46 protein-coding genes and 1 other RNA gene (2 of these 47 running past the window's edge) are annotated in these 57,671 nt (G+C 45.7%); 18 read left to right on the top strand and 29 right to left on the bottom strand.

Translation table 11 applies throughout. The features are described from left to right. The 12 genes from gltB (L4D74_RS01660) to L4D74_RS01605 form a co-directional block, all read left to right on the top strand. Positions 1 to 398 carry the 3' portion of a glutamate synthase large subunit gene (gene gltB, locus L4D74_RS01660; protein WP_428750415.1) on the top strand. The gene continues 4,150 nt to the left of window position 1, outside the view, so only the last 398 of its 4,548 coding nucleotides appear in the window; its start codon lies beyond the left edge, outside the window; its stop codon occupies positions 396 to 398. Further along, positions 398 to 1,867 carry a glutamate synthase subunit beta gene (locus tag L4D74_RS01655; protein WP_428750414.1) on the top strand — a complete coding sequence of 490 codons (1,470 nt, stop codon included), beginning with the start codon at positions 398 to 400 and terminating at the stop codon, positions 1,865 to 1,867. The genes gltB (L4D74_RS01660) and L4D74_RS01655 overlap by 1 nt, the downstream gene beginning before the upstream one ends. Positions 1,868 to 2,234: 367 nt before the next feature. Further along, a complete protein-coding gene (gene gltB, locus L4D74_RS01650; protein WP_428750413.1) occupies positions 2,235 to 6,698 on the top strand; it encodes a glutamate synthase large subunit in 4,464 nt (1,487 codons plus the stop codon). Between the two features lie 18 nt (positions 6,699 to 6,716). Then, positions 6,717 to 8,129: an FAD-dependent oxidoreductase gene (locus L4D74_RS01645; RefSeq protein ID WP_428750412.1), complete on the top strand. Its 1,413-nt coding sequence runs from the start codon at positions 6,717 to 6,719 to the stop codon at positions 8,127 to 8,129. A 141-nt stretch (positions 8,130 to 8,270) separates the two neighbouring features. Continuing rightward, on the top strand, positions 8,271 to 8,705 hold the full coding sequence (locus L4D74_RS01640; protein WP_428750411.1) for a DUF1499 domain-containing protein: 435 nt from the start codon (positions 8,271 to 8,273) through the stop codon (positions 8,703 to 8,705). A gap of 108 nt (positions 8,706 to 8,813) precedes the next feature. Then, complete coding sequence (gene mtnN / locus L4D74_RS01635; RefSeq protein ID WP_428750410.1) at positions 8,814 to 9,509, top strand: 5'-methylthioadenosine/S-adenosylhomocysteine nucleosidase; 696 nt, start codon at positions 8,814 to 8,816, stop codon at positions 9,507 to 9,509. Between the two features lie 95 nt (positions 9,510 to 9,604). Further along, positions 9,605 to 10,558, top strand: a complete 954-nt coding sequence (locus L4D74_RS01630; protein ID WP_428750409.1) for a cobalamin biosynthesis family protein — start codon at positions 9,605 to 9,607, stop codon at positions 10,556 to 10,558. A 24-nt stretch (positions 10,559 to 10,582) separates the two neighbouring features. Beyond that, entirely contained in the window at positions 10,583 to 11,383 is an 801-nt protein-coding gene (gene btuF / locus L4D74_RS01625; RefSeq protein ID WP_428750672.1) for a vitamin B12 ABC transporter substrate-binding protein BtuF, read from the top strand. A 98-nt stretch (positions 11,384 to 11,481) separates the two neighbouring features. Next, positions 11,482 to 12,099, top strand: a complete 618-nt coding sequence (locus tag L4D74_RS01620) for a TRIC cation channel family protein (RefSeq protein WP_428750408.1) — start codon at positions 11,482 to 11,484, stop codon at positions 12,097 to 12,099. Positions 12,100 to 12,246: 147 nt separating this feature from the next. Continuing rightward, a complete protein-coding gene (gene modF, locus L4D74_RS01615; protein ID WP_428750407.1) occupies positions 12,247 to 13,716 on the top strand; it encodes a molybdate ABC transporter ATP-binding protein ModF in 1,470 nt (489 codons plus the stop codon). Further along, the gene (locus L4D74_RS01610; RefSeq protein ID WP_428750670.1) at positions 13,706 to 14,263 is read left to right on the top strand and encodes a flavodoxin family protein; all 558 of its coding nucleotides are present in this window, start codon (positions 13,706 to 13,708) and stop codon (positions 14,261 to 14,263) included. Before modF ends, L4D74_RS01610 begins: the two co-directional genes overlap by 11 nt. A 63-nt stretch (positions 14,264 to 14,326) precedes the next feature. Further along, positions 14,327 to 15,193 (top strand): LysR family transcriptional regulator, encoded by an 867-nt coding sequence (locus L4D74_RS01605; protein WP_428750406.1) that lies wholly within the window; start codon positions 14,327 to 14,329, stop codon positions 15,191 to 15,193. Here L4D74_RS01605 and L4D74_RS01600 read toward each other — a convergent pair. From L4D74_RS01600 to secA, 8 genes are all read right to left on the bottom strand, one after another. Then, positions 15,123 to 15,902: a TSUP family transporter gene (locus L4D74_RS01600; RefSeq protein WP_428750405.1), complete on the bottom strand. Its 780-nt coding sequence runs from the start codon at positions 15,900 to 15,902 to the stop codon at positions 15,123 to 15,125. The two genes, L4D74_RS01605 and L4D74_RS01600, sit on opposite strands and share 71 nt — an antisense overlap. A 98-nt stretch (positions 15,903 to 16,000) precedes the next feature. Next, a complete protein-coding gene (locus L4D74_RS01595; protein ID WP_428750404.1) occupies positions 16,001 to 16,567 on the bottom strand; it encodes a porin family protein in 567 nt (188 codons plus the stop codon). A gap of 27 nt (positions 16,568 to 16,594) precedes the next feature. Continuing rightward, complete coding sequence (locus L4D74_RS01590; protein WP_428750403.1) at positions 16,595 to 17,092, bottom strand: porin family protein; 498 nt, start codon at positions 17,090 to 17,092, stop codon at positions 16,595 to 16,597. A gap of 160 nt (positions 17,093 to 17,252) precedes the next feature. Then, entirely contained in the window at positions 17,253 to 20,480 is a 3,228-nt protein-coding gene (carB, locus tag L4D74_RS01585) for a carbamoyl-phosphate synthase large subunit (protein ID WP_428750402.1), read from the bottom strand. 16 nt (positions 20,481 to 20,496) lie between these two features. Continuing rightward, positions 20,497 to 21,636, bottom strand: a complete 1,140-nt coding sequence (gene carA / locus L4D74_RS01580) for a glutamine-hydrolyzing carbamoyl-phosphate synthase small subunit (protein ID WP_265673681.1) — start codon at positions 21,634 to 21,636, stop codon at positions 20,497 to 20,499. 550 nt (positions 21,637 to 22,186) lie between these two features. Next, a complete protein-coding gene (gene dapB, locus L4D74_RS01575; protein WP_265673680.1) occupies positions 22,187 to 22,996 on the bottom strand; it encodes a 4-hydroxy-tetrahydrodipicolinate reductase in 810 nt (269 codons plus the stop codon). A 73-nt stretch (positions 22,997 to 23,069) separates the two neighbouring features. Beyond that, positions 23,070 to 23,468 carry an 8-oxo-dGTP diphosphatase MutT gene (mutT, locus tag L4D74_RS01570; protein WP_265673679.1) on the bottom strand — a complete coding sequence of 133 codons (399 nt, stop codon included), beginning with the start codon at positions 23,466 to 23,468 and terminating at the stop codon, positions 23,070 to 23,072. A gap of 58 nt (positions 23,469 to 23,526) precedes the next feature. Then, positions 23,527 to 26,259 (bottom strand): preprotein translocase subunit SecA, encoded by a 2,733-nt coding sequence (gene secA / locus L4D74_RS01565; protein WP_265673678.1) that lies wholly within the window; start codon positions 26,257 to 26,259, stop codon positions 23,527 to 23,529. A 323-nt stretch (positions 26,260 to 26,582) separates the two neighbouring features. Between secA and L4D74_RS01560 the strand changes: the two genes are divergently transcribed. Next, a complete protein-coding gene (locus tag L4D74_RS01560; protein WP_428750401.1) occupies positions 26,583 to 26,750 on the top strand; it encodes a hypothetical protein in 168 nt (55 codons plus the stop codon). Between the two features lie 65 nt (positions 26,751 to 26,815). Here the strand turns inward: L4D74_RS01560 and lpxC are convergent, their stop codons facing one another. From lpxC to rsmI, 16 genes are all read right to left on the bottom strand, one after another. After that, positions 26,816 to 27,733, bottom strand: coding sequence for a UDP-3-O-acyl-N-acetylglucosamine deacetylase (lpxC, locus tag L4D74_RS01555; protein WP_250615744.1), 918 nt, complete (start codon positions 27,731 to 27,733; stop codon positions 26,816 to 26,818). A 99-nt stretch (positions 27,734 to 27,832) separates the two neighbouring features. Beyond that, complete coding sequence (gene ftsZ, locus L4D74_RS01550) at positions 27,833 to 29,056, bottom strand: cell division protein FtsZ (RefSeq protein WP_265673676.1); 1,224 nt, start codon at positions 29,054 to 29,056, stop codon at positions 27,833 to 27,835. A gap of 29 nt (positions 29,057 to 29,085) precedes the next feature. Next, a complete protein-coding gene (gene ftsA / locus L4D74_RS01545; protein ID WP_265673675.1) occupies positions 29,086 to 30,348 on the bottom strand; it encodes a cell division protein FtsA in 1,263 nt (420 codons plus the stop codon). Positions 30,349 to 30,485: 137 nt separating this feature from the next. Then, positions 30,486 to 31,256, bottom strand: a complete 771-nt coding sequence (locus L4D74_RS01540) for a cell division protein FtsQ/DivIB (protein ID WP_428750669.1) — start codon at positions 31,254 to 31,256, stop codon at positions 30,486 to 30,488. A 274-nt stretch (positions 31,257 to 31,530) separates the two neighbouring features. Beyond that, complete coding sequence (murC, locus tag L4D74_RS01535; protein ID WP_265673674.1) at positions 31,531 to 32,997, bottom strand: UDP-N-acetylmuramate--L-alanine ligase; 1,467 nt, start codon at positions 32,995 to 32,997, stop codon at positions 31,531 to 31,533. 13 nt (positions 32,998 to 33,010) lie between these two features. Next, positions 33,011 to 34,078 (bottom strand): undecaprenyldiphospho-muramoylpentapeptide beta-N-acetylglucosaminyltransferase, encoded by a 1,068-nt coding sequence (gene murG, locus L4D74_RS01530; protein WP_428750400.1) that lies wholly within the window; start codon positions 34,076 to 34,078, stop codon positions 33,011 to 33,013. After that, positions 34,065 to 35,285, bottom strand: coding sequence for a cell division protein FtsW (gene ftsW, locus L4D74_RS01525; protein WP_428750399.1), 1,221 nt, complete (start codon positions 35,283 to 35,285; stop codon positions 34,065 to 34,067). The genes murG and ftsW overlap by 14 nt, the downstream gene beginning before the upstream one ends. Before the next feature lie 16 nt (positions 35,286 to 35,301). Next, on the bottom strand, positions 35,302 to 36,636 hold the full coding sequence (gene murD / locus L4D74_RS01520) for a UDP-N-acetylmuramoyl-L-alanine--D-glutamate ligase (protein WP_428750398.1): 1,335 nt from the start codon (positions 36,634 to 36,636) through the stop codon (positions 35,302 to 35,304). A gap of 21 nt (positions 36,637 to 36,657) precedes the next feature. After that, positions 36,658 to 37,740 (bottom strand): phospho-N-acetylmuramoyl-pentapeptide-transferase, encoded by a 1,083-nt coding sequence (gene mraY / locus L4D74_RS01515; protein WP_250615751.1) that lies wholly within the window; start codon positions 37,738 to 37,740, stop codon positions 36,658 to 36,660. After that, the gene (locus L4D74_RS01510) at positions 37,737 to 39,098 is read right to left on the bottom strand and encodes a UDP-N-acetylmuramoyl-tripeptide--D-alanyl-D-alanine ligase (RefSeq protein ID WP_428750397.1); all 1,362 of its coding nucleotides are present in this window, start codon (positions 39,096 to 39,098) and stop codon (positions 37,737 to 37,739) included. Before L4D74_RS01510 ends, mraY begins: the two co-directional genes overlap by 4 nt. After that, positions 39,095 to 40,579 carry a UDP-N-acetylmuramoyl-L-alanyl-D-glutamate--2,6-diaminopimelate ligase gene (gene murE, locus L4D74_RS01505; protein WP_428750396.1) on the bottom strand — a complete coding sequence of 495 codons (1,485 nt, stop codon included), beginning with the start codon at positions 40,577 to 40,579 and terminating at the stop codon, positions 39,095 to 39,097. Before murE ends, L4D74_RS01510 begins: the two co-directional genes overlap by 4 nt. A gap of 15 nt (positions 40,580 to 40,594) precedes the next feature. Continuing rightward, positions 40,595 to 42,325, bottom strand: coding sequence for a penicillin-binding transpeptidase domain-containing protein (locus L4D74_RS01500; protein WP_265673668.1), 1,731 nt, complete (start codon positions 42,323 to 42,325; stop codon positions 40,595 to 40,597). Continuing rightward, a complete protein-coding gene (gene ftsL, locus L4D74_RS01495; protein WP_250615755.1) occupies positions 42,322 to 42,642 on the bottom strand; it encodes a cell division protein FtsL in 321 nt (106 codons plus the stop codon). The genes L4D74_RS01500 and ftsL overlap by 4 nt, the downstream gene beginning before the upstream one ends. Before the next feature lie 11 nt (positions 42,643 to 42,653). Next, on the bottom strand, positions 42,654 to 43,604 hold the full coding sequence (gene rsmH / locus L4D74_RS01490) for a 16S rRNA (cytosine(1402)-N(4))-methyltransferase RsmH (protein ID WP_428750395.1): 951 nt from the start codon (positions 43,602 to 43,604) through the stop codon (positions 42,654 to 42,656). 152 nt (positions 43,605 to 43,756) lie between these two features. Beyond that, positions 43,757 to 44,163: RNase P RNA component class A (gene rnpB, locus L4D74_RS01485), an RNA gene on the bottom strand. 30 nt (positions 44,164 to 44,193) lie between these two features. Then, on the bottom strand, positions 44,194 to 45,057 hold the full coding sequence (gene rsmI / locus L4D74_RS01480) for a 16S rRNA (cytidine(1402)-2'-O)-methyltransferase (protein WP_265673666.1): 864 nt from the start codon (positions 45,055 to 45,057) through the stop codon (positions 44,194 to 44,196). Between the two features lie 62 nt (positions 45,058 to 45,119). Between rsmI and L4D74_RS01475 the strand changes: the two genes are divergently transcribed. The 4 genes from L4D74_RS01475 to L4D74_RS01460 are packed head-to-tail and all read left to right on the top strand — an operon-like array spanning position 45,120 to position 48,720. Further along, positions 45,120 to 47,039, top strand: coding sequence for a penicillin-binding protein activator (locus L4D74_RS01475; protein ID WP_428750394.1), 1,920 nt, complete (start codon positions 45,120 to 45,122; stop codon positions 47,037 to 47,039). Continuing rightward, positions 47,017 to 47,430 (top strand): YraN family protein, encoded by a 414-nt coding sequence (locus tag L4D74_RS01470; protein ID WP_428750393.1) that lies wholly within the window; start codon positions 47,017 to 47,019, stop codon positions 47,428 to 47,430. The genes L4D74_RS01475 and L4D74_RS01470 overlap by 23 nt, the downstream gene beginning before the upstream one ends. A gap of 2 nt (positions 47,431 to 47,432) precedes the next feature. Further along, positions 47,433 to 48,023 (top strand): phosphoheptose isomerase, encoded by a 591-nt coding sequence (locus tag L4D74_RS01465; protein ID WP_250615760.1) that lies wholly within the window; start codon positions 47,433 to 47,435, stop codon positions 48,021 to 48,023. Further along, positions 48,013 to 48,720 (top strand): BON domain-containing protein, encoded by a 708-nt coding sequence (locus L4D74_RS01460; protein ID WP_428750392.1) that lies wholly within the window; start codon positions 48,013 to 48,015, stop codon positions 48,718 to 48,720. Before L4D74_RS01465 ends, L4D74_RS01460 begins: the two co-directional genes overlap by 11 nt. A 105-nt stretch (positions 48,721 to 48,825) precedes the next feature. Here L4D74_RS01460 and ilvN read toward each other — a convergent pair whose 3' ends face one another. The 5 genes from ilvN to erpA all read right to left on the bottom strand — a co-directional run bounded on the left by ilvN (position 48,826) and on the right by erpA (position 56,324). After that, positions 48,826 to 49,320: an acetolactate synthase small subunit gene (gene ilvN / locus L4D74_RS01455; RefSeq protein WP_428750391.1), complete on the bottom strand. Its 495-nt coding sequence runs from the start codon at positions 49,318 to 49,320 to the stop codon at positions 48,826 to 48,828. A 1-nt stretch (position 49,321) separates the two neighbouring features. Further along, on the bottom strand, positions 49,322 to 51,058 hold the full coding sequence (locus L4D74_RS01450; protein ID WP_428750390.1) for an acetolactate synthase 3 large subunit: 1,737 nt from the start codon (positions 51,056 to 51,058) through the stop codon (positions 49,322 to 49,324). Positions 51,059 to 51,488: 430 nt separating this feature from the next. Then, complete coding sequence (locus L4D74_RS01445) at positions 51,489 to 54,620, bottom strand: efflux RND transporter permease subunit (protein WP_428750389.1); 3,132 nt, start codon at positions 54,618 to 54,620, stop codon at positions 51,489 to 51,491. A 10-nt stretch (positions 54,621 to 54,630) separates the two neighbouring features. Further along, positions 54,631 to 55,743: an efflux RND transporter periplasmic adaptor subunit gene (locus tag L4D74_RS01440; protein ID WP_428750388.1), complete on the bottom strand. Its 1,113-nt coding sequence runs from the start codon at positions 55,741 to 55,743 to the stop codon at positions 54,631 to 54,633. Positions 55,744 to 55,982: 239 nt separating this feature from the next. Further along, entirely contained in the window at positions 55,983 to 56,324 is a 342-nt protein-coding gene (gene erpA / locus L4D74_RS01435; RefSeq protein ID WP_428750387.1) for an iron-sulfur cluster insertion protein ErpA, read from the bottom strand. 299 nt (positions 56,325 to 56,623) lie between these two features. Here erpA and hemL point away from each other — a divergent pair, with 299 nt between their 5' ends. Then, positions 56,624 to 57,671, top strand: partial view of a glutamate-1-semialdehyde 2,1-aminomutase gene (hemL, locus tag L4D74_RS01430; RefSeq protein ID WP_428750386.1) — the 5' portion only. The gene runs 245 nt beyond the window's last position; the window shows 1,048 of its 1,293 coding nt (coding positions 1-1,048); it begins with the start codon at positions 56,624 to 56,626; its stop codon lies beyond the right edge, outside the window.

The raw sequence follows: 57,671 nt of genomic DNA, 5'->3' as shown, positions 1-57,671 counted from the left end.
GTGCGAAAGTTGTTGTTGAAGGTGTCGGTGACCACGGTTGTGAATACATGACTGGTGGTGTGGCTATTATCCTCGGCTCAACAGGTCGCAACTTTGCAGCGGGTATGAGTGGTGGTGTGGCTTACGTTTGGGATAACGCTGGTGATTTTGAAACCAAGCTAAACCCTGAATTGGTCGACCTAGATCCAATCGAGCAGGAAGATAAAGATCTTCTTCTTGATATGCTAACTAAGCACGTTGAATTCACAGGAAGTGAAGTTGCTCAGTCTTTCCTTGCTAACTTTGAAACCAGCCTAACCTCTTTGGTTAAGGTCATGCCGCGTGATTACAAGGCGGTTCTTCAAAAGCGCAAAGCTGAAGCACAACAAGCACAATCGGAAGAAGTGGAGGCAGTATAATGGGTAAGCCTACTGGATTTTTAGAACACGGTCGCGAGCTCCCTAACAAGCTTGATCCGTCAGTTCGCATTGAGAACAACAAAGAGTTCGTTCTCAATGAAGAGTTTGGTTCAAAAATCAATACTCAAGCATCTCGTTGTATGGATTGTGGTGTGCCGTTTTGTCATAACGGTTGCCCAATCGGTAACATCATCCCGGAGTTCAATGACGCGGTTTTTCGTGACAGCTGGGAAGAGGCATGGAACATTCTAAGCTCGACCAATAACTTCCCGGAGTTTACTGGCCGTGTCTGCCCTGCTCCTTGCGAAAGTGCTTGTGTACTGGGGATCAACCAAGACCCTATTACCATTTGTAATATCGAAAAAACCATCGTTGAAACAGCGTATCGCGAAGGCTACGCCAAGCCGAAAAAACCGCGCATTCGCAGTGGAAAAACGGTCGCGATCATTGGCTCAGGCCCTGCAGGACTTGCTGCAGCCGAACAGCTTAATAGCGCAGGTCACTCTGTGACGGTTTTTGAGCGTGATGAAAAAGTCGGTGGTTTACTTCGCTTTGGTATCCCTGACTTCAAACTGGGCATGGACATCATTGATCGTAAGATCAACTTAATGGCCGATGCTGGCGTGAAATTTGAAGTCAATGCGCATATCGGTGTCGACATCAATGCACAACAGCTGCGCCAAGATTTCGATGTTGTGCTGCTAACAGGTGGCTCAACGGTACCTCGCGATTTACCTATCCCAGGCCGCGAGCTACAAGGCGTACATTTTGCCATGGAATTCTTAGGTCAGAACAACCGTCGTGCGAACGATATGGATCTGAAAACCAAAGAAATTCACGCAAAAGATAAGCACGTTGTCGTTATCGGTGGTGGTGACACAGGTTCGGACTGTGTTGGTACTTCTAACCGCCACAAAGCCAGCAGCATCACTCAGGTAGAAATCATGCCGATTCCACCAGAGAAGCGTCCTGCAAATATGCCTTGGCCTCAATACCCAATGATCATGAAAACCACCACCTCTCATGAAGAAGGCTGTGAGCGTCATTGGAATATCTTAACCAAAGAATTTATTGGTAATGATAAAGGAGAAGTCACGGGTTTACGTATTGCCGACATCGTATGGCAAGATGCAAAACCAGGCGAACGTCCTGGCTTTGATGAAGTCGCAGGCAGCGAGCGTGTTATTCCATGTGATTTAGCTTTCCTTGCAATGGGCTTCCTTCACCCAGAACCAACGGGTGTACTGGCACAATTGGACGTGAAACTTGATGAGCGTGGCAACGTCGCAACACAAGACTTCCAAACAAACCAACAAGGCGTATTTGCCGCTGGGGACATGCGTACTGGCCAATCTTTGGTGGTACGTTGTATCAACGAAGGACGTGAGTGTGCACGCTCCATCGATGAGTTCCTAATGGGTAACACCAACCTTGAAGCGAAAGCCAATTCATTGATGCTTTCCGCTTAGCAATAAATGCATGGCTGCATCAATAAGCAGCCAGCACATTCCTTCCTAATTTGGCCAGCACTTGCTGGCCTTTTTTGTCGCTTTTTCCTATGCATTCCCCGTCATTTTTCCTGCCATGTTTCAATATTCGCTGCAACACCACCTGACGATTCAGGTAAATGCATGGTTTTTCTCAGTTCTACATGATGACATGCTGAATACTTGACGTTTACAACCATAAGCTATACGTTGTGAAGTTGGTGCAAATAAAATTCGCACTATTTGTTAAAAATATAACTCATGGATTTTTGATTCTTATAAAAAGAAAAATCATTAAAAAGCATCAATTTACTGTCAGGAAGACAGCACGCTCAAAGGGAGAAAGGCAATGGCTCTTTATGATCCAAGTCTTGAGAAGGACAACTGCGGATTTGGCCTTATCGCACATATGCAAGGTCAGCCCAGCCACAAATTAGTTCGTACCGCCATCTCTGCGCTCGATCGCATGACACACCGTGGTGGTATCGCTGCGGATGGAAAAACAGGCGATGGTTGCGGTCTACTACTGCAAAAGCCAGACACTTACTTTCGTCTTCTCGCACAAGAAAATCAATGGAATCTGAGTAAACAATACGCTGTCGGCATGCTGTTTCTATCCAATGATCCTGTCAAAGCGCAGGCTACCAAAGACACTATCACCAAAGAACTCGCGCAAGAAACCCTAACCATTTCAGGCTGGCGCAAGGTTCCAGTCAACCCCGACGTATTAGGCCCAATCGCGGCAGAGTCACTACCTAACATAGTACAATGTTTTATCTCAGCACCAGCAGGCTGGCGTGAGCAAGATGTTGAGCGTCGCCTTTACATTGCCAGAAGACGTATTGAGAAAGCGATCACTGACGACCCAGAATTCTATGTTTGTAGCCTATCCACACAAGTTATCGTCTACAAAGGTCTCTGTATGCCTGCGGATCTTCCGCGCTTCTACCTTGATCTTGCCGATCTTAGAATGGAATCAGCGATCTGTTTATTCCATCAGCGATTTTCTACCAATACTCAACCTCGCTGGCCACTGGCACAACCCTTTCGTTACCTCGCTCATAATGGTGAAATCAACACTATTGAAGGCAATCGGCAGTGGGCAAAAGCGCGCGCTTACAAATTTGCCTCTCCGTTATTGCCCGATTTACAAACCGCCGCTCCATTTGTTAATGAAACGGGTTCAGACTCTTCAAGCCTAGATAACATGCTTGATCTGTTTTTATCGGGAGGGATGGATATATTCCGAGCGATGCGAATGCTCGTACCACCTGCATGGCAAAACCATCCTGATATGGATCCGGATCTGCGCGCTTTTTACGACTTTAACTCCAAGCACATGGAACCATGGGACGGCCCGGCTGGTATTGTACTTTCTGATGGGCGCTACGCCGCCTGCAACCTTGACCGAAATGGGTTAAGACCTGCCCGATATGTCATCACGAAAGACAACCTTATAACTCTTGCTTCTGAAGTAGGAATTTGGGATTACGCCCCAGACGAAGTTGCAGAAAAAGGGCGAGTTGGGCCCGGAGAACTATTGGTTATCGATACTCAAGATGGCAAATTATGGCACTCAAAAGAAATTGATAACGATCTAAAAAGCCGCCACCCTTATCGAGAGTGGATGGAAAACAATGTCCATAAATTAATCCCTTTTTCGGAATTATTAGACGATGATGTAGGCAAACGCAGTTTCGATGCTACGCAATTAAGTAGTTATCAAAAACAGTTTGCTATGAGCAATGAAGAAACTGACCAAGTACTACGTGTATTAGGCGATATGGGTCAAGAAGCAGTAGGCTCCATGGGTGATGATACCCCTATGGCTGTGCTGTCTTCTAAAGAGCGCCTTATTACTGACTATTTCAGGCAAAAATTCGCTCAAGTCACCAACCCACCAATCGATCCACTACGTGAAAAACACGTCATGTCACTGGCGACTAGCGTAGGACAAGAAATGAATGTCTTTTGCGAGACCGACGGACACGCCTACCGTGTGGCATTTAACTCACCAGTTCTGCTTTATTCAGACATGCAGCAACTGCTAAACCTTAGTGAAGATCACTATCGCCACACCATACTTGATATCAACTTTGACCCACAACAGAAAGATCTTAAGCAAGCTATTATCGATTTATGTGAGCAAGCTGAAAAAGTGGTTAAGGCTGGGACGGTACTATTGGTACTTTCCGATCGCGCTCTGAAACAAGGTCACTTACCTATTCCTGCTGCAATGGCGGTAGGGGCAGTTCAAACCCGCCTGATTGACGCTAACGTGCGTTGTGATACCAACATACTAGTTGAAACGGCAACCGCACGAGACCCTCATCAATTTGCTGTCTTACTCGGTTTTGGGGCAACAGCCGTCTACCCTTATCTCGCCTATGAAACACTTGGTAAAATGGTAGAAGATGGCGTACTCGATAAAAGCTATCGCGTTGCCATGCAAAACTATCAAAACGGCATTAATAAAGGCCTGTATAAGATCATGTCGAAAATGGGGATTTCAACGATTGCCTCATATCGATGCTCACAACTGTTCGAAGCAGTCGGACTCCATGACGACGTCGTTGAGCTTTGCTTCAAAGGCGTGACAGCTAGAATTCAAGGTGCGAGCTTTGAGGATTTTCAGCAAGATATTTTCAACTTATCACGCAAAGCTTGGACAAAACGTAAGCCAACTGAGCACGGTGGTTTATTAAAATATGTTCATGGCGGGGAGTATCATGCCTATAACCCTGACGTGGTTGGCACCCTACAACAAGCAGTGAAAACCGGTGATACCCAAGATTATCAGTCTTTTGCGACACAAGTGAATACTCGCCCCGTCGCCATGTTACGCGATCTCATGACCTTGAAAACGTCTGCGTCTCCGCTTTCCTTATCGCAAGTTGAGCCTGCCAGCGACTTATTCAAACGCTTTGATTCTGCTGCCATGTCTATTGGTGCGCTAAGCCCTGAAGCCCATGAAGCACTCGCGATGGCCATGAATCAGCTCGGTGGTTATTCAAACTCTGGTGAAGGTGGTGAGGATCCAAGACGATTTGGCACCAACCGAAATTCACGAATCAAGCAAATTGCTTCAGGTCGATTTGGCGTGACTCCGCACTATTTGAGTAATGCCGACGTTCTACAAATCAAAGTCGCGCAAGGAGCAAAACCGGGAGAAGGCGGGCAACTACCAGGCCACAAAGTCACCGCTGAGATCGCGAAGCTGCGCTACTCCGTTCAAGGCGTGACGTTAATTTCTCCCCCTCCTCATCATGATATTTACTCCATAGAAGATCTTGCCCAACTGATTTTCGATCTCAAGCAAGTTAACCCGAATGCCTTAGTCTCGGTGAAGCTGGTGTCCGAGCCAGGAGTGGGTACTATCGCGACAGGCGTTGCCAAAGCCTACGCCGATCTAATTACTATTTCAGGCTATGATGGTGGCACAGCTGCGAGCCCTCTAACGTCCGTTAAATATGCAGGTTGTCCTTGGGAGTTAGGGCTTGCGGAAACTCAACAAGCCTTAGTCGCTAATAGTTTGCGTCATAAGATTCGTCTACAAGTTGATGGCGGATTAAAGACAGGTCTTGATGTGGTTAAGGCGGCTATTTTAGGCGCAGAAAGCTTTGGCTTTGGTACGGCTCCAATGGTCGCAATGGGCTGTAAGTTCTTAAGAATTTGCCACTTAAATAACTGCGCCACAGGGGTGGCAACTCAAGACGAAACCTTGCGAAAAGAGTACTTTAAAGGGCTGCCAGAGATGGTGGTTAACTACTTTACCGGCTTAGCCGACGAGGTACGCTTGCTCCTTGCCCAGCTGGGTGTAGAAAAGCTAACCGACCTCATTGGTCGTACGGATCTATTACAAGCGGTTGAAGGGTTAACAGCAAAACAAAGTAAACTGGATTTATCGCCAATCTTGGAAACCCCGATATCAGCACAGAATTTCCCTTTGTACTGGACCCAACCCAACAACCCATTTGATAAGGCCGAACTCAACAGTCAAATTGTGGAAGATGCGCGCACAGCAGTGGAAGAGAAACAATCCACCAGCTTGTATTACAACGTACGAAACACTGATCGCTCCCTCGGAGCACGCTTATCGGGTGAAATTGCCAAGCGCTATGGCAATCAAGGCATGGCAAGCTCTCCCATTCAGTTACACCTTGACGGAACAGCGGGCCAGTCTCTCGGCGTTTGGAATGCAGGCGGGGTGGATATCACTCTAACTGGTGATGCTAATGATTATGTAGGCAAAGGTATGGCGGGCGGAAAGATTGTCATTAAACCTCATGTCGGTACAACCTTCATCTGTAATGAAGCGACAATCATTGGTAACACCTGCCTTTATGGCGCCACTGGCGGAAAACTGTTTGCGGCAGGCACAGCGGGAGAGCGCTTTGGTGTTCGTAACTCTGGCACCATCACTGTAATTGAAGGCGCTGGCGATAATGCCTGTGAATACATGACGGGAGGAATTGTCGCTATCTTAGGTGCAACGGGCGTTAACTTTGGCGCGGGTATGACGGGAGGGTTTGCTTATGTCCTTGATACCAATGAAGACTTTAATGGTCGAGTCAACGAAGAATCTGTTGACGCGCTTGCTCTATCTGACCTTTATATTCACCAGGAGCATTTAAGAGGGTTAATTGCAGAGCACCTTGAAGAAACCGGCTCAGTACACGCCGAGAATATCTTAGCGAATTTTGATGAATGGATTCCAAAATTCTACTTAGTTAAGCCAAAAGCCGCTGATTTACGTACGCTTTTGGGTCATCAAAGCCGAAGCGCTGCCGAGCTGCGCGTTCAAGCCCAATAATTGCAAGGAGCGAAAATTATGAGCCAGAACGTCTATCAATTTATCGACGTCAATCGTGTAGACCCGGCAAAAAAACCGATAAAAATTCGTAAAATTGAATTTGTCGAAATCTACGAACCCTTTACCAAGCAGCAAGCCACTGCACAAGCTGACCGCTGTCTAGACTGTGGTAACCCCTATTGTGAATGGAAATGCCCAGTCCACAATTATATCCCACAGTGGTTAAAGCTCGCCAATGAGGGGCGCATTATTGAAGCGGTAGAGCTCTCTCATCAAACCAACAGCCTACCTGAAGTGTGCGGTAGAGTGTGCCCACAAGATAGGCTTTGCGAAGGGGCCTGCACGCTAAATGGTGACTTTGGCGCGGTCACCATTGGCAATGTAGAAAAATACATAACCGACAAGGCGTTTGAAATGGGTTGGAAACCAGACATTTCTCACGTTGAGTGGACGGATAAAAAAGTGGCGATCATTGGCGCAGGGCCTGCAGGCCTCGCTGCTGCAGATGTATTAGTTCGTAATGGCGTCAAGCCCGTTGTTTTTGACCGCTACCCTGAAATTGGCGGGCTACTGACCTTTGGGATCCCATCCTTCAAGTTAGAGAAAGACGTCATGACCAACCGCCGACAAATTTTTAGCGATATGGGAGTCGAATTCCAACTCAATACTGAAGTGGGTAAAGACGTCAAAATGTCAGATTTGGTCAACGACTATGATGCCGTCTTTTTGGGCGTTGGTACGTATAAAAACATGCGAGCAGGGTTAGAGAATGAGGATGCCCCCGGCGTCTATGACGCACTGCCCTTTCTGATATCCAACACTTACAAGGTCATGGAACTTGCCAATACTCAACCATATTTAGACATGGCGGGAAAAAATGTGGTGGTATTAGGTGGTGGCGATACTGCGATGGACTGTGTGCGAACCTCTATTCGCCAAGGTGCCAATAACGTGGTGTGTGCCTACCGCCGTGATGAAGTGAATATGCCGGGCTCTCGACGTGAAGTGAAAAACGCCAAAGAAGAAGGCGTTAATTTTATGTTCAACTTGCAACCTCTTGGCATTGAACTCGACAGCAACGGCAATACCTGCGGCGTCAAAGTGGTTAAAACAGCGCTTGGTGAACCGGATGAGGCAGGAAGACGTCGACCAGAGCCAGTTGAAGGCAGCGAACATGTGTTAGCCGCCGACGCTGTTATTATGGCGTTTGGCTTTCAGCCTCATCAAATGACATGGTTAGAACCGTTTGGTGTCGAGCTGGATCAATGGGGGCGAATTAAAGCACCAGCGACGCAAGAGTTTATGTATCAGACGACCAACAAAAAAATCTTTGCCGGCGGTGATGCCGTGAGAGGTTCTGATTTAGTCGTCACCGCTATTGATGAAGGACGTAAAGGCGCTGAAGGTATACTAGACTTCTTAGACATCTAAAAATTGTGTGGATACTCACTCCAATCACTCCCTTTGTTAGTTCAAAGGGAGTGATAAACGCGGCGGTACTCATATCGATAAGCTTAAGTACTCATAAACCATAACCTCACCTCTCATTCTAGCGCATTGCAAGGAGGGTTCATGAACAAAATCACCATTGGCACCTTTTCTCTTTTATTACTCACCGCATGCGGTGCAGGAACGACAACTATGACCGACCGAACTCACTTACCGTGTGGCGATAGCCCCCGCTGTGTATCCACTCAAGATAATCGCGAAGACTTTAATATTGCACCATTTGAACTCACAGACGGCGCAAACATCAACCAGATAGAAACCGTTGCCTTAAGCTTTCCGCGCGCAAGTGTTGCCGCGAAAGAAGGCGACTACTTACGCATCGAGTACAAATCTAAAGTCTTTCGCTATGTGGATGATATGGAGCTGAAGATCGAAGATGGAAAGCTACTGGTACGCTCAGAAGCCCGTATTGGCTATTATGATTTCAAGGTGAATAGAAAGCGAGTCGAAGCATTTAGAGCAAAACTCATCGAAACAGGCCTCATCATAAAGCCTTAATTGTAAGAGACCAGAGAAGAGAGCTAGGGTTAGAGAAGATAGTTGGGGTCAACCAAGACTATTGCTATACTGCACGCCGAACACCTTTACCAACTTGAGAGAATCTCTATGAAAATCGGCGTAATTGGCGCAATGGAACAAGAAGTGTCCATCCTTAAATCTGCTCTAGAAAATTTAGTCGAAGTGAAAAAAGGCGGCTGTACTTTTTTTACTGGTCAACTCAATGGCGCAGATGTTGTGTTACTTCAATCCGGCATTGGTAAAGTGGCAGCAGCTGTCGGCACCACGGTTCTTCTAAGTGACTACCAACCTGATGTTGTTATCAACACAGGCTCAGCGGGTGGCTTTGAATCAACTCTCAACTTAGGTGATGTGGTTATCTCTACCGAAGTTCGTCACCACGATGCTGACGTCACAGCATTTGGCTACGAAATCGGTCAAATGGCTGGTCAACCTGCTGCATTTACTGCTGATAAAAAATTAATGGATATCGCTGAACAAGCGCTTGCTCAAATGCAAGACAAGCACGCGGTACGTGGCCTTATTTGCACCGGTGATGAGTTTGTTTGTCGCCCAGAGCGCCAAGCAGCGATCCGTGCTAACTTCCCTGGCGTTATTGCGGTTGAGATGGAAGCATCAGCTATTGCTCAAACTTGTCATCAATTCAATACTCCGTTCGTGGTTGTTCGTGCTATCTCTGATGTTGCCGACAAAGAATCACCAATGAGTTTTGAAGAATTTCTACCATTAGCAGCACAAAGCTCATCTGAGATGGTTGTGAAAATGGTCAGCTTGCTCAAATAAGCTCAAGCTTAATCTTGGGTTCTGCTGTCAACAAAGATTTGATAACAAGAACCAAACTGCAAGGACGAGTTAATTAGAATAACAAGGATTCGTTAATGAGCTCTTTTCTAGAGAGTTTCTATGCCAATGGTGCGCTTCTCGTGATGTGGGGTGCACTTATTTTTCATCTGTTACTCCCCATTCCCCAAAGTGCTCACCCAATTTACTACTGGCGACGCTTGGCGATAGCGATTGCTAACAAGGTCAATCAACCTACTAGCACAACCTCCCAGCAAACTCTTTCCGGATTACTGACTTGGGTACTGTTCGTGATGCCTGCGTTTGCGGTATTACTCGCCATGCAATCACTGGCTTGGCAGGCGCAATTTTATCAATTGGCGCTATTACTGTTGGCGTTAGACTGGCGTGGCAATGAAACGTTAACTCAGCAGCTCATCCGCGGCTTATCCAATGAAGATAAAGCCTATGTGCGCACCTCTTTACAAACGTGTGTAAATAGAGACACTGCGCCTTTATCTCTGATTGGGCTAGGCAAAGCTTCGGCAGAAACACTCATACTAGGCTACTCTCGACGCGTCATTGGCGTACTGTTTTGGTATGGCTTATTCGGTGGAATCGGCGCGCTCATTTATCGTCTAGCTATGGAATTAGCCCGCAGTTGGAGCCCTGCTCAACCTCACTATCAACATTTTGGTAAGCCTGCTCTTGCCGCCTTTTCCTTGCTTGATGCCGCACCACAAAAACTGTTCGCACTGCTTATCATGATAGGCACATCACGCCAAAGTATTACATCGGCTATAGCGCAAAGCCGGAGTTGGCACAACCCCACCACCAATTGGCTATTATGTGGGTACGCAAACAAGTTTGGGCTTTCACTCGGTGGGCCAGCAATGTACGACGCGACGAAATATCAACGCGCCCGAATTGGCGGAAAAATAGTCCCATCGGCGTATCACCTCGCAGTGTTACAAAAAGATATCGCCTGGCGGATCTATATTTGGTTAATGCTGCAAAGCGCCATCATGTTTATTATTCATAAAGGGTTTTAGTCAATGAAACGAATTCTGACGGTCATGATTATGGCCTGTCTTTCCTCACCAGCACTGGCGATTGCAGAGCGAGTTATTAGCCTTGCTCCTCACGCCACAGAATTGGCTTATGCAGCAGGCCTAGGTGACCAACTCATCGCAGCCAGTGAATACAGTGACTATCCAGACGCGGCTAAAAAACTCGAGCGAGTTGCTAACTATCAAGGCATTAAGCTAGAACGCATCGTCGCATTACAACCTGATCTCATACTTGTTTGGCCTGCAGGTAATCCGGCTCGTGAGTTAGATAAACTCCGTCAGTTAGGTTTTAACCTTATCTATTCAAAAACAAACAAGCTTGAGGATATCGCCGATAATATCGAGGCTCTCAGTGCTTATGCTAATGACCCTACTATCGGTCAAAGAGCCGCAGCCGATTTTCGACAACGATTAGACTCGCTAAAATCAACCTCACAGACGGATAAACCCGTTCGTTATTTTTATCAACTGAGTGAAAAACCCATAATCACTCTGGCACAAGGTAGCTGGCCAAGTGAGGTCTTTCGCTTTTGTGGTGGTGAAAACATCTTTGCCAACAGCAAAGCCCCCTACCCTCAGGTCAGCCCAGAGCAAATTATTGTTCGCCAACCGGACGCTATTTTCACTTCAGAGCATGCCATTAAAAATGGCGGCATGTGGCAGAAGTGGTCTGCCGAACTCCCTGCCGTTGAGAAGAAGCATATGTGGACACTAACGTCTGATTGGTTAAACCGACCAACACCACGTACTTTGTTGGCAATAGAACAAGTTTGCCAACATTTCGATACGGTTAGACAGTCTCAGTGAGAATTCACTCGCACCATGACAAGATCAGGTGCGAAGCGTCTATAATTACCGTAAAATTGCCGCACTTTTAATAAGACATTTTTCAATGAGTATATAACGTGGACTCCATGCTCTATTTAGTCGATTTATTCGGCACAATGGTATTTGCGATATCAGGGGTGATTCTCGCAGGAAGACTAAGGATGGATCCCTTTGGCGTTATGGTATTAGGCAGTGTCACCGCGATTGGTGGTGGCACCATAAGAGATATGGCGCTAGGCGCGACGCCAGTATTCTGGATCACCGACACCACCTATTTATGGGTTATCATCGTTACCTGTTTACTCACCATGATGTTAATCAGACACCCTCGTCGATTGCCATGGTGGGTACTGCCGGTCTCCGATGCTATCGGACTAGCTGTCTTTGTTGGCATCGGTGTAGAAAAAGCGCTTAATTATCAAGATTCCGCCTTGGTCGCTATTATTATGGGCGTGATAACAGGCTGTGGCGGCGGCATTATTCGAGATGTCCTCGCACGAGAAATCCCGATGATTTTACGCCGAGAAGTTTACGCGACCGCCTGTATTATCGGTGGGGCTTTTTACACCACGACATTAATGTTCGGCGCGACGCCGGAAAGTGCTTTTCTAAGCTGTGTGGTCACTACGCTAATTATTCGGCTTGGTGCTATTCGCTGGCAGCTCTCCCTACCTACGTTTGCACTCGATAAATAACGATATTTCACAACATGAATGTCAGAGTTGCGCCATTCTCTGACATTCACTCTTCAATTTTCCTTATTGCTCTAGTATGTTGAATACCTGACCGTTTTTTATTCAAGTAATGCGGGATGATGGATTTATTCGAGATAAGGAGATCTCATGGCGATCACGTTCAATCAAGTTCAATTCAATCAATCTCAAAAGCTATGTATTCCTTTTTGGCAACTTAAGCATAAAGAGCATTGGGGCGTCTTCGAGACCCAAGGTAATGTTGGGTCCGTGATTGGAGATCTACTCTGTCAAGAAATTGAACCTGATACGGGTAATGTCGATACCAACCAATACCACATTGCTCAGGTGTCACTTGCCGAACAACAACGGCTGCTTGAATTAGAACATGCCAACGATGACACTGACTTCTTAGACAGAATCGATCATGGCCGTAGTGTGATGCAGCTTATTTCTGAACATTGTGACAACCCTGTGATCATCGAACAGCTACTACAGGAGTTAGACTTACTGCACTTAAAGGACCGCGGCTTCAAACAGCTTTCAACTGGTGAGACTCGCCGCGTGATGTTAGCTCGTGCTCTTTCTTCTTCACCACAGGTACTGATTCTGGATGAGCCTTTTGTTGGTCTCGATCATGCCCACAGAAAAATACTCGCCGACTACCTTTACGATCTCTCCGCTCATGTACAACTCATTCTCATTACCTCACGAGAAGATGAAATTCCAACATGGGTGAATCACATTGCTCTATTTGAAAACGGTACGTTAAAAGAAGAACTCAGCTACCAACAATGGACCAGCCATCCTGTTATCGCCCAATTACTGTCTCAATCCGCGATTCAGAGTGAACAGTGGATGGAATTAATCCGTAAACACCAACATGCATCTGCATTTAGTGACCCGCTCATTCAAATTACCAACGGTTGTGTCGAATACGTTGACCAAAAGATATTCTCCAATGTTAATTGGCAGATCAATCACGGGGAGCATTGGCAAGTCCGAGGTCCTAATGGTTGTGGAAAAAGCACCTTACTGGGTTTGATTTTTGGCGACCATCCACAATGCTACAGCAACGATATTCAAATTTATGGCATGAAACGCGGTAGCGGCGAAACAGTGTGGGACATCAAACAGCATACAGGGATGGTGTCATCCTCACTACACTTGCAATATCGAGTCAGTTGCAATGCGCTTGATGTGTTGCTCTCGGGCTTTTTTGACTCGATTGGGCTCTACGATAAGCCAACGAAAAAACAAATTGATACCGCAAAAGAGTGGCTGACTTTACTGCACATGGCACACCTTGCTCACAGCTCATTTAGGGCGCTTGAATACAGCCAACAACGGCTGCTGTTAATTGCCCGTGCGATTATAAAACAACCCACCATTCTCATTCTGGATGAGCCCTATCAAGGACTCGATTACCTAGGTCGAAAATTGGTGATGAACGCGCTCAACATGATTGCCAAAGAAAACCTTAGCCAACTGTTATACGTCTCGCATTACACCGAAGATACGCTAGACAGTATCCAGAACTTTGTTGATTTTATTCCTAACTTTCAAGAAGATGGCTATCAAATAAAAATCACCAACAAGGCTAAGGTCACTGATGAGTAAGAAAATGGCCATCGTGTATTTTTCTCACACTGGCGCAACGAGAATGCTGGCAGAAAGAATATCCGCGGGATCCACTGCTGCCGGAGTGACCACTACTCAGATTGAGATTCTATCTAGCGACATTGTTGAAGGTCGCTATATCCGTAAGGACATCTTTAACGTCTTGCAGCAGCAAGATGCCATTGTATTTGGTAGCCCCACTTATATGGGGTCTGCCGCAGCGCAATTTAAAGCATTTATGGATGCAAGTAGCAATGATTACGTTGACCTGGCATGGCGAAATAAGTTGGCAGCAGGCTTCACAGTTGGGGGAAGCCTCAATGGAGAACAGCAGCAAACCTTACTTAGTTTTTTCACTTTAGCCTGCCAGCATGCCATGCTTTGGGCGGGTTTAGACACCTCACAGCACAACGACCAACTTAAGCTCAATAGAACAGGCTCCTCTATTGGGCTTGTTGCCAGCACCCTAAGCGATTCCAATTTAGTCAATGACAATGATCTAGCCACGGCGTACTACTTTGGGCAACGACTCGCTCGCTGTCTATAACGCCATAATCCCTAAAATCGTGATAACCTAGGCGTTATCTATTCCCATATTTCATTAATAGTCATGCTACTTGAAGGTATTGAAACACTCTTAGTCTTATCGCAAGAAAAAACCATGAGTCGTACTGGCAGTCGCCTTTACATCGGTCAGTCGGCGGTGAGTAAGCGCATTGCTAACTTAGAAAAGCGTCTAGGAAAAAAGCTCATCGAGCCTGACGGCAGGCAGATCAAGCTCACGCCAGATGCGTTAGATCTCATTGAGCGCATAGGCACCAGTGTTAATGAACTGAAAGGATTGATATCAGAAGAGCAGCTACATAGCGATCAAACCCTGATTCGTATTGACTGCTCTGAAACGCTCGTTGCTGGCTACCTTAGTGAGTTTATTAGCCCATTACTGGCTCAAGACCCGTACCTCACCATCACTACTAATCACACTCCAAGAATTGTTGAGCATGTCCGTTCGGGTGATGCCATGATTGGTTTCTGTGCCGGGCACCTCAGTGCAAAATTAGGACTATACGCGACTCACTTATTTGATGAACCGTTTAAAATTGTTAGTCATCAACCTTTAAGCTGTGCGCCAAAAAATCTAATCACCAACGATCTCAATAACCCAGCTAACACATACCAAGCCGCCTTACTGCAGCAATCCCAAATTGTTCCTTGCATGCAAATGGATTCGTACACGGCCGCCGCCCAGCTTGCGATCAAAGGGGCGGGACCGGCTCTCGTACCGATGTCCATTATTAAGACATTACATATTGATGAGGCGCTGTGTTTTGACTTTGCCTTTTTATCCGCTCTTACTCGGCCAATACACCTGATTTACCGACCAACGGCATTAAAGAATAATCGAGCTAAAACAGTGATTGAAACCATTGAGGATGCTGTTCCAAGAGTAGTTTTATCGCCATCACCATTGACATGATGACCACCAACGGGCGGATGAACTTCTTGCCCTTTGTGACCACCATTTTTGCTCCCATACGAGCGCCAATGAAACCGCCCATCGCCATCACTAAACCGATTTCCCACACAGGGAGGCCCGCCAAAACAAAGAACAATAATGCGGCTATATTTGAAGTAAAGTTCAGAACCTTGGTTCGCGCCGTGGCATGCACAATAGAAAGTTGGGCAATGGCGACAAAACAAATCGTAAAAATAGAACCTGTACCAGGGCCAAAGAAACCATCGTAAAATCCCACGCCAGTTCCAACAGAAAAAGCAAACATGGTCTCAGATAGCTTTGGCTTCCCCCCACCCTCTCCAGCTTGAGGCGCCAGCAAAAAGTATAAGGAAATACCCAGTAGTAAGACTGGAATAAGACTCGTCAATATACCAGCATCAATATGTTGAACCAGCTCAGCCCCCACCGCTGAGCCAATAAAAGTACACGCAATCGCTAAGCGCATTTCTTTAATATCAACAATGCCGTTTCGAACGAAATACCACGTTGCAGAAAAGCTCCCAAATGAGCTTTGCAGTTTATTGGTCGCTAGCGCTTGGGTTGGGGGCACCCCTACAGCAAGCAGGGCGGGGAGCGTAAGTAACCCTCCTCCTCCAGCCATCGCGTCAATAAAACCAGCTATCCCTGCAACGAGAAATAACAGTCCGAGAATTTCTATAGTAACTTCCATGATTCTGAGTCAAAGCGAAAACATTCCGTCATTTTACTTGCTAAAAACATCAACACTAGCGAAACGATGGATATTGACCTATTCCTATTTGGAGTTGGTTAAAAGTAATAGTTCAACCCGATATTTACGCCGCCAAACTTATATGCGTCTTTATGGGCATAATTTACGTATTCCATATTAAAGGCAACGTTCTCAGAATGGCGAAACTCTACTCCGCCACCTAATGCTAGGGTCGTCTGTACCTTATGAGTATGGGGAAAGACATCGGTCCCATTAGACGGTCTCGAACTGTTATAAATTGGAGCATCGAACACACTGGTACCAGCTAAACCATAAAGCGCAACCCTTTCACTGACGGGCAGCGATATCTTAGCTAACAGCCCAAACTGATGCTTAGGAACATGGTATGTATTAAGCGAATTGTTGTTGGTATAACGCCCCTCGAAAGAAAGATAGGGATTAAACTCGTAGCCTAGCTTTATTCCCACAGCAGAATAGGAACCTGATGTGCCGTAGGTTTTATCCATGTTATCTACTTTGTATGCATGGTTCATTTCATATTTAGTAGAGCCTAAGTTTACCCCGATATAAGGTCCAGAAAAGGAATAGGAGCTGACCAAAAAAGACAGCATGAACACTACTTTAGTCCATTTAACATTCATCATTATTAAAGCCTCAAAAAATTCAAAAAGTTAAAAGTAGTAACTAAGACCAACATTGACCGCATTACCTTTATAGATTTTGTTTTGCGCCAAAGATACATATTCCAACGATCCTTTGATCTTATCAGTGAAGGTATATGACACACCGGCTCCACCTGAAAAATAACTCTTGGTTTTACTGCTAGCCGAGTCTTGATTGGTAATGTTGATACCAGCTAAAGCATAAATAGAAAAAGTGTCGTTTAGTGGATAGCTTGCTTTGGCGTAAACTTGGGACTGGTGTTGAGGTAATGACCCTGTACGGTTAAGGGCATAAAGATACCTTCCCTCTAAAGCAAAGTGTTCAGTAAACGAATACCCTGCCTGAAGTCCAAAATTGCTGACATTAAAGCCTGGTAATTTGACCGCGTCACTTGCAACTTGCACCGTACTAAACATGCTACCGAGGTAAAAACCATCATCGGCGATGGCCGGAAGTGATAGTGTTGTGGCCGTCAAGAGAACGCCCATAGCGCATTTAATTTTCACTGCTATTTTCCTATATTTTTATTGAGAATAGGAATATAGCGCCAAGAAGAATTGATTGAAAAACACTCTCTGTATAGAGGGTCCTACACAAAAAAGCCCGCTCGAATGAGCGGGCGATAAGACTGTCTAAAAGGCAGGCGCAAAGCCAACCTATTAGTTTTTATTTTGCCGCGTTAACTTGTGCGTGCAGTTCTTGAACTGACGTCACTGATGTTTTTGCATCAGCGGTGTGAGCCATACACGTTGCAAACGCTGCATTTAGCGTGGTGGTGTAGTTCACTTTCTCAGCCAAAGCACCACGACGAAGAACTTTAGAATCTTCAATCGCTTGACGACCAGCAGCCGTGTTCACAATGTAGGTGTACTCATTGTTCTTGATACGGTCAAGAATGTGAGGACGACCTTCGTGTACTTTGTTCACTAGACGTGGGTTGATGCCCGCTTCGCCCAGAATCACTGCTGTACCGTGAGTTGCATCCAACTGGTAACCTAGCTTCGTTAGCTTAGAAGCAAGGTCAACGACGCGCTCTTTATCACCTTCACGAACAGAAAGCAGTGCACGACCACCCTCAGGGTAGATGTGACCACAACCTAATTCAGCTTTTGAGTAAGCTTCAGCAAATGTTGCACCAACACCCATAACTTCACCAGTAGAGCGCATTTCTGGGCCTAATAGTGGGTCAACACCAGGGAACTTGTTGAATGGAAGTACCACTTCTTTCACTGAGTAGTATGGTGGAATGATCTCTTTAGTAAAGCCTTGAGACTCTAGAGATTGACCAGCCATAACACGTGCGGCAATCTTAGCGATTGGCGCACCCGTCGCTTTAGATACGAATGGAACCGTACGTGCCGCACGAGGGTTAACCTCGATGAGGTACACTTCATTGTTCTTAACAGCGAATTGCGTGTTCATCAGACCACGAACACCCAGCTCAAATGCTAGCTTTTCAACTTGCTCACGCATGACGTCTTGGATTTCTTGGCTTAGCGTGTATGCAGGAAGAGAACATGCTGAGTCACCTGAGTGAACACCCGCTTGCTCGATGTGCTCCATGATACCGCCGATAACCACACGCTCACCGTCACAAATCGCATCTACGTCAACTTCAACAGCGTCGTCTAAGAAGCTATCTAGTAGTACTGGCGATTCGTTTGATACGCTTACTGCTTCGTTGAAGTAGCGACGTAAGTCTTGCTCGTCGTATACGATTTCCATCGCACGACCACCAAGTACGTAAGAAGGACGTACAACCAATGGGAAGCCGATTTCGCGAGATTTCTCTACTGCTTGCTCCATGGTAGTCACTGTCGCGTTCTCTGGCTGAAGCAGACCTAGACGGTCTACAGCCACTTGGAAACGCTCACGGTCTTCTGCACGGTCGATAGCATCAGGGCTAGTACCAATGATTGGTACGCCAGCCGCTTCAAGAGCGCGAGCCAGTTTAAGTGGTGTTTGACCACCGTACTGAACGATAACGCCTTTTGGTTTCTCAACACGAGCGATGGCTAGTACATCTTCCAAAGTGACGGGTTCGAAGTAAAGGCGGTCTGACGTATCGTAATCCGTCGAAACTGTCTCAGGGTTACAGTTAACCATGATAGTTTCGTAGCCATCTTCACGTAGTGCTAGTGATGCGTGTACACAACAGTAGTCAAATTCAATACCTTGGCCGATACGGTTTGGACCGCCACCCAAGATCATGATCTTGTCTTTATCTGTTGGGTTCGCTTCACACTCGTCATCATAAGATGAGTACATGTAAGCGGTATCTGAAGAGAACTCAGCCGCACACGTATCTACGCGCTTGTATACTGGGTGGATATCGTATTGGTCACGTAGACGACGGATTTCGCTTTCTGCTACACCTAAAATCTTAGATAGGCGAGCATCAGCAAAGCCTTTACGTTTAAGCTTGTTAAGTACGTCTTTATTAAGGCCAGCAAAACCAGCAGCTTTAACTTCTTGCTCTAGCTTAACAATGTCTTCGATTTGAACTAGGAACCAACGGTCAATTTGCGTTAGGTTGAATACGCCATCTACCGACATACCAGCACGGAATGCATCTGCAATGTACCAAATACGATCTGCGCCCGCTTCTTTAAGCTCATGACGAATCGTTGTTAGTGCGTCAGGCGCATCTAGGTCAACCATTTCATCAAAACCTGTCGCGCCTACCTCTAGGCCACGCAGTGCTTTTTGTAGCGATTCTTGTTGGTTACGGCCAATAGCCATAACTTCACCAACAGACTTCATTTGCGTCGTTAGACGGTCGTTAGCACCGGCAAATTTCTCGAAGTTAAAACGAGGAATCTTAGTGACTACGTAGTCGATTGTTGGTTCGAACGATGCTGGCGTTGCGCCGCCAGTGATGTCATTCATTAGCTCGTCTAGCGTGAAGCCAACAGCCAGTTTCGCTGCAATCTTAGCGATTGGGAAACCTGTTGCTTTAGATGCTAGTGCAGAAGAGCGAGATACACGTGGGTTCATCTCGATGATAACCATACGGCCATCTTTCGGGTTGATACCAAACTGTACGTTTGAACCACCTGTTTCAACACCAATCTCACGCAGTACTGCTAGAGATGCGTTACGCATGAGTTGGTATTCTTTGTCTGTCAGCGTTTGAGCTGGCGCCACAGTGATTGAGTCACCTGTGTGAATACCCATTGGGTCAAAGTTTTCAATCGCACATACGATGATGCAGTTGTCGTTTTTGTCACGAACCACTTCCATCTCGTATTCTTTCCAACCGATAAGTGATTCATCGATAAGAAGTTCATTAGTTGGAGATAAGTCCAAACCACGACGACAGATTTCTTCAAATTCTTCTTTGTTGTAAGCGATACCGCCGCCCGTACCACCCATCGTAAACGATGGACGAATGATACAAGGGAAGCCAACCATGTCTAAAACTTTGTAAGCTTCTTCCATCGTTTTCGCCGTATCCGCGGTAGGACACTCAAGACCAATCGACTTCATTGCTTTATCAAAGCGTGAACGGTCTTCTGCTTTATCAATCGCGTCTGCCGTTGCACCAATCATTTCTACGCCGAACTCTTCAAGAACGCCGTGCTTTTCTAGGTCTAGTGCACAGTTAAGCGCCGTTTGACCACCCATCGTTGGAAGAACCGCATCTGGCTTTTCTTTCGCAATAATGTTGCGAACGACTTCCCACTGGATTGGTTCGATGTAAGTGGCATCGGCCATGTCAGGGTCAGTCATGATTGTCGCTGGGTTAGAGTTAACAAGAATAACTCGGTAACCTTCTTCGCGAAGCGCTTTACAAGCTTGAGCACCAGAGTAATCAAACTCACATGCTTGACCGATTACGATCGGGCCAGCACCTAAAATTAGAATACTTTTAATGTCAGTACGTTTTGGCATTCTCTACTACTCCGGATTAAGCGTTGTGCTGTTTAATTAGTTCAATGAAGTGGTCGAATAACGGCGCTGCGTCTTCAGGACCTGGGCTTGCTTCAGGGTGCCCCTGGAAGCTAAATGCTGGCTTGTCGGTACGGTGAATACCTTGTAGAGAACCGTCAAACAGTGACTTGTGCGTCGCACGTAGATTCTCTGGAAGCGTCGCTTCATCAGCCGCAAAGCCGTGGTTTTGTGAGGTAATCATCACAACATCACGATCCAAATCTTTTACAGGGTGGTTAGCACCATGGTGACCAAATTTCATTTTTACCGTTTTAGCACCGGATGCTAAAGCTAGAATTTGGTGACCTAAACAAATGCCAAAGATTGGTAGACCTTTCTCTAGGAACACTTTTGTCGCTTCGATAGCGTAAGTACACGGTTCCGGGTCACCAGGGCCATTTGAAAGGAATACGCCGTCAGGGTTAAGTGCAAGCACCTCTTCTGCAGACGTTTCAGCAGGAACTACGGTTAAGCGGCAACCGCGGTCAACCAGCATGCGTAGGATGTTTCTTTTTGCACCGAAGTCATAAGCAACAACGTGGAATGGCAATTCACTGTCTGCTTTCGCCTCAGGAAGTCCACCCGTGAGCGTCCACGAACCTTGTTTCCATTGATACGCTTCTTTTGTCGTCACTTCTTTCGCAAGATCCATACCTTTTAGGCCTGGGAATTCTTTTGCTTTAGCTAGCGCTAGAGCTTCATCAATATTGTGACCCGCAACAACACAACCGTTTTGAGCGCCTTTCTCACGTAAAATACGTGTCAGCTTACGTGTATCGATATCGGCGATACCCACAATATTTTGCGATTTTAGATAATCAGAAAGAGATTGTTCATTACGGAAGTTAGAAGCGATAAGAGGAAGATCGCGAATCACAAGGCCTTGAGCGTGGATTGAAGAAGATTCTTCATCTTCGGAATTGGTTCCGGTATTGCCAATGTGAGGGTAAGTAAGAGTAACGATTTGCTGAGAATAGGAAGGATCAGTGAGGATTTCTTGGTACCCCGTCATCGAGGTATTAAAAACAACTTCACCAACGGACAACCCGTCTGCTCCAATGGAAATACCGTGGAACACAGTCCCATCTTCTAGGACTAACAGTGCTGGTTTACTCAAGATAACCTCCAGAATAAAGATGCAAAAAATATAAATAAAATATCAATGCTGACACCCTACATACGGCTTAAAAGCACCATGAGGTAGTACAGACAAATTGGCGGTATTCTAATTAGCACTGTGACGAGTGTCAACAACAAGATAAAAAATAAGCTAACTTTTATTGCATCTGAGCACGTTTTTAAGCTAAAGCCTCAAAAAAGTACATTTAAAGATCAAAATTCAATCGGTTAGCGAATTGCATTTATTTGATAGACCACATTTTCCTATCTGAGTTATCATTATTTTACATATAGGAAAGCAAACGTTAACCAAGCAAGGTTAACTTGCAAAAACAACGCAAAAACAACGCAAACCAAACAAGATGGTCATTAACACCATTAAAAAACTTAAATTGCGGCTAAAATTCACTCATTACACATTTTTATCGCGCAGAATATCCACACTTAGTACTAAGTCTGCATTTGAGCATAACTATGTAGCTTAGCTCACTCTAATATCGCCTTTTTTAAACGAAAAAAAAGCACTTCATTATGAAGTGCTTTTTCATTTAAATTTGGTCTAATCCCAAAACTTCGGTCATGGTATAAAGCCCCGCGGGTTTATCATCTAACCAAACCGCCGCTCTCACAGCACCATTCGCAAAGGTCATCCTATCGGTCGCCTTATGCGTGATCTCAACTCGCTCACCGATATCAGCAAACATTGCAGTATGCTCACCTATAATGTCACCGGCTCGAATCGTGGCAAAGCCAATTTCATCTCGGCTACGTTCGCCAGTAATCCCTTCACGAGCATAAACAGCCACATCACTTAACTCGTTACCCATCGCGCCGGCAATCGCCTCACCCATACCAATAGCCGTACCAGAAGGGGCATCAACTTTGTGGCGGTGGTGAGCCTCGACGATCTCAACATCACAATAGTCACCCATCACTTTCGCCGCCTTTTCAAGCAACTTGAAAACGAGGTTTACACCTACGCTATAGTTTGGTGCCATCACTAACGGAACCACTTTCGCAGCTTCATCGATTTGTAGTTTCTCTTCATCTGAGAATCCAGTCGTACCGATAATCATTTTTTTGCCATATTGCTGGCATAACGCAAGATTTGCTAGGGTACTTTTCGGTGCCGTAAAATCGATAATGACATCAAACTTATCAATCGACTTCGTTAAGTCATCGACTAACGCGACATCAAAGCGCCCTTCACCACACAATTCACCGACATCGACGCCGACCAGTGATGATTCTGGTCTTTCTGAACCCGCACCTACTGTCGCCCCTTCATTATGAAATGTTGCTTTTACTAAGTTGCGACCCATGCGGCCCGCTGCTCCTGCAATCGCAATTCTAACCATTGCGTCATTCTCCGTTGATTATTTGCTACCAATGTAACGTAAAGTATTTCTACTCGCTATAGGCTAACTCTGGTTAGCGGTATTTTTCGATGACTTTATTTAATATTGGTACATTTGCTTCAGGGAAAGCATAGTCGGCAAGCTCAGTAATGTTAACCCAAGCACCTTGCTGCCCTTCCTTACCGTAAGGTTGGCGATCAAATGCCGTCACTTCAAAAAAATCGAACGACAATGATTTATCGGTGTAGTCATGAAGTAAATGCTCAAACAACGCTAGCTCTGTCACCTCAATATCAATCTCTTCATAAAGCTCACGCTTTAGCGCATCTTCTGCCTGCTCATCAATTTCAACTTTACCACCAGGAAACTCCCACAGCCCACCTTGATGTGCTTTGTCGGGACGCTTAGTAATGTAGATTTGTGATTTGTCAGCGTTAAATATAATAGCAGCGACAATATGTACCCGTTTCATTGTAAATTTTCCTTAAAAAAAGAGCCGCGAAAGCGGCTCTTTTTAATCACATCATTATTTAATTAATTTGACCATGACACTGCTTGTACTTCTTACCCGATCCGCATGGACAAGGTTCATTACGGCCAACTTTACGCTCTTCACGAACAACTGGCTGATGAGCATCGTTTTGTTCTTCGTCACTGTGGTCAGCGAGTTGATTTTCAGCACTTGCATGTTGAGGCTTAGCACGGCGCGCCGCTTCTTCTGCTTGAGCTTGACGCTGAGCTTCCATACGCTCAACTTCTTCTTGCTGCTGAACTCGAACTTTAGACAAGATGGTAATCACATCCAGCTTAAGTGACTCAAGTAACTGTTCAAACAGTTCAAATGATTCACGCTTATACTCTTGTTTCGGGTTCTTCTGTGCGTAACCACGCAAATGGATACCTTGACGTAGATGATCCATTGCAGCCAAGTGCTCTTTCCACAATGTATCGAGCGTTTGCAACATGACTGACTTTTCGAAATTGCGCAGTACAGAAGCCCCAACCGTTTCTTCTTTTTGGTTATAAACCGTAACGGCGGTCTCTAGAATCTTCTCTCGAAGTGCTTCTTCATACAGCTTGTCATCTTCTTCTAGCCATGTAGTAAGAGGAAGATCTAAGTCGAAGTCGTTTTTCAGGCGCTCTTGAAGACCTTTCACATCCCACATATCTTCCAGAGATTGCGGTGCAATATACTCATCAATGACCGAGGTAAATACATCTGCGCGATTATGCTCAAGCATTTCGCGAATATCTTCCGCCGTCATTAACTCATCACGAAGCTCGTAAACGACTTTACGTTGATCGTTGGCAACATCATCGAATTCAAGTAGTTGCTTACGAATATCGAAGTTGCGTCCTTCCACTTTACGTTGCGCTTTTTCAATCGAGCGAGATAACATCTTACTTTCAATAGCCTCACCTTCATCCATACCGCTTTGGATCAAGCCCGCCATGCGGTCAGAAGTGAAGATACGCAGTAGCTGATCTTCCATAGAGAGATAGAAACGTGAAGAACCCGCATCGCCCTGACGACCAGAACGACCACGTAATTGGTTATCGATACGACGTGATTCGTGACGTTCCGTACCAATAATGTGCAAACCACCTGACTCTAGCACTTTATCGTGCACTACTCGCCAGTCTGCTTTGATCGCATCAATTTGTTCTTGCGTCGCATTACCTAGCGCTTCAACTTGAGATTGCCAGCTGCCGCCTAACACAATATCCGTACCACGACCTGCCATGTTAGTTGCGATAGTTACCGCGCCTGGTGTACCCGCTTCGGCAACAATTTCAGCTTCTCTTTCATGGAATTTCGCATTCAGTACATTGTGTTTTACTTTTGCTTCTTTCAAAGCATTAGACAGCAATTCCGATTTTTCAATCGACACAGTACCCACAAGAATCGGTTGACCATTCGCAGCACGTACTTTGATATCTTCAATGATAGCGTTGAATTTTTCTGCTTCAGTACGATAAACCACATCTGGCATGTCATCACGAACCATTGGTTTATTGGTTGGGATAACGACAGTTTCCAATCCATAGATAGACTGGAATTCAAACGCTTCCGTATCAGCGGTACCGGTCATGCCTGACAGTTTTTCATACAGACGGAAGAAGTTTTGGAAAGTAATCGAAGCCAGCGTTTGGTTTTCATTTTGAATCTTAACGCCTTCTTTCGCTTCGACAGCTTGGTGTAGACCTTCAGACCAACGACGACCCGGCATAGTACGGCCAGTGTGCTCATCAACAATGACGACCTCACCTTCTTCGGTAACGATGTAATCAACGTTAACTTCAAACAACACATGAGCACGCAACGCGGCATTCACGTGATGCAGTAAGCTAATGTTAGTTGGAGAATACAGGGTATCCCCTTCTTCCATCATGCCATTTTTAATCAGCAGTTCTTCAACGAACTCCTGACCAGTCTCAGTTAAATGTACCTGTTTTGATTTCTCATCAACCGTATAGTGACCGTCGCCGCGGTACTCTTCTGAGTCTTCCTGCTCTTGCACCTGAAGGTGTGGGATTAACGTGTTGATGCGAGTATAAAGCTCTGAGCTATCTTCTGCTGGACCTGAAATGATAAGCGGCGTACGCGCTTCATCAATCAAGATCGAATCCACTTCATCGACAACAGCAAAGAAACGAGCGCGCTGTACACGATCTTCTTCGCGGAACGCCATATTGTCACGCAGGTAGTCGAAACCAAATTCGTTATTTGTTCCGTACAAAATGTCCGCTTGGTAAGCTTCTTTTTTCTCTTGCGGATGCATGTTAGGAACATTGACACCAACAGTCATGCCAAGGAATTCAAACAAAGCTCGGTTTGTTTCGGCATCACGTTTTGCTAGGTAATCGTTGACGGTAACGATATGAACACCTTTGCCCGGCAGAGCGTTTAGGTAAGCTGGAAGTGTTGCGGTCAGCGTTTTACCTTCACCTGTTCTCATTTCAGCGATTTGACCAGAGTTCAGCACCATGCCACCAATGAGCTGCACGTCAAAGTGACGCATGCCGAATACACGCTTCGATGCTTCACGTACCGTTGCAAATGCTTCTGGCAAGATTCGGTCTAGGTCTTCACCTTTATCCAGTCTCTCACGGAACTCTATCGTTTTCGCTTTTAAATCTTCATCCGATAGTGACTCAAATTGAGGTTCAAAGTCGTTAATCTGTTTAACAATTTTTTTTAGTCGACGCAATGTTCTATCATTGCGACTACCAATGACCTTCGTCAGTAGCTTAGTAATCATTGTGAATTTTTTCTCTCTACCATTAGATCATACTGACCTATTAAAATTGCCTTCCGTCTCGACTAGGGTCTATTGACCTAACAGAGATAAAATCTATATAAGCTGATATTGAGTTCAAACTTAAAAATTTCAAGGCAGACTTACCAATTAATGGCCATAGTGTAAGGAATTTTTGTCCTAACAACCAAGTAACTAGGCAAACTAACCTCAATTTGTTTGATGTATTTGGAAGTTTTTGCAATTAGAGTGTTTAAAAAACAAAATTGTCGCCGAAATAGCGCGATGAGGATACCGCTAGTCTCGGTTAAAAATGCAATCTAAACATGCAGCAATACTTTCCCCTGCCCCATCTGAGTCACCTACAAAACGCCAGAGTACGACAATATCGAATAGAGGTTTGCGAAAAACAGGCTTACAAAGGGCAAGAGTTTGCCGTGGTTATTGATCAACAGGCAAGAAAGCTTGGTAATGTCATTTATGGAGAGAAATAGAAGAAGTGAGAAAACCTAAACAAAAAAAATCAGGCACTAGGCCTGATTCTTCATTCAAATTCTTTTTACGCTAGAACCATCGCTGGGTCAGCAAAGGCAACAGGAGAGCCGACTTCTTCTTCGAATGTTGCCCATTCCCAAGCTTCCTGATCCGCTAAAACTGCGCGCAATAATTGGTTATTGAGACCATGCCCTGACTTATAAGCAGAGAACTCACCAACAATGGCATGCCCTGCCATGTACAAGTCACCAATTGCATCCAGTACTTTATGAGTCACAAATTCATTCTCAAAACGAAGACCTTCTTCATTCAAGATGCGGTACTCATCAAGTACGATGGCGCAGTTAAAGCTACCGCCTAGACATAGATTTTGAGATTGAAGGTACTCAATATCACGCATAAAGCCAAAAGTACGAGCGCGTGAAATTTCTTTCACAAAACCTTGAGATGAGAAATCAAACTTCAGTCGCTGCTCATCTGAATCGATAGCAGGGTGATTAAACTCAATTTCAAAATCCATACGGAAGCCGTTGTATGGGCGAAGTTCTGCCCATTTGTCTTCATCCTCAAAGCGCACTGGCTTTTTAATGCGGATGAAACGCTTCGGTGCACTCTGCACTTCGATACCAGCTTGTTGAAGCAGGTAAACAAACGGACTTGCACTGCCATCCATAATTGGAATCTCAGGCGCATCAACTTCAACAATAATGTTATCGATACCCATACCCGCTAACGCAGCACTAAGGTGCTCAACGGTAGAGATACGAATACCTTCATCATTAACCAGTGCGGTACAAAGCATGGTATCACGCACTGACAACGGGTCTGCAGGGAAATCCACGGGAGGATTTACGTCGGTACGACGGTAAATAACACCGGTGTTGGCCGCAGCTGGTCGTAGAGTTAGTGTTACTTTACGGCCAGAGTGGAGTCCCACCCCCACTGTAGTCACTATTTCTTTCAGCGTACGTTGTTTGATCATCTGCAAACCTCTTAATCTACGTTACATATCACTGTTGATAATGTAAGCAACCGCGAATCCTACCAGAATTTTGAGCTATGTCAAATTCAAGCGGATTTGTTAGTCCGCTTGACGACGCAAAAATGCTGGAATATCTAAGTAGCCATTTTCCTTTTCAGGTTTTGGTACAGCGTTGTTTGCTGAACTCGCCGGCGCGCTTGCCGATGGTGCAGGTTGCTGTTTAACCTCTGGCTTCTGAGTATTTACATGCACATTTGGTGCCACTTTCTCTTCTACTTTCGCAGCTTGAGTTTGTGGTGCCGACTGTGGCTGAGCAGTTGCAACGGGGGCTTTACCACCAGCAACTAAAGTAATATCAGGTTTACGTTCATTGCCAATACCTGTAGCAACAACCGTTACTCGAATTTCATCGCTCATATCTGGGTCAAGAGACGTACCAATAACAACCGTTGCATTATCAGAAGCAAATGCCTTAACCGTGTTACCAACCGTTTCAAACTCGTCCAAGCGCATGTCTAGACCAGCAGTAATGTTCACAAGAACACCACGAGCACCAGCAAGATCGATGTCTTCAAGAAGTGGGCTAGAAATGGCCATTTCAGCCGCCTCTTCCGCTCGGTCTTCACCTTTAGCGACACCACTACCCATCATTGCATGTCCCATTTCAGACATCACGGTACGGACATCGGCGAAATCGACGTTAATCATACCAGGGCGAGTAATCAACTCAGCAATACCTTGAACCGCGTTTTTAAGTACGTCGTTCGCACTTGCAAAGGCTTCAAGTAAAGTCACACCGCGACCTAGCACTTTGAGAAGCTTTTCGTTCGGGATTGTAATCAAAGAATCAACATGCTTAGAAAGCTCTTCAATTCCTTGCTCAGCAAACGCCAACCGTTTTTTACCTTCAAAGCTAAATGGTTTCGTTACTACGGCAACGGTTAAGATGCCCAGTTCTTTCGCCACTTCAGCAATCACAGGCGCCGCACCAGTACCCGTGCCACCGCCCATACCTGCTGCGATAAACACCATATCGGCGCCAGTAATGCTTTCTTTAATTCTTTCTTTATCTTCTAGAGCTGCATCACGTCCAACTTGTGGGTTTGCACCCGCACCCAAGCCTTTTGTGATATCACCACCAATTTGAATGACGTGGTTAATACTCGTTTTGCGAAGCGCTTGTGCGTCTGTATTTACACTGATGAAATCAACCCCTTCGATTGATTCGCGCACCATGTGTTCAACAGCGTTACCACCGCCACCGCCAACTCCAACTACCTTGATTACCGCTTCGTCAGACATTTCCATCATCGGTTCAAACATTTGTTATCTCCGTTTCCCTGCAACTCAGGTTAAAACTCTTTTTGTATCCAATTACGCAATTTTCCGAATAGTGTCGACACCGATTGACGTTTTGGTTCGTTATAATCATTGTCGTCATTAATCTGACTATCTCTTGCGTAATGAAGTAATCCTACAGCCGTCGAATGATACGGCTCTTTAACGTAGTCCGTAAGGCCACTAACCTCGAGAGGTTTGCCAACACGGACCTGGTTGCGAAAAACACGTTCTGCGCATTCAACAACCCCTTCAATTTGCGCGGCGCCACCTGTTAAGACGACTCCGGCAGCGAGATGATGTTTAACACCACTCTCTCTTAATTTAACCTGTACATTATCAATGGTCTGATTTACCAACCCCATTAACTCTGTATAGCGTGGTTCAATCACTTCCGCCAGCGTTTGACGCTGTAAACTACGAGAAGGACGTCCACCAACACTTGGGACATTAACTGTGTCGTCTTTACTGACCAACTCACTTAATGCACAGCCGTGTTTAACTTTAATCTCTTCAGCATCACTTAATGGTGTGCCGAACGCAAACGCGATATCACTAGTCACAGCGTTACCTGCGTATGAAAACACTTCTGTGTGTCGTAACGCTCCGCCAGTCCAGATAGACACATCCATCGTGCCAGCACCGATATCAACCACACAAACGCCAAGCTCACGCTCATCTTCAGTGATGACAGCATTACTTGATGCCAAACCAGAAAAAACAAGCTGCTCGACTTTTAAGTCACAACGCTCTACTGCCTTAATGATATTCCGTGCCATATCGTTATGGCAAGAAATCAAATGGACACTGACCTCCATTCGAACACCGGATAAACCGAGAGGGTTTTTTATGCCTTCTTGATAGTCTATGGTAAATTCTTGCGGAATTACATGCAGAATACGTTGTTCATCACCAATTTTTATAGATTTAGCGGTATGAATCGCTCGGTCCATATCATCTTGTGACACTTCTTCTTCAGAAATGGTTCCCATACCTTTTTCGATACGGCTGGCAATATGACGACCTGACAGAGAGATAAAGACATTGGTGATCTTACATTCAGCCATTAATTCGGCTTGATCAATCGCACGCTGGACTGACTTAACGACGGACTCAAGATCGTTGACGCCACCCTTATCCATCCCTCTAGATGGACTGGATCCAGCACCAATAATATTCACCTGACCGTCTGGTAAAATCTCTCCTACCAAGGCCGACACGGTAGCAGTGCCTATATCAAGACCGACAATTAAATTGTCATCCATGGTCTTAGTCATCTGTACTCTCTTATTGTAAAGTTTCAATTACCATTTAAGCTTCTCCACCAGATCAATAATTTCACGGATGAAGAGACTTAATCGCAAGACTGAATTTATGTATCAACACTCAAAATATCGATACATAATGTCAGTCGTTAACTTGCTATATTCTTGGTGCTACCATTGCTTTCCATCACTTCAGCATCAGGAAACCAACCCACAGCCGCACCTGTATCGTATCGTAAATCAATATAACTCACTTGAGATACCTTCTCACCGAGTCGTTGATATAAGAAAATAAATCGTTGCAAACGGTCGTTCAGTGCATCTTTACCTAGCTCGACTCGAATTCCATTATCTAAAATTACCTGCCAAGCACGGCGCTCATTTAATACTAAAGATGAAATCGATAGCCCTAATGGCGACAATTTTTTATTACTTTCTCTATAAGCGTTCAACACTTTGAGCTGTGTTCCTGCCGGCCCATACAGTTTCACTTTTTCTTCTTCAATTTGCGAAACATCGCCATTAAAGATCACACCGGAAGCATCCAGCATTTCAATACCATTCCAAATAGCACTGGCTTGATATTCCGTTAAGAATACTTTCACAGTATCTGGCCACTGCTTTCTTACGGAAGCTTGAGATACCCACTCGATATTCTCAACACTGGCTTGCAATACATTAATGTCCTGAGACATGAATGTACCTATATGATCAAGGTGAGCAAACGCATCTTGCACGTCTTTTGCCGACACGTGAGTCAGTTCACCTTGTAATACAATTTTAGACAAAGGAAGTCGTTGATCGTCCCACATCCAACTTATTGTGGCGTAGAGCATAGAGCCGATAGCAATAATGACAATAAACAAAAATGCCAAGCCTAAACGATTTTGCTTCAACAACGTGACGGGTTGCTTTAGCAAAGTGGCTGGTTTTTTGTATGTTGCGCTGCTCGCAGAAGCTTCTGTCAAACCTATTGGTCCCTAATTATTCCCTTCACCTTTTAAGATTGCGGAGTAAGCGTCTATTCTATTGTCTATAACCTTAGGATTATACTAACGAATATCAAACTATCAAACACTGAACCACATAAATCTGATGATTTGAGTAGGAAATCCGTAAAAAATCGGCTTGGGCAACTTTATAAGTTAAAACCAAGCCGTACAGCGTACTTTTATTTGATAGAATACACAATAACTAGCAATCGCTATTTTGCATCGTTTTGATGCTTAGCTCCATCGCTTGTAATTGTTTAGCTACTTTACCGATATCACCAGCACCTTGCGTCAGCACTAAGTCTCCATCTTGCAAGAGATTAGATAAAACTGAGGGTAAACTGTTAATTTCTGGAACAAAAACAGGATCTAGTTTCCCTCGCGTACGTATAGTCCGACACAGGGCTCGCCCATCGGCACCAACAATTGGCGCTTCGCCCGCAGAATATACATCCAACATCACTAATACATCGACCTGCTCCAGTACATTGGCAAAGTCTTCATACAAGTCACGAGTCCGGCTGTAACGGTGGGGTTGAAATACCATGACAAGGCGCTTATCACTCCAGCCATTGCGTGCCGCTTTAATGGTCACGTCAACTTCTGTAGGGTGGTGCCCATAGTCATCCACTAACATGACATTGCCATTACCGGTATCAAATTCACCCAAGTGCTCAAAGCGACGACCCGTCCCTTCAGTACCCAACATAGCTTTGACTATCGCCTCGTCAGAAATATTATCTTCCGTTGCAACCGCAATCGCCGCGGATGCGTTCAGAGCATTATGTTCACCAGGTATATTGAGCGTAATATCTAGGTTATCTCGGTCTTTTCTGACAACAGTAAACTTACCTTGCTGCCCTTCCTGACGGTAATTTTCAATACGAACGTCGGCATCATCAGAAAAACCGTAAGTAATCACTTGGCGGCTAATACGAGGAATGAGCTCTCGCACGACGGGATCATCGACACATACCACCGCTTGACCATAAAATGGCAAATTATGCAGAAAATCGATAAACGTCTGTTTCAACGTATCAAAATCTCCACCGTAGGTATCCATGTGGTCAGCTTCAATATTAGTGACAATACTGACCATTGGCTGAAGGTGAAGGAAAGACGCATCACTCTCATCGGCTTCCGCAATCAAAATACGGCTTGATCCAAGGCGTGCATTGGTACCAGCGCTTTTCACTAAACCACCATTCACAAACGTCGGATCCATACCTGCTTCAGAATAGATCTGTGTCACTAAGGCCGTGGTTGTCGTTTTACCATGCGTCCCTGCTACTGCAATACCATGGCGGAAACGCATAAGCTCGGCCAACATTTCAGCGCGCTGCACTACCGGTATACGCAACTCTTTTGCCGCCATCAACTCAGGGTTATCGGCATTAATAGCCGTTGATACAACAACAACACTCGCCTGATCGATATTGCTTGCTTGATGTCCAAGGTAGATCGTTGCGCCTTTCTCCAGCAAGCGTTCGGTCACGGCATTACTTCCAAGGTCAGAGCCGGTAATTTGATACCCCTCGTTGAGCAATACCTCGGCAATCCCACTCATTCCTGCGCCACCGATACCAACGAAGTGAATGGTTTTCACTCGTCGCATTTCCGGTACTAAAGCACGAATTTGTGCTAAATCTTGTTTGTGCTGCTGTGTCATTAAAAACGTCTCATTAATCTAAATTTGTTAATTCTATAATTTCGTTGGCTACACGCGTATCTGCGTCAAGTTTAGCGGCTTTTCGAGCATTTATCGCCAAACTCTCTAACTGCGCTCGATCTAAAACGCGAATTTGTTCTGCGAGAGCGTCCACCGTTAAATCGGGTTGCTCAATCATATACGCTGCACCACTATTCACAAGATGATCGCCATTAAGCGCTTGTTGTCTATCTTTATGCATAAATGGTACAAAAATAGCGCCAACACCAACCGCGGCCAGCTCCGACACCGTTAAGGCACCTGACCGGCATACCACTAGATCTGCCCATTGGTACGCGGCGGATACGTCATCAATAAAATCACTAACGGTAGCACTCGATACACCACATTGTTGATACTCACGACTTACCGACTCTTGATTTCCTTTGCCCGCTTGATGGTAGACCTCGTAACCGCCCCCCAACGCTTGCAATACAGGAGGAAGCGTCTTATTGAGAATCTGAGCACCTTGGCTGCCACCCATCACAAGAATGCGAATATCGCCCTCTCGCTGCGCAAGGCGTGTTTCTGGCCGTTCAATATTCAATAAATCTTGTCTTACCGGATTACCGACCACTTCTGCATTGGGAAATGCACCTGGAAAAGCTTGAAATACTTTTTTAGCTATCTTTGATAACCAGCTATTCGTTAAGCCTGCTACGCCATTTTGTTCATGTAATACGACCGGAATTCCTAGGCTCCAAGCGGCAATCCCCCCAGGACCACTGACGTATCCTCCCATACCAAGTACCGCATCGGGCTGCCAGTTCTTAAGGTGAGCTCTGGCTTGTAAAATCGCACTAAAGATCTGGAACGGCGCTTTGATAAGCTTCGCAATCCCCTGACCACGTAGCCCTTTAACCTTAATAAAATCGATTTCAATACCATATTTTGGCACAAGATCAGCTTCCATTCGGTCTGCGGTACCAAGCCAGCGAATATCCCACCCTTGCTCCTGAAGTCTTGTCGCAACAGCGAGACCAGGAAAAACGTGACCGCCAGTACCACCAGCCATCACCATTAATCGTTTATTTTTCTTCATTATTCACTACTTTTTCTTCTGGCTCTTTTTGCGGTTTCTTAACTTCTACACTATCCGGCAATAGACGACATTCGTGGTCAATTCTCAGTAAAATTGACACCGCCACTGACATAATAATCAAACTAGAACCACCGTAACTAATCAGCGGTAGTGTTAAGCCTTTCGTCGGCACCATACCAGCGGCAGCCCCCACATTAACAAGGGTTTGAAATGCAAACCAGATACCAATAGCAAAAGATAGATAGCCGCCAAAAAGTTCTTGTTTTTCAAAGGCTCTCTTACCAATAAATAGCGCTTTAATCACCAAGCCAAAAACTAACATCAAGACTAATACTACGCCGATATAGCCTAGTTCTTCAGCCAGGACGGCAAAAACAAAATCGGTATGCGCTTCTGGTAAATACTCCAATTTTTGCACCGAGTTACCAAGTCCTTGCCCCATCAAGTTACCACGACCAAATGCCATCAGTGATTGAGTCAGTTGATAACCACTCCCAAACGGGTCTTCCCAAGGGTCCAAGAACGACGTCACTCGTCGTACACGATAGGGTTCAGCTAAAATAAGCCCTATGACCGCCGTTACTCCAGCAACAAAAAGCGCAATAAAGTGAGAGAGTTTTGCTCCGGCAACAAACAGCATCCCGAACAGTGTCACTAGCATCACGACAACAGAGCCTAAGTCAGGTTGCCCCAATAAGAGCACTGCCAATGTCATGAATACCAGAATGGGTTTAATGAATCCCCCGAAGAACGACTGTCGAACCTCATCTTGTTTACGAACCAAGTAGCCTGACATAAAAATAAACAGCGACAATTTTGCTACTTCTGCTGGCTGCAAGTTAAACAGTCCCAGCGGGATCCAGCGAGAAGCCCCATTCACCGATTTGCCCGCGACCAGTACCACCACGAGCAAAAAAACGGAGATAGCTAAAAGATAAGAGCTGTATTGAAACCACTTTTTGACCGGCACTTGTAGCACTACCGATGACACACCAATGGCTAAGCATAAAAAAATGGCATGTCTAAACATGAAGTGGAAAGGCTGATCAGTTAAGCGAGAACTGATTGGAAAGGACGCTGATGTCACCATCACTAGGCCGATCATCATTAAACCAAGTGCTAACCAGACAAGCTGTCGGTCATAAAGCGCCTTCGGTGCTGGCATAGATAACCAATCTGAAGTGCGTTGTTTAACTTGATGAAACATACTCGACCTGTCCGTATTAACTAACTTGTGGTGCGTATTGCAAAGCCAGTGCTGAAAAATGATCACCACGAGCCATAAAGTTGGCAAACTGATCAAAGCTTGCACATGCTGGAGAAAGCATCACCATATCACCCTTGGTAAGCATTGGCGTAATATGAGCAATCGCGTCATCAAGCGAGGTAAATTGTTGAGCGCTTGAGTGAAGCTCGGTAAAGCAAGCTTTATCACGACCAAAACAGCAAAGCATGACATTTAATTGAGATAAGGGTTCAGCCAAAGCACTGAAATCTGCGCCTTTACCCTCGCCGCCAACAAGAAGATATAGTTTACCCTCTAATGTTAGTCCCGATAACGCTGCTAGCGTACTCGCCACATTCGTCGCCTTGGAGTCGTTGACCCACGTGACGCCTTGTTTCTTTACTACCGCTTGACAGCGATGGCTCAGACCAGAGTAGCGCGTCAATGTATCGATGGCACGGCGATAATCAATGCCCGCAAGCTTAAGTAACGCACAAGCCACCAGCGCATTAGACCAGTTATGTTTACCCACAAGACTTAAGCGTGTTGTGTCGACTATCGGCTCACCATGATCCATTAACCATGTCGTGCCTTGTGCCTCCGACATACCAAAAGCCTGATTATCAAAACCAAACGTCTCAATCTGGCAAGTATTAGCCGACTCATCAGGATACGTTTCCGGCTCCGCTCGATTAACAAGGGCATATTCAGCATTCATGAAAATACGGCGCTTCGCTTGCGCGTAATCGTCCATCCCTTGGTATCTGTCCATGTGGTCTTCTGATAAGTTCAAAAATGCCGCGACAGTCACCTTTAAACTCGATGTTGTTTCCAACTGAAAGCTCGATAACTCCAATACATAAAGATCCGCATCGATAGCAAGCAAGTCTAAAGCTGGCACGCCAATGTTGCCGCCGACACCAACCGATAATCCCGTCGCTTTAGCTAGCGCGCCCGTCAGATCAGTCACGGTACTTTTACCGTTAGAGCCGGTAATGGCAATGACTGGTTTCGTATTTGCCCAAGCAAATAGTTCAATATCACCCACAACGGGAACACCAAGCTGTCTTGCCGCATCAATTTCGGGCGTCGCTAGAGCAATACCAGGATTGCAAACCACAAGGTCAGCCTCATTTAACCACTGCTGATTAAAGCTTCCACAATGCAACTCCACGCCATCAGGTAACTCACCAGCACCCGGTGCTTGGGTTCGAGAATCCATGACGCGAATACGAAGCGTATGTGGCAGTTTTTGAAGGTGATTAACGACTGAGAGCCCGGTAATACCGAGCCCTACAACAACAACATTGTGAATGTTTTGCCAACGTTCCATGCTTACTTTCCCTAACCTGACTTAACGTACTTTGAGCGTGGCTAAGCCAATTAAAACAAGAACGATAGAGATAATCCAAAAGCGTACGATAACACGAGGTTCTGGCCATCCTTTTAGCTCATAGTGGTGATGGATAGGCGCCATGCGGAAAATACGCTGCCCACGTAGCTTGTAAGAACCTACCTGCAAAATCACCGACAAGGTTTCCATAACAAAAACACCACCCATGATCACCAATACGAACTCTTGGCGAACCAATACCGCTATTACACCAAGCGCGCCGCCCAGTGCCAGTGAACCCACATCGCCCATAAATACTTGTGCCGGGTAAGTGTTAAACCACAAAAAGCCAAGCCCTGCACCAACGATCGCGGTACAAACCACCACTAACTCAGAGGTATACGGAATATGAGGGATATGAAGATAGTTTGCAAAATTCACGTTACCTGTTGCCCAAGCAATCACAGCGAAGCCAGCGGCAACCAACACCGTTGGCATAATCGCTAACCCATCTAAGCCGTCGGTCAAGTTAACCGCATTGCTGGTACCGACAATAACAAAGTAAGTGAATACAATATAAAACAGTCCCATTTGCGGCATCACATCTTTAAAGAAAGGGACCACTAGTTGAGTCGCGGCGGTGTCTTGTCCGTGAGCATACAAGGCAAATGCCACTACTAAAGCAATCATTGATTGCCAAAAATACTTCCAGCGTGCAATCAAACCATCGGTGTTTTTGCGGACGACTTTACGGTAATCATCGACAAAGCCGACAGCTCCATAGCCAAGCAGGACAAAGAGAACCGCCCATACATAAGGGTTACTCAAATCAGACCAAAGCAAGATGGTTATAGTGATAGCAAACAGGATCATCACGCCACCCATTGTCGGTGTACCGCGTTTGCTAAAGTGAGATTCTGGGCCTTCGTTACGAACCACTTGACCAATTTGCAGCATCTGCAATTTAGCGATCATTTTTGGGCCCATCCATAAGGATATACCGAGCGCCGTCAATACACTGACAATGGCTCTAAATGACAGGTATTCAAAAAGACGAAAAAAAGAAAAGTATGGCTGAAGCAGCTCCGCAAGCCAAATAATCATGTAAAGTTCTCCTTCAGTGCTGTGGCTATTTTAAACATACCGGCACTGTTCGCCCCTTTCACCAATAAGGTGTGAGAGGTCTGATTTAGTAATAATAGGTGTTGCCCAATATAATCAAGCATAGTGTCGTGACTTTGAAAATGCTGTCCACCGCAAAGGTCACTGATCACTTTCGCATCTTCACCATAGGTTAAAACATGCTCGAAAGCGAAAGGTGCAGCATGTTGTCCGACTTCTTTGTGAAGTGCAAGGCTTTCATGCCCCAATTCCGCCATGTTGCCCAAAATCAACCAGCGCTCTCCATCAAACTGGGAAAGAAGGTCTACTGCGGCTTTCATCGCGGGCACACTGGCGTTGTAGCTATCGTCAATCAAGGTGATCGAATCGGTGAGTGTTTCTACCTCAACACGTCCTTTCACTTTATCCAACGTTTTCAATCCAAGTTGAATATGCGCTAATGTTCCACCACATTGCACAGCAAGTGCCGCCGCCGCAATCGCATTACTCACGTTATGCGCCCCTACTAAGCCAAGCTGAATCGCAACTTGCCCAACAGGAGTATGCAGTGTAAAGGAGGAACTCCCCTTCGATGACATTGCTATGTCAGAAGCAAAATAGTCTGCGTCAGAGTTTTGCTGAGCAAAAGTGACCACGCATTTATCACGCAGAACCTCTTGCCACATTGTCCCACCTTGGCTATCAAGGTTAACTAAAGCAATGCCCCCGGCTTGCAAGCCTTGATAGATTTCACCTTTGGCTTGTTTTACACCATCTAGAGAGCCAAAACCTTCAAGGTGAGCTTCTGCGACATTATTCACTATCGCGATATCAGGATGGGTAAGTTGAGTGGTGTAGGCTATTTCACCAATATGATTTGCGCCCATTTCAATCACTGCGAAATCATCATCTTTGCTGCTTCTTAACAACGTCAAAGGCACGCCAATATCATTGTTAAAATTGCCAGCAGTATATAGCACCTGACCCTGCTGACTTAAAATGCTCGCCACCATCTCTTTAACGGTTGTTTTTCCGCAACTACCAGTAATCGCCACGGTTTTAGTGTGACAACCTTGATGCACATATTCACCTAGTTGACCCAGAGCCTTCAATGAATCTTCAACGATAATTTGCGCAATATCCACGTCGAGCACTCGCTCGACAATAACGGCAGTTGCTCCGTTGTCTTTGGCCTGAGCAACAAAATCATGCGCATCAAAACGTTCACCAACTAAGGCAATAAACAGCGCGCCAGTTTCGATCGCTCGTGTGTCGGTCGTGACGTGTTCAATTTGTGTATCTTCACCAATCAGTCGCCCATCGACAACTTGCGCCAGCGTAGATAAAGCAAGTGTGATCATAACGCTACCCCTAATAGAGTCGCGGCCGACTCACGATCAGAGTAGTGTCGAGACTCTTGGCCTATAACCTGATAATCCTCATGCCCTTTACCCGCTAGTAAAATAATATCGGCAATCCCAGCATTAGAGACGGCAAGCTTAGCCGCATCAAATCGGCTATGCTGCACCATGATAGAGTCAGGACTTTGCACACCCGCTAGCATATCAGCAACAATGGCGGCTGGATCTTCACTACGAGGGTTATCATCACTGATAATGACATGGTCGGCGAGCTGCTCGGCAATGCTTGCCATGAGAGGTCGTTTACCTTTATCACGATCACCACCACACCCAACAATCACCCAAAGTTTTCCTTCACAGTGAACGCGTAGTGCTTGCAGCGCTTTTTCTAATGCATCTGGCGTGTGCGCGTAATCAACCACAACTTTCGGTTTTGATACGGCGTGAAATAGCTCCATCCGCCCCAAAACAGGTTGTAAGTTTTGCGCACATTCAATTAACTGCTGCTTATCAAAACCTAACTGAAGCAAAGCCGCCAATGCCAGCATGACATTACACGCATTAAACTGGCCAATAAGAGGAGCCTTTAGTTGACCTGAACCAAAGCAACCGTCAAAGTCGATTTCAATACCGTTTTCACTGTATTTGACCTGACTTGCCCACAGTGCATGGTTACCTATTTGATGACCATTAACGGAAACCGCTATCGCATCAGGTCGAGCTTCAAGCCAGCGTAACCCTACTTCATCATCAACATTAATCACCGCGTGTTCACAGTGATGTTGAGTAAACAGTTGTTGTTTCGCCGCTTCATAGCTCGCCATCGTGCCGTGATAGTCCAAGTGATCTCGGCTAAGGTTGGTAAAAATGCCTAACTTAAAAGGTACAGCGCCGACGCGACCTTGAATTAACCCATGGGAAGAGACTTCCATCGCAGTATAAGACGCACCTTGTGCATCTAGAGAGGCCAATTTTTTTTGCACTTCAATGGCATTTCCAGTGGTGTTCTTTGCTACTTCAAGCTGCTGTAAAAAACCATTGCCTGTTGTCCCCATGACGGCTGCACGCTGACCAAGTAATTCGATCCATTGAGCGATAAGCTGAGTGATAGTGGTTTTGCCGTTGGTTCCAGTAATCCCAATCACATTTTGCTGGTAACGATAGAGACGCGCTGCGAGTGTTGATAGAAAGCCGTCTAAGCCATAAAGATAAACAATCGGCACAGAGCCTGTTACGGATACTCGCCCATGCTGGCTTTCTTCATCGGCTTGAGCAATCACACTACTGGCACCCGCCGCAATGGCCTTCTCGATAAACCGGCGACCATCCACTTCATGACCAATAATGGCAACGAAGGTGTCACCTTGGGTAATGACACGGCTATCCAGCTCAAGGTTAGTCACCTTGATCGCATCAAGGGTTTTATTGTCGACCTTGAGCCAAGGCTCAAGCAACGCTGTCAATGTCAAAGACGTCAACATAGAAATAGCTCACTTTTATTGAAACTGATTTTCATCAGGCGCAACATTTAAAATCTGCAGCGCCCCTTTCATAATTTCTGAGAATACAGGTCCAGCGACAGAGCCGCCGTAGTATTGATCACCCTGCGGTTCATTAATCACAACCACCAATGACACTCTAGGCCGACTGACCGGGGCAACCCCTGCGGTTAACGCGACATATTCATCGCTGTATCCGCCCGCACTCGCCTTACGCGATGTCCCGGTTTTAGCCGCAACACGATACCCAGGAACCGCCGCTCGGGTGGCGGTTCCACCGGGCTTAGTGACCCCTTCAAGGTAGTGCAGTACTTGCAAAGCATTATCATGCTCCATGACCTGTTTGGAGAGATCTTGCTGATTGTTTTCAATGATATGCACTGGTTGGTACAAACCGGCATTGCCTAGCGTGGCGTATGCATGCGCCAACTGTAATGGCGTAATAGAGATGCCATAACCAAACGCCAGTGTCGCAATTTCAAATTTAGACCAACGACGGCGATTTGGAAAAATCCCCGACGCCTCACCAATAAGATTAAGTCCAGATACTTGCCCAAAGCCAATCGAGCTATACATTCCCAGTAGCGCTTCTAATGGCATATCTAAAGCCAATTTCGCCACACCGATGTTGCTCGACTTTTGTAGTATTTTCGCGAGGTCCGCTTTCCCTACCTTCGACGTATCCCGAACTCGGCTACCGCCAATTTGCATAATACCGTTGCCAGTATCAATCACCGTTTTGTCATCTGCGGTACCGGCTTCTAATGCCGCGAGCACAACAAACGGTTTCACCGTAGAGCCTGGTTCCATCGAATCGGTAATCACGCGGTTTCGCATGGTAAATGACTGGCGAGACATACGGTTATTTGGGTTATAAGAGGGGGCATTCACCATCGCGAGCACCGCGCCGGTTTCAACATCAATCATCACCGCGCTACCCGATGTGGCACGGTAGTCTGCGACCGCTTGCTTAATGGCGCGATACGCTATCGCCTGTAGGCGTTGGTCAATCGTTAACTCTAATGGTTTGCCTTCTTCACGCTCTTCAAGGGAGATATTTTCAACGACACGCCCATAGCGATCTTTACGAATAATTCGCTTACCGGCTTCACCCGTTAACCATTTATCGTAACTGCGCTCGACCCCTTCAAGTCCATGACCATCGATGCCTGTCACGCCCACTAAATGAGAGCTCACTTCCCCTGCCGGATAATAACGGCGAGATTCCGCTTTTAGCCCAATCCCAGATAATTTGAGTTCTTTTATATACTTAGCCATCGCAGGGCTGACTTGGCGCTGAAGATAGATAAAGCGGCGTGATTTATTCTTGTTAATCTTGGTGATTAATCCTTGGCGCTCCAACCCTAAAACGTCAGCAAGAGCATGCCAGCGATCAATTTCTTGAAAGCCACCATCTTTAAAAATAGTCGCAGGATCAGCCCAAACCGCTTGAACAGGCACACTCACCGCAAGTGGCTCACCATTACGGTCGGAAATAATGCCACGCGCTGATGGCAAGGCTTTGACTCGGACAGAACGGAGATCCCCTTGCTTAATCAAGTTATCAGGCTCGATCACTTGGATATAGCCAATACGTGCCAGTAGAGCGATAAAAATAACAATGACCGCGCCTAAAACCGTACGAAAGCGCCAAGGTATCATTGTTGATGATGAAGGTTGAGGTGTTGGCTTTTTCTTGGTGGGGTTGCTAACTTTTTTGCCTTTCATTTGAGAGAAACCACTACTTCCTTGCTTGCATCTGGACGCTTCATATCAAGCTCTTGCTTAGCCATAGCTTGAACACGGCTATGTTCAGAGAGGGCGTTTTCTTCTAACAATAAGTTTCGCCACTCATTATCCAATCTTTCGCGCTCTTGCAAAGCCATGTCTTTTTCGTTCACGGCTTGTCGGGTATGGTGAGTGGCAAACACCACTCCCATCGCCGTCGCAAAAATAAGCATAAGCGCAATAAGAGGCAATCGACCTACCGTAATAAGGTCGAAAAAAATAACTTTCGCAAGATTATGCTTAGGCTCGTTAGACATCCACTTGTCCGTTACAGTTTTTCAGCAACACGAAGCACTGAGCTTCTAGAGCGAGTATTCACTTCCACTTCTTGATCAGTCGGTTTCAGCGCTTTACCCACCGCTTTGAGGTTGGCACTACCCAACGCACGGATTTGAGCTTCTGTCATCGGAATTCCATGAGGCACTTGTGGGCCTCGGCTCTCTTTACGAATAAAGTGCTTCACCATACGGTCTTCTAACGAGTGAAAACTGATCACCGATAAACGCCCTTCCGGCGCTAAAATACTCGCTGCGCCTTTTAGTGCGGTATCGATTTCATCAAGTTCGCTGTTGATGTAAATACGAAACGCTTGAAAACTACGTGTCGCAGGGTGTTTTTTCTCTTTAAAACTTTTTGGGGCCGCTTCAGAAATTAACTTAGCAAGCTGGCTAGTGCGCGTAAGCGGCTCTTTTTCTTCATCTTCACGATGAGCCACAATTGCTTTTGCGATGCGGCGAGCATGTTTGTCTTCGCCAAACTCACGAATAACCCAAGTAATATCATCCAAGTCCGCTTCGGCTAACCATTGAGATACCGGCATACCCGACGTTGGGTCCATTCGCATATCTAGAGGCCCATCTTTCATGAAGCTAAAACCACGTTCCGCATCATCAAGCTGTGGCGAAGACACGCCAAGATCGAGCAATACACCATCAATTTTACCAACTAAATCATAACGCTCTGCGTATTCCGCCATCCCAGAAAATGGACCATGGATGATGGTAAAGCGAGGGTCATCAATTTTACCGGCTTCCTCAATTGCTTGGGGATCACGGTCGATACTATAAAGGCGACCATTTTCACCTAATTGTGAAAGAATTTGACGACTATGACCACCACGACCAAACGTGCCATCTATATAGATACCGTCAGGCTTAATGGCTAGGCCGTCGATGGATTCATGCAGTAAAACTGAAACGTGTTGAAAGGATTCGCTCATGGGTGATCTCAAGAGTTGCTTAGGGCAAAGATGACAAGTGTACTGATTTCACGAAGTAACGTCATCTGGTTAAGTTCAGCCTAACGTAAAGATAGGTGATAAAAAAGCAAAAAACCCATCACAAAATCAATTTGTAATGGGTTTTTCTTAAAAGGTGAAGTTGACCTATAAGCCGGGTTCTGTATCCGCCTAAGCGGTGATAGCCATTCGTCTAGGCCAGCAATCGCTCACTGGCTCAAGCAACCTACCCGCTTCCTTACGCGAGCCGCGCAATGTGAAAGCCTATTTGGTCTTGCTCCGGGTGGAGTTTACCCTGCAACGAACTGTTACCAGTCGTCCGGTGCGCTCTTACCGCACCCTTTCAGCCTTACCTGTGCTCTTTCCGAAGAAATAGAGCCATCGGCGGTCTTCTCTCTGCTGCACTTGTCGTGGGCTTGCGCCCCCCAGGCGTTACCTGGCACCCTGCTCTGTGGAGCCCGGACTTTCCTCCCCTCCGTCAGTCTCCCCCAAGACAAGCTCAAGGGGACGTCAACGAAGCAGCGACTATCTGGTCAACTTCAGGCCGCGGATTGTATAGGAGCGCGAGCAATTACTCAAGGTTTTCTAGTCCCCATTTGTAAAGTGCGTTCTTTTTCAGGTTATAAATCTCAGCCGTCATCGCTGCGGCTTTCTTTAATGGCAGCTCTTTAACTAAAATACCTAACGCTCTTAGCGCCTCATCAGGTAAGCCTTCAACCGCTGCTTCACGATGGCCATGTATAAGCAATACCATCTCACCACGTTTACGGTTATCGTCTTCTGCAATCCACTCAATCAGTTCACCCAGCGGCAAGCCTTGGATAGTTTCAAAGGTTTTTGTTAGCTCACGAGCCAGCACCACTTCACGATCTGGCCCCAATACTTCAAGCATATTTGCCAAAGATTCAGTAATACGATGTGGTGATTCATAGAAAATACAGGTACGCTCAACTTTCGCAATTTCTAAAAACTTATCTTTACGTCCTTTACTTTTTGCTGGCAAAAAGCCTTCAAAACTAAAGCGGTCAGAAGGTAAACCCGATGCACTTAACGCAGTAATCACTGCGCATGCACCCGGTAATGGCACAACATTAACGCCAGCTTGACGACATTGCGAAACAAGATGGTACCCTGGATCGCTGATTAATGGCGTCCCAGCATCAGAGACCAATGCAATGGACTCGCCAGATAACAATTTTTCAACTAAAACTTGTGCTTTTTGTTGCTCGTTGTGATCATGGAGCGCAAATGTTCTAGTTTGTATATTGAAGTGAGAAAGAAGTTTACCAGTATGTCTGGTGTCTTCAGCGGCAATAATATCCACACTATGCAACACCTCTAGTGCCCTATGTGTAATATCACCAAGGTTCCCAATGGGAGTTGGCACAATAAAGAGCGTTGGTTGCTCGATATGAATGGTTTTGTTGCTTGTCATTTGTTTACCATCACTTCAACGATTAATATAATGATTTTACACGAATAGTGATTAAAGAGCTCATGGCAATGATGAACCGTAAAAAAAATAGTGTAACGCGCCTGCTAACACCCATCGCACTGGCACTGTCCATTGCCGCGTGTTCAACACAACCCAGCGCGCCAACCAGTGTTGATATCACAATGGCCCCTACCGCCTCTTCTGAAAGCTATTTAATGCGTGCAGACAGCGACCAAGGCGGTTTTGCCAATGAGTGGCTCATCCTTGCCTTTAAAGCTTCCATTCAAGAAGGCAACTACGAACAAGCGCAGCGCTTGTCTAACCGTTTAGCCAAACAAAACTTGAGCACCATTCAACAAGCTGAATGGCAATTGGCACGCGCTGAACTTAACCTTGCTCAAGGTAAAGCTCAAGACGCTTACCTACAGCTTAATCTACCCGCAGAGTGGCCTTTGCTGCAGCAACAATGGATGCAGTATCACAACTTACGCGGCCAAAGCTTAGCGATTATGGGCGACTACGTAGAGTCAAGCCGTGAGTATATTGCCATGTCAGGTTTTGCACCACGCGCGCAGCAGCAAATTATTAACGACAATATTTGGCACAACCTAAATCAATTATCATCTGAGCAGTTGTCACAACTTACCATTAAACCTGAAGAAGAAATTCTTGATGGCTGGGTGCAACTTGCCAGCTATATGAAGGCTCTGGGAAGCAGCTTACCTCAATTGCAAAATACACTTGAAAAGTGGTTAGCGGAAAATAGTAATCATCCAGCTGCGCTTTATACGCCACAAAGTATCTACGATATCTTGAGCCTCGAGATTTCCACGCCTCATAGCACTGCGCTTTTACTGCCGTTAACGGGTAAGTACGCGAAACAAGCGCAATTGGTCCGTGATGGTTTCATGATGGCGACCATGGATGATGATCAACGCGATCCTGATGCGACCTTCACGATCATCGACACTAATGAAACAACGCCTGCTGATATCAAAGCGCAGCTTATTGCTAATGATGTCGACTTCATTGTCGGTCCGCTGATTAAAGAAAATGTTGAAAAACTGCAGCAAGCTCAATTAGCAACAGAGACGCCAATTCCAGCTCTTGCACTAAATATCCCTACCGTTATCGAGCCCAGCCAGTCGATGTGCTATTTAACCTTATCTCCAGAGCAGGAAGTCTCACAAGCGGCGAAGCATCTTGCGCAGGAAAACTATGCCTATCCGCTGATCCTGGCACCTAAAAGTAGCCTTGGAAACCGTGTAGTCAAAGCCTTCGAGGAAGAATGGGGCAAATTAAGCACCAATAACATTGCCGTGGCTCAATACAGCAATCGAGCTCAATTACAAAAAACCATTAACAACGTCTTTGGGCTGCAAGACAGCCAGCAACGTATTGCTCAAATGGAAACACTAACCGGCCTTAAATTAGAGAACCAACCAAGAAGCCGCCGCGATATTGACTCGGTTTACATTGTGGCTAACGGCGCCGATCTTACGCTAATCAAACCCTTTATCGAAGTTGCCATTAACCCAGATGCAAGCCAACCAAAATTGTTTGCCGACTCCCACAGCAATTCAAGTAAGCGCCAATATGAAGATCTCACTGGCGTTGTGTATAGTGACATTCCAATGCTCATTGACGAAGATGAGCAACTTGACGCTCAAATGACCAAGTTTTGGCCAAAGAGTTCAAATGCAGAGAAACGCTTACAAGCATTGGGAATGGATGCGTATACCCTAACCAAAGAACTGCCACAACTTAAAGCCGTCGTCGGTTATTCTGTTGACGGTCAAACGGGTACCCTTTCGATAGATAGCAACTGTGTGGTTCAACGACAAATTGCATGGGGCGTCCATGGTCAAGCTAAATCACAAACCACTAACGTTGCCGACAGTGCTACCGATAACGCTACTGGCGTCAATAGCACCATCGAAAGCAGTGAATTGGAAGCAAATGATACGACAACTGTGGAATAAAACCCGAGCAAGTATCGAGCAAGACGCTCCAAAAAACAAACGACAGCTAGGTCAACATTACGAAGACCTAGCGCAAGCGTATTTGGGTCGACACGGCCTAAGTACGCTGACAAAAAACTACACGGTAAAATGTGGCGAACTCGATCTCATCATGCAAGATGCTACATGCCTGGTCTTTGTTGAGGTAAAATACCGAAAAAACCGTCAATATGGCCATGCCCAAGAGATGGTGACTGCATCCAAAGCAAAAAAACTACAAAAAGCAGCCATGGTTTGGCTGATGAAAAACGACTTGTCACCGTACGATACTGAATTTCGATTTGATGTCGTCGCCATACATAACAGTGGCGAAGACATTGACTGGATAAAAAACGCGATTACTCAAGGATAACCATGCGCGATAGCATTAAAGAAAGCTTTACTGAAAGCATTCAAATTCAAATAGCAGCAGCAGAAGCACTGCCTGATGTCATCACCCACGCGGCACAAGCGATGGTTGCGACTCTGCTTAATGGCAATAAAATTCTTTGCTGCGGGAACGGGGGCTCTGCCGTCAATGCCCAGCAATTTGTTTCGTGTTTACTAAACCGCTTTGAGACCGAGCGACCAAGTTTACCCGCCATGGCACTAACCACAGACAACACCACGATGACCGCCGTCGCCAACGACTATAATTTTGAAGATATCTACGCCAAGCAAGTGCGTGCTTTCGGGCAAACCGACGATATTTTGCTTGCCATTTCTACCAGTGGTAACAGCAAAAACGTCCTGAAAGCGATGGAAGCTGCAGTAACCCGAGACATGACGATTATCGCTTTCACCGGCAAAGACGGTGGCGAAATGGCAGGACTGCTGGGCGAGAATGACGTTGAGATCCGTATTCCCTCTCACCGTACCTCTCGAATCCATGAAGTTCACATGGTCACTCTTCACTGCCTGTGCGATCTTATCGATCAGGTTCTATTCCCTGCTCATGAAGAGTAACGCTATGAATATCTACAAAACCGTCGCCTTACTGGTGATGAGCTTGGCGCTCTCAGGTTGCGCTGGGTTGTTTGAAGTTACCGATACTCGCTCAGCTAAAGAACTATGGAGCGACAGCGCATTAGAGTCAGAAGTTGCGGGGATAACCAATAAAGCACCATTTGTTGGCAAAGTTCGCGTAGTCGCGAGTTCACAGCGCGGCACTGTCGTATTAATGGGACAAGCTCAGACCGAAGAGTTACGAGACACACTCTATGCACGCGTGTCCGCGCTTAATGGTGTAAAGCGAGTTTACAATCAAGTGCGAATTAATAGCCCGCTTGGCTTTACCCAAATGAGTAATGACAGCTGGTTAACGACAAAAGTGAAGTCAGCATTATTGACTGACGACCGCCTAAATGGTGTAAAAATAAAAGTTATTACTGAAAACAAAGAAGTGTTTTTACTCGGTTATGTATCCAAAGAGCACGCCGATATCGCCACAGATATAGCACGTAACATATCAGGCGTCTCTCAAGTTATCCGTGCTTTCCAATTCAGTGAGACACAAGAAAAACTCAATACTGAAGCCGAAGGTGAAACGAAAAAAGAACTCAGCACGCAACAAAGTGTCAACCCTGCACCTGTTACTGCAGAGGAAGAGCCGATGCGACCAATTATCGAAGAGCCTGCACCTTTCGTAGAAGTGGAAGGTTAAGGGCCAATCACTGACAGCGACCTGCTGACTTCACCAGAAATAAAAAAACCAGTCTGTCATCAACAGGCTGGTTTTTTATTGGACTGCTTTTGCGCTCTTTGATCGTTAAGCTTTAAGTGCTCGCTCACCACGAGCAATACCAACAATACCACTTCGCGCCACTTCCACTACATCCGTAACTTCAGATAACGCCGTAATGAAAGCATCAAGCTTTTCACTGGTTCCCGCCAATTGCACCGTATATTGTGATGCAGTGACATCTACGATTTGGCCGCGGAAAATATCCGCAGTGCGTTTAACTTCTGCCCGAGCAAAGCCACTAGCTTTTACTTTTACCATCATCAGCTCGCGCTCAATATGCTCAACGGCAGTAACTTCTTGAACTTTCAGGACATCGATCAATTTGTGTAGCTGCTTTTGAATTTGCTCCAATTGCATTTCGCTCGACGCCGTCGTGATATTAAGACGGGACAGAGTTTCATCCTCAGTCGGCGATACGTTCAAAGATTCGATGTTGTAACCACGTTGAGAGAACAAGCCAACCACGCGTGATAATGAACCCGGTTGGTTTTCCATTAGTAGTGAAATAATGTGCTTCATATTAAGTTCTCTCCGTCTTGCTCAACCACATTTTGTCCATGCCTTCACCTTTGATCTGCATTGGATAGACATGCTCTGTTTCATCAACATTAATATCAACAAAAACCAGACGATCTTTCATCGAAAGCGCTTTTTTAAGACCTTCTTCCAGTTCATTTGGATGAGAAATACGAATACCAACATGACCGTATGCTTCGGCAATCGCAGCAAAATCAGGGACAGAACTCATATACGAGTTAGAGTGACGACCTTGATAAATGATATCTTGCCACTGCTTTACCATGCCCAAAAAGCGGTTGTTCAGGTTAATAATTTTAACCGGAATGTCGTATTGCATGGCTGTCGACAACTCTTGAATATTCATCTGAATACTGCCATCTCCCGTCACACAAACCACTTCTTCATCAGGGTAGGCAAACTTCACGCCCATCGCCGCTGGGAAACCAAAGCCCATCGTGCCCAGACCACCAGAATTAATCCATCGTCTTGGCTTATTGAATGGGTAATAAAGCGCAGCAAACATCTGATGCTGACCAACATCCGATGCTACATAAGCATCGCCACCTGTCAGTTTATGAAGCACCTCAATAACCTGTTGGGGTTTGATTTTTTCATCGGATTTTTCATAGCCCAAACATTGACGATCTCGCCAGCTTTCAATATCTGTCCACCAAGCATCAAGGGCTTGCGCGTCATTGCTGCCGCCTTGTTCGATGAGTAGCTTCAGCATGGAATCAAGTACTACATCTGCAGAGCCGACAATCGGCAGATCCGCAGGCACATTTTTCGATATAGAAGATGGGTCAATATCAATGTGTACGACTTTAGCGTTCGGGCAGTACTTCTCTAAATTGTTGGTAGTACGGTCATCAAAACGAACACCGACACCAAAAATAAGGTCTGCATCATGCATCGCCATGTTGGCTTCATACGTACCATGCATGCCGAGCATACCGAGCGAATTTTTATGCGTACCAGGGAATGCCCCTAGCCCCATTAACGTACTCACCACTGGCAGGTTTAAGGTCTCAGCAAGCTTAGCAATCTGTTGATCGGCTTCCGCCATCACCGCACCGCCGCCAATATAAAGTACTGGTTTTTTCGCTTCTAAGATCGCTTTAAGCGCTTTCTTAATTTGCCCTTTATGACCCGATGTCGTTGGGTTGTATGAACGCAATGCAACCGTCTCTGGGTATTCATAAGGGAATTTAATCTGAGGGTTCATTACGTCTTTAGGAATATCAACCACCACAGGACCAGGACGCCCTGTTGACGCAATGTAAAAGGCTTTCTTTATGGTATCGGCAATGTCTTCTGCGCGTTTAAGCAAAAAGCTGTGTTTGACGACAGGGCGGGATACCCCCACCATGTCACACTCTTGGAATGCGTCATTACCGATAAGGTTATTAGGTACGTTACCAGACAGTACGACCATTGGAATCGAGTCCATGTAAGCGGTAGCAATGCCGGTGATGGTATTGGTCGCACCTGGACCTGAACAGACCAACACGACTCCAGGCTTGCCTGTTGCTCGAGCATAACCATCGGCCATATGCGTCGCCGCTTGTTCGTGTCGAACTAATACGTGTTGAATATCTTCTTGTTTTTGATGAAGGGCATCATAGATATCAAGTACAGAGCCACCTGGGTAGCCAAAGATTTGCTGTACGCCTTCATCGATCAAGGACTGAACGATCATTTCAGCGCCAGATAACATGTCTGGGGTTGGGTTTTGCATATTTTCTCCTTACCAGTTATCTCTACAAACAGGTCGTTTGAAGAGCTGGTCTTACATAGTTAGGGCTTATTCGTAGCCTAATCGAAATCACTCACTTTTCGGCTATGTCGTTGTGCCAGTCATAACAAGCACATCGTTTACGCAACAACTGTAACGCTTTCTTATCACAAGGTCTAACCTTGTTTTGATCGCAAAAAAGAGACTCGTCTTCATTCCCTATCATTTACAACAAATTGTGACGGATTAGGCAGTCAACCCGGCATATAATCTCAACTAACCTTTAAGTTCAGGATAAAAAACTTTTACTCATCCTCTTTAGGTGCAAAAACCTATTAACACTAACGATGAAAACCACCGTATTCATCGTTTCATGGCAATAAAAAAGGCTCCTTTTCGGAGCCTTAAATGAAAAATGATTGAGAGTAACTGTTTATGCGCTTTTTCGCCAAAAGAGCCAGTGTCGCCTTTTCTTCACTTTCGTGTCGTATGTGCTTCTTCCTAACATCAGTAAACAAGGAGTAAGCACTAATGTTAATACCGTGGCAAAGGCCAGGCCGCCCGCAATAGCCGTTGCTAACTGCGACCACCATTGGGTGCTAGGCGCCCCAAATTCGATTTTTTGATTAATAAGATCGATGTTCATTTCTAATACCATCGGCATTAATCCCAATATCGTCGTGACAGTCGTCAGCAGTACAGGTCTCAAACGCTGAACTCCCGTTCTTAATATCGCTTCTCGTTTATCTAACCCGCGCTTTAGCAACTGATTATAGGTGTCAATTAAGACGATATTATTGTTCACTACAATACCAGCTAAAGCGATCACCCCAATGCCCGACATAATAATGCCAAAGGGGCGTTGGAAGATCAGCAGTCCTGCAAACACACCCACCGTAGAAAATATCACCGCACTCAAAATTAAAAATGCCTGATAGAAGCTGTTAAATTGCGTAATTAAAATCAACGCCATAACAGCAAGCGCCACTAAAAACGCACTTTGTAAAAACTCTGATGAGTTCTTTTGCTCTTCATTTTGACCTCGTATTCGCACATCAATACCAGGCGGAAGCTCAAGTGCATCTAATGATTGCTGGAACTCAGGTAGCTCAATTGCGAGATTGTAGCCCTCTGCCATGTCTGCTTTAACGTTAATGATACGAATACCATCTAATCGCTCAATGGTATCTTGCTTATGCTGAGGTGTGATTTCCGCAAAATTGGTAATCGGCACCAAACCTGCTGGAGTCTTCACACGTAGTTCATCAAAACGACCAATATCGCGCTTATCACTTGGGAAGCGAACTAAAATATCCACTTCTTCTGACGAGTCATCTGGAAGGTAGTCGCCAATTTTTAGTCCATTTGTTACAAACTGCACCGTGTTTCCGACTAAACTAGCATCAGCACCAAATCGAGCAGCGTCATCTCTACGAATATCTATCTGCCAATCAATACCAGGTTTACTGGATGAGTCACTAATATTGGTGAGCTTCTCGTTACTGTCGGCCCAACGTCGAATCACTTTCGCCGCCTCATCAAGACGCTCTGGGAAGCGGGCTGACAGTTCAATCACTAAGTCATGCTCGACCGGTGGCCCCGCATCAGGGAATTTGTACTCAATTTCTACCCCAGCAAACTGATTCGTCGTTTGCTTTAACTCTTCGATAATGACATTAACTCGGCGGCGGTCTTGCCAATCAACAGGCGTAATTTGGATATTACCAATCTCACTTTTACCGCCGGTTTTCGTGTAGACACTTTCGAATTCATCATGATTGAGCATCACCTTCTCAACGACCCTCATGACTTCATCTTTTTCATTAATCGATAAATCACCATGAGAGCGTACTTTGACGTTAAAATACGGCGGGTCCACCTCAGGGAAAAACTCAGCCCCTAAACCCGCTTTGTTGTAAGCGGCACCGACACCAATCGCAATCAAAATCGCTAGCAGTAATATTTTAAATGGGTGCACAATCGCAATGGCTAACGTGTGGTAATAAAGCTTAGTGATGCCCGTTGCCTTATCAAAATCTCCCTCATGCAGTGCCACCATCTTAGCTTGCTGTGCACTAGACACGTATTGAGGCTTACCAAATAACCCGCCAAGAACCGGTACAAACAGCAGCGCCATAACTAATGAGGCGGTTAAGGTCGCAATCAAGGTCAGTGGTAAGAACTTCATGAACTCGCCAGTGGTATCTGGCCAGAACAATAAGGGCGCGAAAGCGGCGAGTGTGGTCGCCGTTGAGGCGGTGATCGGCCATGCCATGCGCTTAGCTGCGTCGGCGTAAGCTTGCTTTCTCGGCGTGCCTTCTTGCATTCGACGATCGGCAAACTCGGTGACCACTATCGCTCCGTCAACCAGCATACCAACGGCCATAATAAGCGAGAATAAGACGATGATATTTACGGTCAAGCCAAATACTGATAGTACCAATAGCCCAGTCAAAAACGAGCCAGGGATCGACACCCCGACCAGCATCGCAGTTCGAACACCGAGAATGGCAATAATCACGATCACGACAAGAATAATTGCCGACAACACATTATTTTGTAGATCATTAAGCATGATCTTAACGTCTTTCGATTCGTCTTTGGTGTATTTTACCTGTAAGTTGTTTGGCCACTCTGGAAGCAGCGACGCTTGATGCATTACCTCTTTTACCAAAGCAACCGTCTCGATAATATTTTCGCCGGCGCGTTTTTTCACATCAAGAACAACAGCAGACTGTCCATCGAGGCGCGCAAAACTGTCTGGGTCTCGAAATGCACGACGAACGGTCGCCACATCCCCGAAGGTAATTACCTGCTTGCCATCGACCTTAACAGGCAGCTCTAACACATCTTTTAGGGTTTCGAACACTGAGGGGACTTTAACAGAAAAGCGTCCATAGCCCGTATCAACAAACCCTGCTGCAACCACACGGTTATTAAGTGCAATAAGGTTGTAAATATCACCTTGATCTAAGCCATAACTTTCCATCAATAGTGGGTCAACGACTATCTCGACGATGTCATCGCGATCACCCGCAATATCCACTTCCAAGACCTGTCGGTAGCTCTCCAGTTTGTCGCGCAGTTGCCGAGCTATTTGAACAATCGTGCGTTCCGGTACGGTTCCATAAAGAACCACCGACAATACAGGCTGCTGAGAGGCAAAAGTCACTTCATTAACGGTTGGCTCATCACTATCATCTGGCAACTTTGGTTTGGCCAAATCAACAGCGTCACGCACATCCGCCATGGCTTGTGTTAGATCAACACCAACATTAAATTCAAGCGTTACCGACGCATGTCCCTCAGACGCCGTTGCCGTCATTTCTTTTACGCCTTCAATTGAACGTAATTCTTTTTCCAACGGGCGGACTAACAAACGTTCACTATCGTCAGGGGAGATCCCTTGGTGCCCTACCGATACATAGATGATAGGAATCGTGATATCTGGGCTCGACTCTTTAGGAATGGTGTTATAGGTCACCACTCCGGCAATTAAAATTAAAACCAGTAAACTGATCATTGTTCGAGAGCGAGACAACGCCGCATCAATCAAAGCATTCATGCGCCTTCTCCTACAGCTTAGCTTGATCAGCTATTTTATTTGCTTGCTCAACGCTAATCGCTTCTACCGCGTCACCATCGCGAACAAACCCTTGCCCTAAGACAATAATATCGACTCGGTCGCCAAGTCCTGTAAGCCATACTCCATCTTGTTCTGCTTTAACAAGTTGAATGGGTACAAACACCACCTTTTTGCTCTGAAGTGTTTTGACTCCTAGATTGCCACGCTCATCCAACGCCAACATGGTCGGTGTTATTTTTATCGCAATATTTTTCTCAAGCGCCAACTCGACTTCAGCGCTGACTCCTGCCGAAATTTTCTGGTTTGGATTGGGTACTTCTATTTCTATAGGAAAGGTATTGGTAGTAGGTGAAGACACTCTGGAGATATAACGGAGTTTACCGGTCACTTGCTTGCCATCAATAAAACGCACCATCGCTGGCTGATTTACAGACAAGTTTTGAATATGGCGCTCACTCACATCAGCTTCAATGACCAACACGTTTAAATCGATCATCATCGCAACCGGATCGCCAATTGACACAAAGTCCCCCAACTCAATATCAATTTGGTCAACGATACCAGTAAATGGGGCCTTAACGAGGGTATTTCGCAACGCTAGTTTGGCTGCACTCACCATCGCTTTAGCTTCTGTAAGATTTGCGGCGGCGGTTGAATAAGCGACCTCACCTTGTAACCCTCGGCTCTTTAACGATTTAGAAGCATTAAACTCTTGCTGACGAACATTCAGCATCGCTTGAGCGCGCTCTAACTGAATAGGAAGATCACCTTTATCAATTTGAGCAATAGCTTGACCGGCCTTAACTTGCTCTCCCTTTTTCACGTTCAAACCAATGATTTTTCCAGCAATTTCAGCCCCAAGCTTAGCGGTTCTATCCGCAGCAGTTCGGCCATATAAATCAATTTTTTTATCAATATTCTCGGCAACAAAAGATTGAAAGACCACCCTTGCAAGTGGTGCAACCTCTGGCGAAGTCGGCTGAGTATTTTCTTCTGCGCGTAAAGCACCAAGGCCTAACCAAACAGCCAGCCCAATGATGAATAATAGCGAAATAAGCCAGGGACGTTTTGAAAAGAAGCTGCCAGGCTGCATGGTTGGCATAATTATATCCTTATAATATTCAGGCAATTGTGTTCACTTAGCTTTTCTCATACGAGAATTAACTCATAAAAGTACTCAAACCATGAATAACATCCTTAGACCCATGGTTTCAGCACACCCTTTACATAGAAAAGGATAAGAGTAGAGCAGTAACACTACGATACTTTATTGATTTTTTGTTATCTGGGTAGCAAAAAAAAGAGGCGAACTTCTCATTCGCCTCTTTCTTATTTATTAACTTAAACGCTAAATGAAGCGCCACAGCCACATGTTGTCGTGGCATTGGGGTTATCGATAAAGAATCTTGCCCCTTCCAGCCCTTCAGTATAGTCAACCGTACCGCCAATTAAATATTGTAGGCTCATTGGATCTACCACTAAAGTCACACCACATTTTTCAATCGTGGTATCCCCATCGTTGACACTTTCGTCAAAGGTAAAGCCATACTGAAATCCGCTACAGCCACCACCGGTAATATAGACACGCAATTTCAAAGCTGGGTTTTCTTCTTCTGAAATCAATGTCTGAACACGCGTTGCGGCGGCATCAGAAAAATTTAAAGGAATAGCTACATCACTCATAGGAACCTCTCTCGCTACTCATTCGCAATTTAACGTATCACTGACTGGCAGCGATCTCGCATCCCCTACGAAGATGATTAATAACTCATCAAAAGCGATGAATAAACAAATAGTATTAATTGTATTGCTGGGGATTATCTAATACCTGACTGCTTCGTTCAAGTATTAGGCAGGTGCAATTTAACATTACCTCGATATCAGGGGACAATTTCCGAAAATGTGCTCAAAACACTACTAGATTTTGTGAGGGTATGTACAATGCTGCTCACTTGGTCCGAATAAGCAAAGAGGAATTCTCCATGACCAAATCAGCAGAGCTGTATCAAAAAGCGCAAGAGACTATCCCTGGTGGTGTAAACTCGCCCGTTCGAGCCTTCAACGGTGTAGGTGGCTCACCTATCTTTGTTGAGCGTGCCGATGGCCCTTTGATTTTTGATGCTGATGGTAAAGCGTACATTGACTACGTAGGTTCTTGGGGACCGATGATCTTAGGTCACAACCATGCCGTTATCCGCGAAGCCGTTATTGATGCCGCACAACGAGGCCTAAGTTTTGGTGCACCAACCGAAATGGAAATCAACATGGCTGAGCTAGTGCGTAAACTGGTTCCTTCTATGGAGCAGCTGCGTATGGTGAGCTCTGGTACAGAAGCGACCATGAGCGCTATTCGTCTTGCTCGTGGCTACACCGGCCGCGACAAAATCATGAAATTTGAAGGCTGCTACCACGGCCATGCCGATAGCTTGCTTGTTAAAGCTGGCTCTGGTGCCCTAACGCTTGGTCAACCTAGCTCGCCGGGCGTGCCTGCTGATTTTGCAAAATACACGCTAACGGCTCGTTTTAACGATCTTGAATCTGTTAGAGCACTTTTTGCTGCGAACAAGGGCGAAATTTCCTGCATTATTGTTGAGCCTGTTGCCGGTAACATGAACTGCATCCCACCGGTTGAAGGCTTCCACGAAGGACTTCGCCAAATTTGTGATGAAGAAGGCGCACTGCTTATTTTCGACGAAGTCATGACAGGTTTCCGCGTCGCGCAAGGTGGTGCTCAAGCGTATTACAACATCAAGCCAGACTTAACGACGCTAGGTAAAATCATCGGTGGCGGCATGCCTGTTGGTGCGTTTGGTGGCCGTAAAGAAGTCATGCAATACGTTGCCCCTACAGGTCCTGTTTATCAAGCAGGGACACTTTCAGGTAACCCTATCGCAATGGCTGCAGGTTATGCCTGCCTTACACTACTGTCTGAAGAGGGCAACGAAAAGCGCCTTGCACACAAAACTAAACAACTTGCGGATGGCTTTAAAGCCTTGGCAGACGAACATGGCATTCCAATGGTTGTCAATC

This window comes from Vibrio cionasavignyae (assembly GCF_050337155.1).
GTDB lineage: Bacteria > Pseudomonadota > Gammaproteobacteria > Enterobacterales > Vibrionaceae > Vibrio > Vibrio nomapromontoriensis.
This window is presented reverse-complemented; position numbering and strand designations above follow the sequence as displayed.

What these genes read in the sequence shown, in the direction of transcription:
- L4D74_RS01655 (WP_428750414.1), top strand. Translation starts at nt 398, where the DNA reads ATGGGTAAGCCTACTGGATTTTTAGAACACGGTCGCGAGCTCCCTAAC.
- gltB (WP_428750413.1), top strand. Translation starts at nt 2,235, where the DNA reads ATGGCTCTTTATGATCCAAGTCTTGAGAAGGACAACTGCGGATTTGGC.
- L4D74_RS01645 (WP_428750412.1), top strand. Translation starts at nt 6,717, where the DNA reads ATGAGCCAGAACGTCTATCAATTTATCGACGTCAATCGTGTAGACCCG.
- L4D74_RS01640 (WP_428750411.1), top strand. Translation starts at nt 8,271, where the DNA reads ATGAACAAAATCACCATTGGCACCTTTTCTCTTTTATTACTCACCGCA.
- mtnN (WP_428750410.1), top strand. Translation starts at nt 8,814, where the DNA reads ATGAAAATCGGCGTAATTGGCGCAATGGAACAAGAAGTGTCCATCCTT.
- L4D74_RS01630 (WP_428750409.1), top strand. Translation starts at nt 9,605, where the DNA reads ATGAGCTCTTTTCTAGAGAGTTTCTATGCCAATGGTGCGCTTCTCGTG.
- btuF (WP_428750672.1), top strand. Translation starts at nt 10,583, where the DNA reads ATGATTATGGCCTGTCTTTCCTCACCAGCACTGGCGATTGCAGAGCGA.
- modF (WP_428750407.1), top strand. Translation starts at nt 12,247, where the DNA reads ATGGCGATCACGTTCAATCAAGTTCAATTCAATCAATCTCAAAAGCTA.
- L4D74_RS01605 (WP_428750406.1), top strand. Translation starts at nt 14,327, where the DNA reads ATGCTACTTGAAGGTATTGAAACACTCTTAGTCTTATCGCAAGAAAAA.
- L4D74_RS01600 (WP_428750405.1), bottom strand. Translation starts at nt 15,902, where the DNA reads ATGGAAGTTACTATAGAAATTCTCGGACTGTTATTTCTCGTTGCAGGG.
- L4D74_RS01595 (WP_428750404.1), bottom strand. Translation starts at nt 16,567, where the DNA reads ATGATGAATGTTAAATGGACTAAAGTAGTGTTCATGCTGTCTTTTTTG.
- carB (WP_428750402.1), bottom strand. Translation starts at nt 20,480, where the DNA reads ATGCCAAAACGTACTGACATTAAAAGTATTCTAATTTTAGGTGCTGGC.
- dapB (WP_265673680.1), bottom strand. Translation starts at nt 22,996, where the DNA reads ATGGTTAGAATTGCGATTGCAGGAGCAGCGGGCCGCATGGGTCGCAAC.
- mutT (WP_265673679.1), bottom strand. Translation starts at nt 23,468, where the DNA reads ATGAAACGGGTACATATTGTCGCTGCTATTATATTTAACGCTGACAAA.
- secA (WP_265673678.1), bottom strand. Translation starts at nt 26,259, where the DNA reads ATGATTACTAAGCTACTGACGAAGGTCATTGGTAGTCGCAATGATAGA.
- L4D74_RS01560 (WP_428750401.1), top strand. Translation starts at nt 26,583, where the DNA reads ATGCAGCAATACTTTCCCCTGCCCCATCTGAGTCACCTACAAAACGCC.
- lpxC (WP_250615744.1), bottom strand. Translation starts at nt 27,733, where the DNA reads ATGATCAAACAACGTACGCTGAAAGAAATAGTGACTACAGTGGGGGTG.
- ftsZ (WP_265673676.1), bottom strand. Translation starts at nt 29,056, where the DNA reads ATGTTTGAACCGATGATGGAAATGTCTGACGAAGCGGTAATCAAGGTA.
- ftsA (WP_265673675.1), bottom strand. Translation starts at nt 30,348, where the DNA reads ATGACTAAGACCATGGATGACAATTTAATTGTCGGTCTTGATATAGGC.
- murC (WP_265673674.1), bottom strand. Translation starts at nt 32,997, where the DNA reads ATGACACAGCAGCACAAACAAGATTTAGCACAAATTCGTGCTTTAGTA.
- murG (WP_428750400.1), bottom strand. Translation starts at nt 34,078, where the DNA reads ATGAAGAAAAATAAACGATTAATGGTGATGGCTGGTGGTACTGGCGGT.
- ftsW (WP_428750399.1), bottom strand. Translation starts at nt 35,285, where the DNA reads ATGTTTCATCAAGTTAAACAACGCACTTCAGATTGGTTATCTATGCCA.
- murD (WP_428750398.1), bottom strand. Translation starts at nt 36,636, where the DNA reads ATGGAACGTTGGCAAAACATTCACAATGTTGTTGTTGTAGGGCTCGGT.
- mraY (WP_250615751.1), bottom strand. Translation starts at nt 37,740, where the DNA reads ATGATTATTTGGCTTGCGGAGCTGCTTCAGCCATACTTTTCTTTTTTT.
- L4D74_RS01510 (WP_428750397.1), bottom strand. Translation starts at nt 39,098, where the DNA reads ATGATCACACTTGCTTTATCTACGCTGGCGCAAGTTGTCGATGGGCGA.
- murE (WP_428750396.1), bottom strand. Translation starts at nt 40,579, where the DNA reads ATGTTGACGTCTTTGACATTGACAGCGTTGCTTGAGCCTTGGCTCAAG.
- L4D74_RS01500 (WP_265673668.1), bottom strand. Translation starts at nt 42,325, where the DNA reads ATGAAAGGCAAAAAAGTTAGCAACCCCACCAAGAAAAAGCCAACACCT.
- ftsL (WP_250615755.1), bottom strand. Translation starts at nt 42,642, where the DNA reads ATGTCTAACGAGCCTAAGCATAATCTTGCGAAAGTTATTTTTTTCGAC.
- rsmH (WP_428750395.1), bottom strand. Translation starts at nt 43,604, where the DNA reads ATGAGCGAATCCTTTCAACACGTTTCAGTTTTACTGCATGAATCCATC.
- rsmI (WP_265673666.1), bottom strand. Translation starts at nt 45,057, where the DNA reads ATGACAAGCAACAAAACCATTCATATCGAGCAACCAACGCTCTTTATT.
- L4D74_RS01475 (WP_428750394.1), top strand. Translation starts at nt 45,120, where the DNA reads ATGGCAATGATGAACCGTAAAAAAAATAGTGTAACGCGCCTGCTAACA.
- L4D74_RS01470 (WP_428750393.1), top strand. Translation starts at nt 47,017, where the DNA reads ATGATACGACAACTGTGGAATAAAACCCGAGCAAGTATCGAGCAAGAC.
- L4D74_RS01465 (WP_250615760.1), top strand. Translation starts at nt 47,433, where the DNA reads ATGCGCGATAGCATTAAAGAAAGCTTTACTGAAAGCATTCAAATTCAA.
- L4D74_RS01460 (WP_428750392.1), top strand. Translation starts at nt 48,013, where the DNA reads ATGAAGAGTAACGCTATGAATATCTACAAAACCGTCGCCTTACTGGTG.
- ilvN (WP_428750391.1), bottom strand. Translation starts at nt 49,320, where the DNA reads ATGAAGCACATTATTTCACTACTAATGGAAAACCAACCGGGTTCATTA.
- L4D74_RS01450 (WP_428750390.1), bottom strand. Translation starts at nt 51,058, where the DNA reads ATGCAAAACCCAACCCCAGACATGTTATCTGGCGCTGAAATGATCGTT.
- L4D74_RS01445 (WP_428750389.1), bottom strand. Translation starts at nt 54,620, where the DNA reads ATGAATGCTTTGATTGATGCGGCGTTGTCTCGCTCTCGAACAATGATC.
- L4D74_RS01440 (WP_428750388.1), bottom strand. Translation starts at nt 55,743, where the DNA reads ATGCCAACCATGCAGCCTGGCAGCTTCTTTTCAAAACGTCCCTGGCTT.
- erpA (WP_428750387.1), bottom strand. Translation starts at nt 56,324, where the DNA reads ATGAGTGATGTAGCTATTCCTTTAAATTTTTCTGATGCCGCCGCAACG.